Annotated in this window: 30 protein-coding genes (1 of these 30 cut by a window edge); 9 read left to right on the top strand and 21 right to left on the bottom strand. The window is 70.4% G+C overall.

Features of this window, described 5'->3' with window-relative positions; genetic code table 11:
- Positions 1 to 281: 281 nt before the first annotated feature.
- Complete coding sequence (locus ABT352_RS24880; protein WP_350947310.1) at positions 282 to 467, bottom strand: DUF6203 family protein; 186 nt, start codon at positions 465 to 467, stop codon at positions 282 to 284.
- A gap of 142 nt (positions 468 to 609) precedes the next feature.
- Entirely contained in the window at positions 610 to 1,374 is a 765-nt protein-coding gene (locus ABT352_RS24875; RefSeq protein WP_350947309.1) for an SDR family NAD(P)-dependent oxidoreductase, read from the bottom strand.
- 70 nt (positions 1,375 to 1,444) lie between these two features.
- On the opposite strand from ABT352_RS24875, the gene ABT352_RS24870 reads away from it, so the two are divergent.
- Positions 1,445 to 1,798 (top strand): ArsR/SmtB family transcription factor, encoded by a 354-nt coding sequence (locus ABT352_RS24870; RefSeq protein WP_350947308.1) that lies wholly within the window; start codon positions 1,445 to 1,447, stop codon positions 1,796 to 1,798.
- 77 nt (positions 1,799 to 1,875) lie between these two features.
- On the opposite strand, the gene ABT352_RS24865 is transcribed toward ABT352_RS24870, so the two are convergent.
- From ABT352_RS24865 to ABT352_RS24855, 3 genes are all read right to left on the bottom strand, one after another.
- Entirely contained in the window at positions 1,876 to 2,724 is an 849-nt protein-coding gene (locus tag ABT352_RS24865) for a cytochrome c biogenesis CcdA family protein (protein WP_350947307.1), read from the bottom strand.
- A gap of 38 nt (positions 2,725 to 2,762) precedes the next feature.
- The gene (locus ABT352_RS24860) at positions 2,763 to 3,374 is read right to left on the bottom strand and encodes a TlpA family protein disulfide reductase (protein WP_350947306.1); all 612 of its coding nucleotides are present in this window, start codon (positions 3,372 to 3,374) and stop codon (positions 2,763 to 2,765) included.
- Positions 3,375 to 3,445: 71 nt separating this feature from the next.
- The gene (locus ABT352_RS24855; protein WP_350947305.1) at positions 3,446 to 4,237 is read right to left on the bottom strand and encodes a TetR/AcrR family transcriptional regulator; all 792 of its coding nucleotides are present in this window, start codon (positions 4,235 to 4,237) and stop codon (positions 3,446 to 3,448) included.
- A gap of 76 nt (positions 4,238 to 4,313) precedes the next feature.
- Here ABT352_RS24855 and ABT352_RS24850 point away from each other — a divergent pair, with 76 nt between their 5' ends.
- The gene (locus tag ABT352_RS24850) at positions 4,314 to 6,668 is read left to right on the top strand and encodes an ATP-binding cassette domain-containing protein (protein ID WP_350947318.1); all 2,355 of its coding nucleotides are present in this window, start codon (positions 4,314 to 4,316) and stop codon (positions 6,666 to 6,668) included.
- 154 nt (positions 6,669 to 6,822) lie between these two features.
- Entirely contained in the window at positions 6,823 to 8,052 is a 1,230-nt protein-coding gene (locus ABT352_RS24845) for a cytochrome P450 family protein (protein ID WP_350947304.1), read from the top strand.
- Between the two features lie 112 nt (positions 8,053 to 8,164).
- Here ABT352_RS24845 and ABT352_RS24840 read toward each other — a convergent pair whose 3' ends face one another.
- Positions 8,165 to 8,401, bottom strand: a complete 237-nt coding sequence (locus ABT352_RS24840) for a DUF397 domain-containing protein (RefSeq protein ID WP_350947303.1) — start codon at positions 8,399 to 8,401, stop codon at positions 8,165 to 8,167.
- Positions 8,398 to 9,255, bottom strand: a complete 858-nt coding sequence (locus ABT352_RS24835; protein ID WP_350947302.1) for a helix-turn-helix domain-containing protein — start codon at positions 9,253 to 9,255, stop codon at positions 8,398 to 8,400. Before ABT352_RS24835 ends, ABT352_RS24840 begins: the two co-directional genes overlap by 4 nt.
- Before the next feature lie 333 nt (positions 9,256 to 9,588).
- Between ABT352_RS24835 and ABT352_RS24830 the strand changes: the two genes are divergently transcribed.
- Entirely contained in the window at positions 9,589 to 10,119 is a 531-nt protein-coding gene (locus ABT352_RS24830) for an ATP-binding protein (RefSeq protein ID WP_350947301.1), read from the top strand.
- Between the two features lie 123 nt (positions 10,120 to 10,242).
- On the opposite strand, the gene ABT352_RS24825 is transcribed toward ABT352_RS24830, so the two are convergent.
- A complete protein-coding gene (locus ABT352_RS24825) occupies positions 10,243 to 11,613 on the bottom strand; it encodes an extracellular catalytic domain type 1 short-chain-length polyhydroxyalkanoate depolymerase (RefSeq protein ID WP_350947300.1) in 1,371 nt (456 codons plus the stop codon).
- Positions 11,614 to 12,704: 1,091 nt separating this feature from the next.
- Between ABT352_RS24825 and ABT352_RS24820 the strand changes: the two genes are divergently transcribed.
- Positions 12,705 to 14,462, top strand: a complete 1,758-nt coding sequence (locus tag ABT352_RS24820) for an RICIN domain-containing protein (protein ID WP_350947299.1) — start codon at positions 12,705 to 12,707, stop codon at positions 14,460 to 14,462.
- A 362-nt stretch (positions 14,463 to 14,824) separates the two neighbouring features.
- Positions 14,825 to 15,586 (top strand): Mut7-C RNAse domain-containing protein, encoded by a 762-nt coding sequence (locus tag ABT352_RS24815; RefSeq protein ID WP_350947298.1) that lies wholly within the window; start codon positions 14,825 to 14,827, stop codon positions 15,584 to 15,586.
- Positions 15,587 to 15,802: 216 nt separating this feature from the next.
- On the opposite strand, the gene ABT352_RS24810 is transcribed toward ABT352_RS24815, so the two are convergent.
- From ABT352_RS24810 to ABT352_RS24795, 4 genes are all read right to left on the bottom strand, one after another.
- A complete protein-coding gene (locus ABT352_RS24810; RefSeq protein WP_350947297.1) occupies positions 15,803 to 17,290 on the bottom strand; it encodes a family 16 glycosylhydrolase in 1,488 nt (495 codons plus the stop codon).
- Between the two features lie 267 nt (positions 17,291 to 17,557).
- Entirely contained in the window at positions 17,558 to 18,862 is a 1,305-nt protein-coding gene (aspS, locus tag ABT352_RS24805) for an aspartate--tRNA(Asn) ligase (RefSeq protein WP_350947296.1), read from the bottom strand.
- 333 nt (positions 18,863 to 19,195) lie between these two features.
- The gene (locus ABT352_RS24800; protein ID WP_350947295.1) at positions 19,196 to 20,353 is read right to left on the bottom strand and encodes an acyltransferase family protein; all 1,158 of its coding nucleotides are present in this window, start codon (positions 20,351 to 20,353) and stop codon (positions 19,196 to 19,198) included.
- Complete coding sequence (locus ABT352_RS24795) at positions 20,350 to 20,991, bottom strand: TetR/AcrR family transcriptional regulator (protein WP_350947294.1); 642 nt, start codon at positions 20,989 to 20,991, stop codon at positions 20,350 to 20,352. Before ABT352_RS24795 ends, ABT352_RS24800 begins: the two co-directional genes overlap by 4 nt.
- Before the next feature lie 110 nt (positions 20,992 to 21,101).
- On the opposite strand from ABT352_RS24795, the gene ABT352_RS24790 reads away from it, so the two are divergent.
- Positions 21,102 to 22,754, top strand: a complete 1,653-nt coding sequence (locus ABT352_RS24790; RefSeq protein WP_350947293.1) for an MFS transporter — start codon at positions 21,102 to 21,104, stop codon at positions 22,752 to 22,754.
- A complete protein-coding gene (locus ABT352_RS24785) occupies positions 22,755 to 23,366 on the top strand; it encodes a TetR/AcrR family transcriptional regulator (RefSeq protein WP_350947292.1) in 612 nt (203 codons plus the stop codon).
- A gap of 42 nt (positions 23,367 to 23,408) precedes the next feature.
- Here ABT352_RS24785 and efeB read toward each other — a convergent pair whose 3' ends face one another.
- The 5 genes from efeB to ABT352_RS24760 all read right to left on the bottom strand — a co-directional run bounded on the left by efeB (position 23,409) and on the right by ABT352_RS24760 (position 28,806).
- On the bottom strand, positions 23,409 to 24,662 hold the full coding sequence (gene efeB, locus ABT352_RS24780; RefSeq protein WP_350947291.1) for an iron uptake transporter deferrochelatase/peroxidase subunit: 1,254 nt from the start codon (positions 24,660 to 24,662) through the stop codon (positions 23,409 to 23,411).
- A gap of 29 nt (positions 24,663 to 24,691) precedes the next feature.
- On the bottom strand, positions 24,692 to 25,837 hold the full coding sequence (gene efeO, locus ABT352_RS24775; protein ID WP_350947290.1) for an iron uptake system protein EfeO: 1,146 nt from the start codon (positions 25,835 to 25,837) through the stop codon (positions 24,692 to 24,694).
- A 21-nt stretch (positions 25,838 to 25,858) separates the two neighbouring features.
- Positions 25,859 to 26,710, bottom strand: coding sequence for an iron uptake transporter permease EfeU (gene efeU, locus ABT352_RS24770; RefSeq protein ID WP_350947289.1), 852 nt, complete (start codon positions 26,708 to 26,710; stop codon positions 25,859 to 25,861).
- Between the two features lie 200 nt (positions 26,711 to 26,910).
- A complete protein-coding gene (locus ABT352_RS24765) occupies positions 26,911 to 27,777 on the bottom strand; it encodes a sulfotransferase family protein (protein ID WP_350947288.1) in 867 nt (288 codons plus the stop codon).
- A 198-nt stretch (positions 27,778 to 27,975) separates the two neighbouring features.
- Positions 27,976 to 28,806, bottom strand: a complete 831-nt coding sequence (locus tag ABT352_RS24760; RefSeq protein WP_350947287.1) for a helix-turn-helix transcriptional regulator — start codon at positions 28,804 to 28,806, stop codon at positions 27,976 to 27,978.
- Between the two features lie 66 nt (positions 28,807 to 28,872).
- Here ABT352_RS24760 and ABT352_RS24755 point away from each other — a divergent pair, with 66 nt between their 5' ends.
- Positions 28,873 to 29,283 (top strand): DUF2000 family protein, encoded by a 411-nt coding sequence (locus tag ABT352_RS24755; protein ID WP_350947286.1) that lies wholly within the window; start codon positions 28,873 to 28,875, stop codon positions 29,281 to 29,283.
- A gap of 95 nt (positions 29,284 to 29,378) precedes the next feature.
- On the opposite strand, the gene ABT352_RS24750 is transcribed toward ABT352_RS24755, so the two are convergent.
- The 4 genes from ABT352_RS24750 to ABT352_RS24735 all read right to left on the bottom strand — a co-directional run.
- Entirely contained in the window at positions 29,379 to 29,684 is a 306-nt protein-coding gene (locus ABT352_RS24750; protein ID WP_350947285.1) for a hypothetical protein, read from the bottom strand.
- Between the two features lie 122 nt (positions 29,685 to 29,806).
- A complete protein-coding gene (locus ABT352_RS24745; RefSeq protein ID WP_350947284.1) occupies positions 29,807 to 31,081 on the bottom strand; it encodes a lysine N(6)-hydroxylase/L-ornithine N(5)-oxygenase family protein in 1,275 nt (424 codons plus the stop codon).
- A 76-nt stretch (positions 31,082 to 31,157) separates the two neighbouring features.
- Complete coding sequence (locus ABT352_RS24740) at positions 31,158 to 32,189, bottom strand: iron-siderophore ABC transporter substrate-binding protein (RefSeq protein WP_350947283.1); 1,032 nt, start codon at positions 32,187 to 32,189, stop codon at positions 31,158 to 31,160.
- A gap of 92 nt (positions 32,190 to 32,281) precedes the next feature.
- On the bottom strand, positions 32,282 to 41,494 hold the 3' portion of the coding sequence (locus ABT352_RS24735) for a non-ribosomal peptide synthetase (RefSeq protein ID WP_350947282.1). It continues 3,456 nt past the right edge of the window; 9,213 of the gene's 12,669 nt are visible here — the last part of the coding sequence; the start codon falls outside the window, past its right edge; its stop codon occupies positions 32,282 to 32,284.

The following is a 41,494-nucleotide window of genomic DNA, read 5'->3' as shown; positions in this document are numbered from 1 at the left end:
GCCGAGCCGACCTGACAAAGGCGCGACTGGGCCGACCCGACGGAGACGCCACCGGGCCGACTCGGGAAGGGCACGGCCGACCCCTGTCCTCTCGCCCCCCTGTCCTCTCGCCCCCCTGTCCTCTCGCCGCTCGCCCCATCGAGCGTCCGCTCGGTCCCGCAGGTGTCCTGACGGTGAGGCTCGGCAGCCGGTCGACGCCCCGCCGGGCACCGTCCGACCGGCGCCTGCCGGGACACCGGTGCCCGTGCGCGCGAGGGCCGGGGCGTCGACCCCGGAGGTTTTCAGCGGCGGCCGGAGCGGACCGGGCGCCCGCCTCCCCGCGTCGCGTACTCCGGCCCTCGCCCCGCCTGCTCCTGCTCACGCTGCCTGCGCCGCCGTCCCAGGAACCAGCCCGCCCCCAGGATCGCCAGACCTATCGGTGTACGAGACAACCTTCGTGCCACTACGACCTTGAAGAACTTTTTCATAGGGGCCCCCTGCCCCACAGCGACCCGATTAGACGAACGCGGCGCATCTGTCTTCGGGCAGGGGCCTTCCCGACGTCCGGTGCGGGAACGCCCCCCTGGCGAAAGGTGCTGAGAACGCGGACCGCGCCGGGGTGACGCGTGCTCAGGTGAGTTCCAGACCCCCGTCGACGGTGAGGACCTGGCCGGTGATCCAGGGAGCCGCGGGGTCGGCGAGGTGCACGATCCAGGCGGCCACCTCCTCGGCGGTACCCCGGCGGCCGAGCGGGATGCGGGCGATCTCGTCTCGCGTGATCTGCTCCACCACGGACTCGGGCAGGCCGGCGGCCGTCAGCGCCTCGCTTTCCGTGGGGCCGGGGGCGAGGGCGTTGACGCGGACGCCGTCGGTGGCCAGCTCCAGCGCCCAGCTGCGGGTCAGCTGTTCCAGGGCGGCTTTGGAGGCGGCGTAGTGGGCGGCGCCGGGCAGCGGACGGTGGCCGTAGACGCTGGAGACGTTGACGATCGTGCCGTGACCGGCGCGCAGGTGCGGCAGGGCCGCGCGGGCGAGCAGGCTGGGCGCGGTGACGTTGAGGGTGAACAGGTCGCGGACACGTTCGGCGTCGGTGTCGGCCAGCGGCATGACGGCGGTGGCTCCGGCATTGTTGACCAGCACGTCCAGACGTCCCCAGCGATCGGTCGCCGCGTCGATCACGGCCTGCGCCGCGCCGTCTCCGGTGATGTCGGCGGGCAGGACGGCGATGGCGGGATGGTGGGCGGCGGTCTGGTGCAGGGCCTCCGCGCGGCGCCCGACGCCGAGGACGTGCGCTCCGGCGTCGGCGAAGGCGATCGCGGCGGCGCGGCCGATCCCCGATCCGGCTCCGGTCACGACCACGACGCGATCCCGTAGGCGTCCGGTGGGCTGGTCGCTCATCCACGCTCCTCATGTCCGGCGTTTGAGATGTTCGATGTTCGTGAAACATCGAACAAGCTAGCATGGTCGGATGAGACAGGCACATCACCCCGAGGTGGGCGAGATCACGCTGACGGGGGTGATGGCCGCGCTCAGTGATCCGATCCGGGTCGGGCTGGTGCGGGTGCTGGCCGACGGCCGTGAACGCGGCTGGGGCGAACTCCAGGCCCCGGTGGCCAAATCCACGCTCAGCCACCACCTGCGGGTCCTGCGTGACGCCGGGCTGACCCGCACCCGCCAGGAGGGCACCCGCTGTTTCGTGGTCCTGCGCCGGCACGACCTGCAGGACCGCTTCCCCGGACTGCTACGTGCCGTGCTGGACGCGGCCGAGGACGACGACATCGGCCATCAGGTGAGCGTGAAGGACGCCCCGCGACCCACCTGAGCCCGCCACCGCCACCTATGTCCGGCGAGCGCGCCGCCACCGAACACCGTTGTGCGCGGTTCCGTCGTCTCCCGTGTTCAGCGAGCGTCTCGCCGCCGTGCCGTGCGCAGCGCGAGCGCACCAATGACGAGCAGGGCGAGCGCGAGCGCGATCCGGCCCGCACCGAGAGACTCCAGCCACCCCGCCAGGACGCCCTGCAGGGCCGTCGCGGCGCCCACGATCGGGTCGTCGGCAGCCCCGCCTGAGAAGACCCGCAGCTCGTACCAGCCGTAGTACATGACATACAGCCCGGCCAACAGGAGCAGCCCTCCGCCGGTCCTGGACACGTACGGCAGCAGCCGCCGCAGCCTGGTCACCGCGGCGCCCCGGGCGAGCACCACCGCCGTGGACAGTACGGCGACGACCAAGCCCATGCCGAGCGCGTAGGCCACGAACGCCGCCACGCCGCCGAGCAGGCCGGCGCCGGACAGCGAGGCCGAGGTGACGGCGAGGAACGGTCCCACCGTGCACGACAGCGAGGCCACCGCGTACGACACCCCGTAGCCGTACAGCGAGAGCGCCGAGGTGGCGGGACGGCCGGTGACCGTCCCGGGAAGCCTGAGCAGCAGCTCGCGGCCCGTCAGCAACCACACGCCGAGCCCCGCGAGCAGCACGCCGATGACGATCGTCACCCAGGGCAGATAGCGGCCGACCGAGACGGCCAGGGCGGTGACGGTCACCCCGAACAGGCCGAAGACCGTGACGAAACCCGCGGTCATCGCGACCGACAGCAGCAGCGCCCTGGCGACCGGCCCGCCGCGGCCCGGCCCGCCGTCGGCGATCAGCAGGGTGAGGTAGGCGGGCAGCATCGCGAAGCCGCACGGGTTGAAGGCGGCCACCGTGCCCGCGGCCAGCGCCAGGGCGAGCGGCACCTCGGCGACGTTCACGCTCGTCTCTCCAGGTTGTCGAGGGCCACGAGGGACGGCTACCGGCCGAGCAGTCGCCGGACGTGGCCGTCCAGCGCGTCCCGGTCGAGCGGGCCCGAGGCCTTCGTGGTGGAGCCGTCCGGTTTCATGAAAACGAACGTCGACTGCCGGCTCACGCCCAGTTTGGTCCACACCGCGCCCTTGGTGTCCGCGAGCTGCACGATGTCGCCGGTGCCGGTCCCCTGGACGAACTCCTTCATCGCCGCCTCGGTGTCCAGGCCCGCCACACCGACGAACTCGACGTCGCCGAACGCGGCGGCGGCCGCCTTGACGGCGGGTGCCTCGGAACGGCACTTGGGGCACCACGGCGCCCAGAACCAGAAGACCACCGGCTTGCCGGCGAGGTCGGCGCCCTGGAACGGCTCGCCGTCCAGGGTCTTGGCGGAGAAGGCGAGCGCGGCCGGCGTCGCCACCGGTGGGTCGGTGTCAGCTTCGGTTTCGGTTTCGGGCGAGGCCGACGGCGCCGGTGACGCGGATGCCGAGGTGGACGCCGGACCGGACGGCGCGGCGGCCGGCGGCGCGGCATCGGCGGTCACGCTCCCCTCGGTGCCGCACGCGCAGGCCAGCAAGGCCACCGAGACCAGGGCAACCGCCGCTCGCAATTTGATCATGCGTTCAGCGTAGGGGCGGACGTTCCCGCGATTTCTTACGAGCTCGTGACGGCGGCTCGCGACCAGGGCCCTCAGCCTCCGGCTTCGCCCATGGCCGCCTCGATCCCATCCAGGAGGATGACGAGCCCGGCGGCGAAGGTGTCTCTCCCCTCCTGTTCCAGGTAGGGGACGGTATCGTCCTGAGCCTGGTAGGCGCCCTCACCCTCCATCCAGGTCAGCGTGGGGAACCGCTCGGCGAAATCGGGGGCGACCTCCGTCAGCAGGGCCGAGCGGGCGTACCACCACTCCTCGTCGGACAGCCCGGTCGCCGCCGGGGCCTGACGCGCCTCCGCGACCGTCTGCGCCGCCCCGCGCACGAAGCAGGAGAGCGTCCCCGCGACGCGCCGCAGCGTCCCGGCGTCCAGCCCGGTCTCCCGGAGGATCCGCATCAACTCCTCGATCATGACGTACTCGTTGGGGCCCAGCACGGGGCGCGCCTGCGACACCTGCAGCATCCACGGATGCCGTACGTAGAACTCCCACGCCTCCCGCGCCCAGGAGGTCACGGCCGCCCGCCAGCCCGCCTCCAGGTCGTGGCGGGTGGACAATTCGGCGAGGGCCCAGTCGTACATCAGGTCGACCAGCTCGCTCTTGCTGGGGACGTAGGTGTAGAGGGCCATCGCCGTGCGGCCGAGCCGCTCGCCCACCGCGCGCATGGAGAGCGCGGCCATCCCCTCGGAATCGGCGATCGCGACGGCCGTGTCCACGATGAGGTCCACGCTCAGCGCGGGCTTGGGCCCGGGACGCGCCTGGTCCGACCTGGTGGTACGCCACAGCAGCGCCATCGAACGGCGCGCGTCGCCCTGTCCGGCGAAGACGACCACTTGCAACTCCTTACGGCATAAACTAACTTTGCCGGGCTAACTCTTTACACCCTAAGGATATCGCGTGAGAAGGTTCGTGTTCCCACCCGCCACACCGGTCGGATCAGGCGGCCCGCGGCGCCGCCCGGCCGCCGCGGACAGCCACGACGTGATCGAGGTTCGCGGCGCCAGGGAGAACAACCTGGCCGACGTCTCGCTCGACATTCCCAAGCGGCGGCTCACCGTCTTCACCGGGGTCTCCGGCTCCGGGAAGTCCTCCCTCGTCTTCGGCACCATCGCGGCGGAGTCGCAGCGTCTGATCAACGAGACCTACACGGCCTTCGTCCAGTCGTTCATGCCGAGCCTCGGCCGTCCCGACGTCGACGGCCTGCGCAACCTGAGCGCGGCGATCGTCGTCGACCAGGAGCGGATGGGCGCCAACTCCCGCTCCACGGTCGGCACCGCGACCGACGCGCAGACGATGCTGCGGATCGTCTTCAGCCGGATCGGCACCCCTCACGTCGGCACCTCGAGCGCGTTCAGCTTCAACAGCGCCGAGGGCATGTGCCCCGAGTGCGAGGGGCTCGGCCGGGTCTCCGACATCGACGTCTCCCAGCTCGTCGACGTCGACCGCTCGCTCAACGAGGGGGCGATCACCGCCCCCAACTTCACCGTGGACTCGTGGTACTGGCAGGGCCTGGCCCACTCGGGGTTCTTCGACCCCGACGTCAAGCTGAGGGACTACACCCCCACCCAGTGGGAGGACTTCCTCCACAAACCCGCCACCAAAATCAAAATCGGCACGATGAACACCACCTACGAGGGGCTCCTGGTCAAGGTACGGCGGCTCTATCTCGCCAAGGACCGGGAGTCGATGCAGCCCCACATCCGGGCGTTCGTGGACCGGGCCGTGACGTTCACGAGCTGCCGCGCGTGCGGCGGCAGCAGGCTCAACCCCGCCGCGCTCGCCTCGAAGATCGACGGCCGCAACATCGCCGACTGCGCGGCGATGCAGATCAGCGACCTGGCCGACTTCGTCCGGGGCATCGAGGACACCTCGGTGGGGCCGCTCGTCGCCACCCTGCGCAACACGCTGGAGTCACTGGTGGAGATCGGCCTGGGCTACCTGAGCCTGGACCGCGAGTCGTCCACCCTGTCCGGGGGCGAGGCCCAGCGGGTGAAGATGGTCCGCCACCTCGGCTCCAGCCTGACCGACGTCACCTACGTCTTCGACGAGCCCACGGTCGGGCTGCACCCGCACGACATCGAGCGGATGAACAACCTGCTGCTGCGCCTGCGCGACAAGGGCAACACGGTCCTGGTCGTCGAACACAAGCCGGAGACGATCGAGATCGCCGACCACGTGGTCGACCTCGGCCCCGGCGCCGGCTCCTCCGGCGGGCGGATCTGCTTCACCGGCGACGTGGCCGGACTGCGCGCGTCGGACTCCCTCACCGGCCGCCACCTGGACCACCGGGCCCGCCTGCGCGAGAAGGTACGGCAGCCCAGCGGGCAACTGTCGATCACCGGCGCCCGCCTGCACAACCTCAAGGACGTGAACGTCGACATCCCGCTCGGCGTGCTCACCGTGGTCACCGGCGTCGCCGGCTCGGGCAAGAGCTCGCTGATCCACGGCTCGCTCCCCCGCAGGGACGACGTCGCGGTGGTCGACCAGGCCCCGATCCGGGGCTCGCGCCGCAGCAACCCGGCCACCTACAGCGGGCTGCTCGACGCGATCCGCACCGCCTTCGCCAAGGCGAACGGGGTCAAGGCCGCCCTGTTCAGCGCGAACTCCGAGGGAGCCTGCCCCAACTGCAAGGGCATCGGCCTGGTCTACACCGACCTGGCGATGATGGCCGGGGTGGCGTCGGTGTGCGAGCAGTGCGAGGGCAAGCGGTTCACCCCCGAGGTGCTCACCCACAAGCTGCGCGGCAAGGACATCAGCGAGGTGCTCGCGATGTCGGTGGCCGAGGCCCGCGACTTCTTCGCTCCCGGCACGGACTCCTCCGGCACGGCCTCGAAGGCGAGCTTCGGCGCGGCGCGGGCCGTCCTCGACCGGCTCTCCGACGTGGGCCTGGGCTACCTCGGCCTGGGCCAGCCGCTCACCACCCTGTCCGGCGGCGAACGGCAGCGGCTCAAGCTCGCCATCCGGATGGCGGAGAAGGCCACCACGTACGTGCTGGACGAGCCGACCACCGGCCTGCACCTGGCGGACGTGGACCAGCTCCTCGCCCTGCTGGACCGGCTCGTCGACGACGGCAACACGGTCGTCGTCATCGAGCACCACCAGGCCGTGATGGCCCACGCCGACTGGATCATCGACCTCGGCCCCGGAGCCGGACACGACGGCGGCCGGATCGTCTTCACCGGCACCCCCGCCGACCTCGTCTCGACGGGAGACTCCCTCACCGCCCGGCACCTGCGGACCTATCTGGGGAAAGGCGGCGCATAGCCGAGACACGCGTCGCACTCGGCTTCCTGTCACATACAGCTCGGCTACCCGGTCAACTGTGTGATCGGACCGACATGGCGAGGCAGAGCGACCCGGGGTGCCCGTGAGGCCGCCTCCTCTCTGCTTCGCCACTGTGACCTGAAGGAGAAGACGCGTGTCCCAGCCTCTCCCGTTCGTCATCGATCCCACCGGTGCCGACCGGCACGCCGAATACCAGGCCCTGCGGGCTCGTGGTCCGGCCACCCCCGCGGACATCCTCGGCCTGCGCGCCTGGGCGGTCACCGACCCTGCCCTTCTCAAGGCCCTGCTCACCAGCCCCGACGTCTCCAAGAACGGCCGCGCTCACCACCCCGCCTTTCAGCAGACGATCGGCACGTGGCCGCTCGCCCTGTGGATCGAGGTGCAGAGCATGCTCACCGCGTACGGCGCCGACCATCGCAGGTTACGGCGGATGATCGCCCCCGCCTTCAGCGCACGCCGCATCGCCGAACTGAGGCCGACCATCCGATCCCTGGTCACCGAGTTGGTCGACGCCCTGGCCGCGCTGCCCCCCGGCCAGGTGGTGGACCTGCGTGAGCGGCTGGCCTACCCGCTGCCCATCGCCGTGATCGGCCACCTGATGGGCGTACCCGAAGACCAGCGGGACGATTTCCGGCAGCTCGTCGACAACGTCTTCGACAGCACGCTCACGCCTGAGCAGGCCAAGGCCAACACCGCACGTCTTTTCGAGGCCACCGACCAGTTGATCGCCACCAAGCGCGACAACCCCGGCGACGACATGACCTCCCTCCTCATCGCGGCACGCGACGAGGAGTCGGACGGCGCCGGCCTCACCGATGTCGAACTGCGCGACACGATGATTCTGATGATCAACGCGGGGTACGAAACGACCGTCAACGTCATCGACCAAGCCGTCCTCGCGATGCTGACGTCCCCCGGCCAGCTCCACCTCGTCCGCACCGGCGAAGCCACCTGGGAGGACGTGGTGGAGGAAACCCTTCGCGCCGAGCCCGCCATCAAGTATCTGCCACTGCGCTTCGCCGTGACCGACATCAAGCTGCCCGACGGGCAGGTCATCGCCGCAGGAGATCCCATCCTCGCCGCGTACGGGGCCGCCAACCGTCACCCCGACTGGCACGGGCCGGACGCCGACACCTTCGACGTCACGCGCAAGGCGAAGGACCACCTGGCGTTCGGCTACGGCGTGCACTTCTGCCTCGGCGCTCCACTGGCCCGCCTCGAAGTCACAGAAGCCCTGCGTCAGCTCTTCGAGCGTTTCCCCGCCATGTCACTCGCGACACCGGCCGACACATTGCGTCCGATACCCACCCTCATCAGCAACGGTCACCAGGAACTCCCCGTACACCTGCACGCCGTCGAATAGCACGGCCGAGTACCACCAGCTACTCGGGAACCTCGGACAGGGGAACCCCGTTCCCCCGGAGCATCGGCGCCACCTTCGTCGTTGCCCCTTTCGTCTCGGTATCCGTGCGACCTCAGGGGCGCCGGAGTTCGCCGCGTTCGATACCGCCGACGAAGGCGTCGTACTCGGCGTCGGTGAACAGGTGTGGAGCCCTGTCTGGGTTCTTGGAGTCGCGCAGGGCCACGATGCCCTGATCCAGAAAGGCGACCTGGACGCAGTTGGTGCCTCCGCTGCTGAGACTGCTGGTGTGCCAGCGGGCATTGTGGAGTTGGGTTTCGATCCAGGCGGGGTCGATGGTGTTCTTGTTCATGCGAGGTCCTCGGCGATCGTGGCGAGAAGGGGTAGCGATGCCTTCAGTGACAGGGCATCGGACTTCAACAGGTCGCTGGCGGTGCGGTAGAGCTCGACGGTCTCAGACTCGTTCAGGTGCAGGGAAGCGCGCAAGGACTCGATGCACACGAGGTCACGGCCAGCGGGAAAGGACATCAGCATGAAGGGGCCGTCCATTCCCGCGTGCGCTCCCGCAGAGAACGGCAGGACCTGGATTGTGACGTTGGGGTTGGTACGGGCGAGGTGGATCAGGTGCTCGATCTGGGCACGTGTGCAAGCCCGTCCGCCGACTTCCTGACGCAGCAGCCCTTCAGGGAGCACCGTCCAGATCTTCAGTGGGAGTCGGCGTTCCAGCATGGTGCGCTGATGCTCCAGTCGCAGTGCCACGAAGTGGTCAATATCCTCTGGCGTCTTCCAAACTCTGCTGCCCTCAGTCACCGCACGGGCGTACTCAGCGGTTTGGAGCAGGCCGTGGATGGCGAGGGGGTTGAAGACGAACAGGCCATCGGCGTTCTCCACCTGGGAGAGATAGTCGCCGAGGGGGTCGTCGACCACACCTTCGTAGCGCTGCCACCAGTCGGCTTCGCCAGCCCTGCGCACGAGGTCGCGGAGTTCTTCCCGCAGGGCGGGGTCGGTGATGCCGAAGACCTCGAAGAAGTGCGGAAGCTGCTGGATCTTGAGTCTTTGCAGTCCGTTTTCGATCTTGCTGACCGTTGACAGCGACTGATAGCCCAGGTGGCCTGCCGCTTCCTCCTGGGTCCAGCCGAGAGCTTCGCGGACGCGCCTGAGTTCCGCCCCCAGACGCCGACGTCGCGGGGTGGGTTCGACGGGCATGGACACCTCTTTCCTCGTGGGGAGCGTAGTGCTCGGAACAGCTTGAGGAAACGGCATCCACCAGAGGAAAGACTTTCTTCTAGGAATGACTTGCCTGCGAGGCGTCAGCACTGCATCATCGAGGCGTGACAGCAAACAGTGTTCACACAGTTACAGAAAGATGCGGTCGCCGGCTTTGTCTGTCCGCTTCGTGAAGACGTCCCCTGCGCGCTGTCGGTCCTGGAAACAGCGCCGACCTCAGGCTTTCCCATCGGGGCGAAACCAAGCGAACTCGCCGAGCGTCTGCCGACCTGATCGCAGGACTGCCCCCAGTCCCACCCGTTAGGAGCAACGATGCTCATCGAGCATGTTCCGGACCCCGGCGAGTACGGCAGAGCCCACAACCGCTTCCGAATGGTCGCCTGGTGCCTGCCTCCCGGCAACGCGGCCCGGCGGGCCCGGGAGTTGTTCCGCGACCAGCTGGGCAAACTACTCCCGGCCCCTGACGTGCTCGACGACCTGGAGATCGTCGTCTCCGAACTCGTCACCAACGCCATCCGCTACGCCCCCGCCCCCTACGAACTACGCCTCCTGCACGACCACAACCTGCCCGTCCGCGCCGAGGTCGTCGACGCCGGAGCGGGCACCACCCTCATCGACCACCTCCTGCGCCGCCCACCGGCCGTCCCCGAACACCTCGACGACCTCGAACCCGGCGGCCGGGGCCTGCGCATCGTCACCGAACTCACCCACGGCCGCTGCGGCACCCAATGGACCCGCCTGTGCGGCACCGGCCAACTCGGCACCGCAGTCTGGTTCGACCTCCCCGCCAACCCTCAACCCCCAGACCTCCGGGGCAGCCGGGATCGTCCCCCGATCCCCTGACCCCGGAGCCGGTCCACGCCCACCACTCCCCCGTCCCAGGCGTGGACCACAACGGAGGCCGACGTCCACGGACCCGTTTTCCCCTGGTCCGGGACGTCGGCCTCCCCATCCCTGCAGCGTCGGTCAGATCCGCGTCCACTTCTGGTTGGTGGCGCCGGTGCAGCTCCAGATCTGCACCCTGGTGCCGTTGGCGGTGCCGTACCCGGAGACGTCCAGGCACTTGTTCGCTCCGACCGCGGTGATGGTGCCGTCGGCGTTCAGGCGCCACTTCTGGTTGTTCTGCCCGTTGCAGTCCCAGATGATCACCGTGGAGCCGTCGGCGGTCCCGGCGCCGTTGACGTCCAGGCACTTGCCGCCGTAGACCCGCAACTCACCGGCGGCGGTGGAGGTCCACCGCTGGTTGGACTGCCCGCTGCAATCCCAGATGTGCACCGCGGCACCGTTGGCCTGCGAGGCGCCGACCACGTCCAGACAGCGCCCCGACCCCACACCCCGCAGAGCACCCGTGCCCCCCGAAGGCGACGGCGAAGGGGACGGGGAGGTGGACGGTGAGGGGGACGGCGTGGAAGAGCCGCCGCCGTCGAGGCCGAGGAAGGTGATGGCATAGGCGAGCTGGCCGCTCATCGGCAGCTGGTGGCCGACCCCGCTGATGCTGATCCCCTCCACCGTGGCCTGGGCCGAGGTGACGCCGTACCTGGTCCGGGTCCAGTTCGACTGCGGACGGTCGGTGAACGCCGGAGTCTGGCTCAGCCCGTGCAGGTTCGTCCACTGCTTGATCTCTTCACCGAAGTTGTTGTAGTGCAGCGTCGTGTCCGTGCTGCCGTGCCACAGTTGCATCCGCGGGTATCGCCCGGTGTATCCGGGATACATCGACCGGGCCTGGTCGCCCCACTGCTGCGCCGTCTTGATGAGTTGCCCGCCCGAGCACTGACTGTTCCACAGCGATCCGTTCGTGGTCGCGAAACACCCGGCGGGAACTCCGGAGAACGCCGAACCGGCGGCGAACACGTCCGGATACTGGGCGGCCAGCACGTTGGTCATCATCGCCCCCGAGGAGAACCCGCTGACCACGATCCGTTCCGGGTCCACGTTGTAGCGCTGCCGCGCCCAGGTGACCATCGCCATGACACCGGTGGAGTCGCCGCCGCCGTCGCGCCGCAGCGCGGCGGGGGTGGACACATCAAAGCATTTCTCGCTGCGGGTGACCTCCGGAACCACGATGACGTATCCGTACCTGTCGGCCGCGGTCACGTAGTCGTGCCCGTTGCCGTTAAAGATCGCGCCGGCCGACCCGCCGCAGTAGTGGGTCAGCACCAGCAGCGCGGGCCGTGCCGCGACCCTGTCCGGCACGTAGATGTACATGTTGAGGTTCGTCGGGTTGGTTCCGAAATTCGTCACCCGGGTCAGGGCCGCGGCGGACGCCGACGGTAGACCGACGAGGACTCCGGCGGAGGCCAGGCACAGGACGACGGCTGCCAGCACCGCTCTGATCATGCGTTTCACTCGTTCGCCTTTCGTTTCCGGTCGACCCGCGCCGGTTGAACCCGCTGCTCCTCACCGGGACACCACGAAGGGACGCATGGCGAAGCGAGGTTGTGGATGTCGACGTGGACCGCCATGATGCGGAGGGCCGCGAAGCGCCTCCGCACTGCGCCCGTGTGATCCGGCCGCAGAGGTTCCGGAAGGAGCGCGTCCCGGGGCCTCGCCTCTAATTACGGTCGGAGTCATGAGGCCCGTCAAGACCTTAAGCCTGCTTATTTCACCATTCGCACACCGAGGGTCCGACCACGGTTAGCCGTTCTACCCCTTCAACAGCGGTGATGCCCAGCACCACGGGTATCCGCGCCGACCATCCTCAGATGAACCGTTCATATATGTCGTACTCATCGGGCAGCGTGGGCCCCTGAGGCAACCTCGCGTCGAACCGTGCGGGTTCGAGCGGCCGGGCGCACTTCGCCGTGGAGTGTTCTCCTCCATGGCCGCACCCCGGGCAGGGCCTCCGCGATGAAACTTTCAGTCATCCGAAGATCGACATGGTCCCGGGCCCGGCTCGCACCCCGATTTCCTGCCGCACCGTATGGCGTGATCATTCTACCGACGGCCGTCGGATCGGCTCCTCTCCCGTGCACCCGTCGGCGGGCCGTCATCGCCGGTCCGTGACGACCTGCGTCACCCCGTTGATTCCGGGCCGGATCATCGAACCGATTCGCCTCAACCACCGAATCCGGGGCTGAGCATGACCCGGCCGACGCCCGACAGAGGTCAGCAGCGCCCGAAACCATGCGTTTACTTCTATAACACACGTTGTTGACATCACTGACAGCGAAATCTAGGCTGCGGTCGAATCGATTCGACGTAGGAACATCCCGGTTTTTCGGGCCCCCACCCCCCACGAAGCCATTCCACTCACATGTGCGCGCAGCACTCACGAGTGAGGAGAGCCGAAGATGAACGTTGGCGACATCGTCCGCCGAGCCCGACTGTGGCGTCTCACGCCATCGCTCCCAGCCCATCCGCCCCGCCCTCACGCGTCCGAGACGCCAGAGGCGGACACCACCCCCGGCAGGCGGCACAGAGGCCGCCGCGTGATCGCCGCCTTCCTCGCCGTCGGCGCCCTCGTCGCGGGCCCCGTCGTGACGTCCGCCACGCCGGCCCAGGCCGCGGACCAGTCCATCGCCGTCGACTTCTCCGCCGGCGGTGGCACTCCGACCTATCGTGCCTCCGGCTGGATCTACGGCATGACCGAGAACGCGTCGGGCCCGCCCAACCAGTACTTCACCGACGTGAAGTTCCGGTACATGCGGGCCGGTGGGGCACAGCTCGACAGCCCGGGTGGCTGGGTGTCGGGCAAGTACGACCGACGGTGGAACGCCACCCGTGCCCAGTTGCTGCGCACCCGGTCACTGGGCGGGGAGTTCATCCTGCTCGTCCACGACCTGTGGGGCGCCGACGGCTACCCGATCTCGCGCTTCCCCGGCGACAACGGCAACTGGACGGACTACGACAACTTCCTCACCCGTCTGATCAACGACGTGCAGGCCACCGGCGCCCCGGTGCAGTGGGACCTGTGGAACGAGCCCAACATCACCCTGTTCTGGAACCGTCCGATCTCCCAGTACCTCGAACTGTGGCGCCGCACCTACCAGCGCGTCCGGGCCGCGTTCCCGACGCAGCTCATCGTCGGACCGAGCTGCGCGTGCGTGCCGTCCACCGGCCACGCTTTCTGGAACCAGTACCTCGACTACGTCAAGGCCAACAACGTGGTCCCCGACATCATCAGCTGGCACTCCCTGCCGGGCGACCCGGTCGCCAACGTGGCGGCGGCCGACACCACGTTGAACTCCCGTGGCATCCCGCACCCACGGCCCTACCAGATCAACGAATACGGGGCGTCCAACGAGCAGAACCCCGCCGACGGCGCCTGGTACATCGCGCGCCTGGAGCGGGCCGGCGCCGACGGCCTGCGCGCCAACTGGGCGGGCGGAGGAAACCTGCACAACGACCTCGGCAACCTGCTCGTCCGCAACTCGTCGGGCCAGTACCAGCCGAAGGGCGAATGGTGGGCCTACCGTTTCTACGGCTCGCAGACCGGCCAGATCGTGTCCGTCACCCCCAGCGCCTCGTACGACGCGTTCGCCACCAAGGCGGCGGGGACGGCCAAGATCCTGGTCGGCGGCGGCACCACGACCGGCAACATCGCCGTCAACCTGCGGCGCCTGGACGCCACCAGCGGCATCGTGGAGAACAACCAGGTGAGGGTCGTCGCCGAGCGCATCCCCTACAACGGCGGCGGCGCCGTCACGGCCCCGGTCACCGTCCAGAACTCCGTGGTGACCCTGTCCGGCAACGGCACGACGGTCAACCTGCCGCACACCGCCATCGACGACTCCTACACCGTCACGCTGCTGCCCCCCTCCGACCCGGGCCCCGGTCCCGGCCCCGGCCCCGACCCCGGGTCGACGTCGGTGTTGCGCAACGTCAACGCCGGCCGATGCCTGGACGTCCCGAACGCGACCACCACCAACGGCACCCAGCTCCAGCTGTGGGACTGCGGCAACGGCACCAACCAGCGCTGGACCTCCACCTCCGGTAAGCAGCTGCAGGTGTACGGCAACAAGTGCCTGGACGCCTCCGGCCAGGGCACCGCCAACGGCACCCAGGTGATCATCTGGGACTGCAACGGCGGAACCAACCAGCAGTGGAACATCAACGGCGACGGCACCATCACCGGCGTGCAGTCCGGCAAATGCCTGGAGGCGAGCAACTTCGGGACCGGCAACGGAACCAAGGTGCAGCTGTGGTCCTGCACCGGCACGAGCAGCCAGAAATGGACCAGGAGCTGACCCACCGGCACGTGGAGTGCCTGGACTCCATCCTGACCTGGCCGCGCCTGCCATCGCGGCGGGGACGACGGTGAGAGGCCCGGCGGCGAGATCCTTCTCGCCGCCGGGCCCGCTGTTCACGAATCGCTTCGACGAACCGGGAAGCGCGCATGATCGCGGGCCGCCTCCTCTGAGCAGGGCCGGATATCGAGAAAAGTCTCATCCGGTCTCCCCCTGCGACACGTCTCCAGCGCCTGCGCCTGGGCGCGGCTTCACGAAGGTCATCTCCCGACGGGCGTACGTGAATTCGGTGACGCAAGCGGTCCCGCGAGCCGTCGTTTAATGCGTGTCGGGGCGCCTGGGGCGGATGGCATGCTGAAGGTGTGAGCGAATCCGATCTCCACCTGCGTATCGCCCCCGAGTTGCTGCTGTTCCTGCCCGCGCGTCGGCGGCGCGAGTGGCAGCGGGTGAAGCCGGACGGGACGTCGACTCTGGGCCATGTCGTGGAGTCGATCGGCGTTCCGCTGCCCGAGGTGGGGCCGCTGATCGTCGAAGGCGCGGAGGTCGGCACGTCCTATCAGCCCGTCGCCGGTGACGTGGTCCATGTTCACGCCATGTCCCGCCCTCAGCGGGTGCCGCTCGAACCCGGCCAGGACGCGCCCCGGTTCCTGCTCGACGTCCACCTGGGCACTCTCGCGCGACGGCTCCGGCTGCTGGGCGTGGACGCGACCTATCACAACGACATGGACGATCCCTCCCTCGTCGCCGAGGCGAACAGGGAACGCCGCGTGCTGCTCACCCAGGATCACGGCCTGCTGTGCCGCCGGGCGCTCTGGCTCGGCGCCTACGTACGAGGCACCAAGGCGAACGACCAGCTTCGCGACCTGCTGGAACGGTTCGCGCCGCCGCTGCGGCCGTGGACCCGCTGCACCGCCTGCAACGGGGAGCTGGCCCCCGTCGACAAGAGCGAGATCGACCGCCTGCTGGAGACCGGGACGAGGCGCTCCTACGACGTCTACGGCCGATGCTCGGAGTGCGGGCAGATCTACTGGCGTGGCGCGCACAGCGAGCATCTGGAGGAGATCGTACGGTCGGCCCTGCGCACGACCCGCCAGGAGTCACAGGTCGGCGGGGAGTCGCGCTGAGGCGGGCCGGGTACGGCCTGCCCGGTTGTCGCCGGTCCCGGTCGGCGGGATGTCGCGGCGGAGCATGAGAGCTTTCCGGTCACGCTGCGGGATGTCGCGGCGCGGCATGAGGGCCTTCGGGGTGCCGCGCTGCGGATCTCGCCGATCCGCGCCGGCCCCGAAGGCCCTCACCCCACTACGGCCGCCCCGCACCGGACCGGTGCGGGGACGACACTTCTAGCGCTGCCAGACGCGCACGTAGTCGACCTTGAAGTCGGCCGGGAAGGTGGTCGAGGCGTCCGGGGCGCCCAGCCAGCCGCCGACCTGGAAGTTGATCCGCAGGTGGAACTTGCGCTTGTAGCTCGCGTCGGAGCCGAAGGTCTCCTTCAGCCAGGCGGGCGTGTTGCCCTCCCTGCGCCAGATCTCCTTGCCGTCGATGTACCAGCGGATCACCCCGGGCTCCCACTCGGTGGTGTAGGTGTGGAAGCCGTCGCCCGGGTAACCGCTCGGGAAGGTGTAGCGGAAGTCGCTCTTGGTGGGCGTGTAGTCACGGAAGATCGCGGCGGTCGCGGCCTTGTAGTACTTGGCACCGCCGGGGAGCTCGGTGACGTCGATCTCGCCGTTGCCCCCGTCGTCCGGCCTCATCCAGAAGGCGGGCCACAGGCCCGTGGAGTTGGTCGGCCCGTTCGGCGACTTCGCGCGCACCTCGAAGCGGCCGTAGGCGAACGACGCCTTGCCCTTCGTGTCGAGGTAGGCGGTCGTGTAGTGACGGGTCGTGCCGGCGCACTTCCAGTCTTCCTTGAGTGCCCGCACCGTCAGGTTGCCGTCGCGGACGAACTGGTTCTCCGGCCTGCTGGTGATGCAGGCGCGGTCGTAGTCCACGGAGCTGTCCTTGGGGTTCCACTTCTTGGTGTCGAGCGCGGTGCCGTCGAACTCGTCGGACCAGACGAGCTTCCACCCGGGCGGGTTCGTGGAGGTCGCCGTCGGCGTGGCGGTCGGCTTCACGGTCGGTGTGGCCGTGGCCGTGGCCGTGGGCGTGACGGTCGGTTTCACCGTCGGCGTTGCCGTGGGCTTCGCGGTCGGCGTGGGGGTGGCCGTGCCGCCCGTGGTGTAGGTGACGACCAGGCGCGGCCGGATCGCCGCGTTGGAGTTGTCGGCGGAGGCCCAGTAGGTGCGGGTGTTCCTGGTCGACTGGCGGACGGCGAAGGTCACCGCGCCGTTGCCCGTGACGGCCGAGGAGACGTCCCAGGCGTTGTAACCCTTGGTGACCGCGCTGGAGGAGTCCAGCGCGGAGCCGAGCGTCGGCCTGCTCTCCCAGGTTCCGGCGGCCGAGGCGCCGCCGCTCGCCTTGTGGGCGGTGGTCGTGGTCGCGGCGAAGGCGTTCCAGGAGTACAGCTCCAGGCGGGCCTTCACGTTGCCGGCTCCGGCGGGCAGGCCGGTGACCGTGAAGGCGACGACCGCCTGCCGCTCTCCGGCGGAGTTCCCCTCGCAGGACTGCGGGCAGGTCGCGAGCGTCGTCTTGGCGCTGCCGTTACCGTCCTGGGAAACCTGCGAGTAGGAGGTGTCGGCCGACGGCTTGATCGTGACGCTCTGCGCCGCCGCCGAGGCCACGCCACCTCCCCAGATCGTGACGAAGGCACAGGTCGCGGTGAACGCCGCGACGAGGTGCCTTCTCGGGAGTCGCGAGCCTCTCGGCCGCGAGTTTCCCGAGCGCGAAACTGTCATCTTCTTCCCCCATGGAATGTCATCGGACCGCTGCTGCAAGCGGTCCATGATCATGTGAACGGGATGAAGATAACAGCGAAAATCAGGGTCTGTCGTTTTTTGAAAATTTGGACGGTTCCATTCTGATACTGCCGTTCACCAGCGTCTTTGACGGAAATCTCACCCTGTCGGTCAGCTCTCCTTCGCCGCGCAGGAGTGACGAACCGCCGGTAGGTGCGGGAGGCAGACCGGCCACCCGCACCTCCGCCACGACGGAGAGCGAGTCGTTTACGGGGCGAGCCGGTGCAGGTCCCGGGGGAACAGCGTGACCTGGCGGATGTTCTGCACGTCGAGCAGGCGTGCCATGAACCTCTCCAGCCCGAAGGCGAAGCCACCGTGCGGCGGCATGCCGGAGCGCATCGCGTCGAGATATCCCGAGTACGCCGACAGGTCGCTCTCGCCACGCGCGGTCAGCGTTCGCACGTAGTCGTCGTGGCGGTGCATCCGCTGGCCGCCGCTGACCAGCTCCAGGCCACGGAATATCAGGTCGAACGCGCGTGAGTGGCCGGGGCGCGCCGGGTCCGGATGGGTGTAGAAGGCGCGATGCGCGGTCGGGTAGCCCTCGACGAACACGAAGTCCGAACCGTGCTCGCGCAGAGCCCACTCCCCGATCCAGCGTTCGTGCGCCGGTGCGAGGTCGGGCTCGGCGGTGACGTCCTCGCCGGTCGCCTTGCCGATCATCTCAAGGACGTCGGAGAAGTGCACCACCACGGGGCTCTCCGGCAGTACGGGCATGGTGACGTCGAGAAGGTCGAGCGAGGGACCGGCCGCCGCCCGGATACCGGCCAGCATGCCCGCGACCGTCGCGTGGCACGCGGCGATGACGTCGCGGTGGTCCTCGACGAAGCCCATCTCGGCGTCGAGGGACGTGTACGACGCCAGGTGGCGGGCGGTGTCGCTCGGCTCGGCGCGGAAGACCGGTCCGACCTCGTAGACCCGCTCGAAGACGCCGACCATGATCTGCTTGTAGAGCTGGGGCGACTGCGCCAGGTAGGCCGGGCGGCCGAAGTAGTCGAGTCGGAAGACGTTGGCGCCGCTCTCGGTCGCCGCACCCACGATCTTCGGGGTGTGGATCTCGACGAACGACATGGCTTCGAGCGCCGTACGGAAGCCGCCGACCGCGGCCGCGCCGATGCGGTGGACGGCGGCGAGCTTCGGGTGGCGCAGGGCGACCGGCGCGTGGTCGAGCATCGTCGGCAGGCTCGCGCGCAGGTCGGGCCGATAGAGGTCGAACGGGACCGGTTGCGCGGGGTCGGTCAGTGCCTCGATCACCGGCGAGGTGATCTCGACTCCGCCCGGCGCGGACCGCTCGGCGGTGACCGTGCCGACGACGGAGACCGTCGTCTCCTCCGGCAGGGCCTCCAACTGGGCGCGGACGGTTTCCTCCGACACCACGACCTGGGTCAGGCCCGTGGCGTCGCGCAGGATCAGGAAGGCGACCGACTTCAGGAGTCGGCGGCGGTGAATCCAGCCCGCGACGTGTACGGTCTCACCGACGTGCGCGGACAGCTGGGTGGACAGGATGCGTTGCATGGTGGTGACCTCCTTGAGTTCGCAACGCGTCCCCTGAGAGGCGTGGGCGAGCGGGATCCTCGCGGTACCACCACACCTTCGCCACGCCGCCGGTTGGTGCGGCGCGGCCTCGGCAAACCCGTGACGTGGGCGATTCGGCGGGGCTCTACTGGGCCCGGAGGCCGTTCTTCCCCGCAGCTCGGAAGGGTCTTCGCGCCCCGGCCGGAGTCCGCCTTCGCAGCTGCCGGCGGCTCTCTCCGACTCCGGTGATCGAGGCTCTACTCGTCTTCGTCATCGCTGTTGATCGCCACCTTATCCGGCCTCCCTCGCACCTGCCCAGCTCATTTACCCGGTTCAGAGCACCTTGCGCGCACCGGGCAGGGCGCGGACCAGGTACGCCGTCGCCCAGCAGAGCGGCAGCGCGAAGGCGGTGAGCAACGCGGCCTTCGCGACCGCGGGCGCCTGCACGTCGCGGAGGGCGTACCCCAGGGCGACGAGCACCACCGGATGGATCACGTAGACGGCGTAGGCGTGCGCCGACAGGAACCGGCGGCGGCGTCCCTGGTGACCGAGCCGCTCCCGGAACAGCACCAGCAGGCCGAGGATGACGCCGACGGCGAGCACCGACTCGCAGGTCGCCGCTGTCAGGGACGCCGGGGTGCCGTGGCCCAGGATCCCCTCTCCCGCGAAGATCAGGCAGAGGACGAGCACGACCGCGGCGACGGCCGCGACGGCGAACCCGGCCCGGCCGGCCGTTCTGGACAGGCCCTCCAGCCAGCCGCGCCTGGCCGCGACCAGCCCGACGACGAACAGTGCCACGTACTGCGGCAGGTAGGCGGGTGAGGGCAACCCCAGCACGGAGATCCCCATCGGCACCACGATGCGCCACAGGTAGGTGACGAGGGCCAGCCCGACGGTGAACCCGACGATCGCGACGGCACCGGGCGCTTGGCCCATGGCCGGGGCCGGTTCGGGTGCGCGCCGGTCCTCGCCGGTGAGGTGCCGCCAGAGGACGTAGAGCACGCTGAACACCAGCAGCACCTCGACGAACCACATCGGCCCGGGTGTGAACGAGCTCAGGTAGAACTCCCAGTAGGGCAGCTCACTCCCCCGCTGGACGGCGGCGTCCCTCGCGGCGGTGTACCGGCCGACGGTCACCAGGGGACGGAGCACCAGCAGCCAGAGCAGCAGCGGGACTCCCAGGCGCAGCAGCCGCTCCTTCAGGAATCGCCGGGTCCCCCTGCGGTCGTGGGAGCCCGGCACGAAGAGCCCCGAGACGAGGAAGAAGGCGCCCATGAAGAACGCCTGGTTGAGCACGAGCAGGATGTCCAGCAGCGTTGCCGAGGAGTCGGCCGGAGGTTCGACGTAGTACCAGCGCGGCACGTTGCTGTAGGCGATCACGGAGTGGTGGACCACCACGAGTGCCATCAGGGCGGTGCGCAGGTTGTCGACGTAAAGGAGCCGCGGGCGGGTGCCGGACGGCGTGGCCGGCCGGTTGACGGACTGTGTCATCGATTCGACGTCTCTCCGCGAGGTTCGGCCCGAGCGGCGTGCTCGAACAGGTCCGCCAGTTCTTCGGCGTGCGCTTCCAGGTCGTGGTCGGGGTGGGCCACCCAGTAGGCGAACATGTCGTCGATCGCGGCCTGCACGGTGACGGACATCACGCGGGGGTCGAAGGAGCGAAACTCGCCGCTTTCCTGGCCGCGGCGGAACAGCGCCTCCCGCGCTTCGTAGATCGGCTCGTTGAAGGCGATGCCGTAGCGCGGCCTGCCGTCGGGGGTGCGGAGGTTGTTGAAGATCTCTCCGAGGGCGAGCAGTTGGGCGCGGTGGCCCCGCATGTACTCGGCGACGGCGCGGAAGCTCGCCCGCAGTTCGCCGGCCACCGTGGCCTCCTTGTCCGTCCGCGGCAGGACGAAATCGGCGATCTCGTGGTAGACCCGCTCGACGATCTGCTCCATCACCTCGGTCTTGCCGGCGAAGTGGTACGAGATCACGCCCTTGCTGATCCCGGCGCGCTCGGCGATGCGCGCCAGCGAGGTGTTGGCGTAGCCCAGCTCGGTGAAGGTCTCGATGGCGCTGTCGACGATCTGCTTGCGGCGGGCCTCCTCGATGAACGATTTTTGGCCACCCGACTTATTTTTTGGCCGCATGGTCAAAAAATAGTGCGAACGGCCAGAGGCCGCAACCCGAAGGGCCGCGGAAATTCGGAGACAGGGCACGTCCGGGCAGATAGCCACACCGTGTTGCTATAGTTCGCGACATGTCGTCGCCAAATTCTCGTCAAAGTTGGCTGCCTCTCTTCGTGCTCGCGGTCGGTGTGTCGATGATCGTCATCGATGCGACGATCGTGAACGTCGCCGTTCCGGCGATAATCGACGATCTAGGGCTCACGGTCACCGACGTGGAGTGGGTCAACTCCCTCTACCTGCTGGTGTTCGCGTCCCTGCTCATCCCGCTCGGCCGCATCGGTGACCAGCGCGGCAGGCCGCAGCTGTTCGCCGCCGGCATCGTGGTCTTCCTGGTGGCGAGCCTGCTGGCGGCGATCGCGGGGAGCGGCGCGATGCTGATCGCGGCCAGGGGAGTCCAGGGAGTGGGCGCCGCGATGGCCACGCCCATGACACTCGCGATCATCAACTCCACCTACTTCGGCAGGCAGCGAGTGATCGGATTCGCGATCTGGGGCTCGATCATCGGCGGTATGGCCGCCATCGGACCGCTGGTCGGCGGCTGGCTGGTCACCGACCACGGCTGGCGCGCGGCGTTCTGGATCAACCTGCCCATCGGAGCGCTGGTCCTGCTCGGCGCACTGCGAATCCCCGCCTCCCGTGAGGATCGGGCCACCGGCCACGACCCACTGGGCATCGTGCTGATCGTGCTGGGCATGTTCTCCATCGTCTTCGGCCTCATCGAGGGGCAGAAGTACGGCTGGCTCACTCCCCTGCGGGCCGCCGAACTCTTCGGACTGCGGTTCGAGGAAGTCTCCCCCGTGCCCTTCGCGTTCGGCATCGGCATCCTGGCCACAGCCGTCTTCATCCTGCTGGAGCGGCGACGCAGGCGGGCCGGGCGTCCCGTGCTGATCGACCTGACGCTGTTCACCCTGCCCGGCTTCCGCTACGGCTCGATGACCGCGATGATCGTGGCGCTGGGCGAGTTCGGCGTGATCCTGGTGCTGCCGCTGTTCCTGCAGGCGGCGCTCGGGTACAGCGCGTTCACCGCCGGTCTCGTCATCGCCACCCTCGCCGTGGGCACCTTCCTCGCCGGCGGCGCGGTCCCCGCCCTGACCAGGAAGGTGAGTTCACGGACGGTCGTGCAGATCGGCCTCGCCCTGGAGGTCGTGGGCGCCATCGGCCTCGGCCTCTCCCTGGAGGCCGACATGAGCGTGTGGCGGATCGTGCCCTGGATGGTCGTCTACGGCTTCGGCATCGGCTTCGCCACGGCCCAGCTCACCAGCGTGCTGATGGCCGACGTACCCGCCCGGCAGGCGGGCCAGGCCTCCGGCCTGCAGAGCGCGATCCGCCAGGTCGGTGCGGGGCTGGGGGTCGCCGTCCTGGGCGGCGTGCTGGTCACCGGACTCGGCTCGTCGGTCGAGAAGACCATGGCCTCCTACCCCGAGCAGGTCCGCACGAGCGTGGCGAACGCCGTGCGGGAGAGCGGTGGCGCGGCCATCCCGGGGCTGAGCGATCCTGCCGTCCACGCGGCGGCGGTCGCGGGTGCCACCGAGGCGACCCGCAGGGTGCCGGTCATCACCGGGCTGATCCTGCTGGCCGGGCTCGGCTTCACGTTCCTGCTCCCGCGTACCGCCGCTCCCACCCGGGGCCGTGATGGCGCGGGCGGGGAAGAAGACGGGGAGAATGACCGTGACGGAGCGGGGACGCCCGAGCCGGACGGCGGAGGGCGCCGACAGGAGGTGTAGATGCCAAGGATCAGCGCGGCGACCGTCGCCGACCACCGAGCCAATCAGCACGCCGCCCTGCTGGAGGCGGCACGCGAGATCCTGGCCACGCGGGGTGTGCACGCGCTCACCCCGGCGGCGGTGGGTGCCCGGATCGGCCTGGCCCGATCGAGTGTCTACCGTTATTTCTCCTCCACCGCCGACATCCTCGCCCAGCTCACCGAGGAGGGCTTCCCCCGCTGGGCCGGCCGGCTGCGCGCCACCGTGGCGGCCCCCTCGCCCGGCGGATCGGCCACCCCACTCGACGAGCGGCTTCTGGCGTACGGCAGGGTCGCGCTGGAGTTCGTCGGCAGTACCGACTACGCGCTGGTCCCGGCGGTGCAGACGCTCGGACTGCCGGCCGAGTGCCTGACGCGACTGGAGGAGTTGCACGCGTCGCTCATCGAACCGCTCTGCGAGGTGCTCCGTGAGGCGGGATACGACCACCCCGCCCTGCGGGCCGAACTCGCCTGGGGCGTCCTGCGCGCGGGCACCCGACGCCTCGCCTCGGAGTCCTCCGGCGAGGCCGGCGCGAAGGACACGACCGAGATCGTCGAGATCACCCTCGACATGTTCTGCCGGACCCTGCGCTGACCTTCCACTTCACCGGGTGCGCCCCAGCCCTGGCCCCGGTGGTCAGGCGAACAGGGCGCGGCCCCAGTAGTCGCCCGCGTCGCGCACGCCCGGCGGGCAGGCGAACAGGCCGCTGGAGACGTGCTTGATGTACTCGTTGAGGGAGTCCTTGCCCGCCAGGGAGCGCTGCACGGTGACGAACTGCCGGTGCGGGTCGCGCTGGTAGGCGATGAAGAACAGCCCGGCGTCCAGCCGGCCCAGCCCGTCGGAGCCGTCCACGTAGTTGTATCCGCGGCGCAGGAGGCGAGCACCGCCGTTGTGGGACGGGTGCGCGAGCCGCACGTGCGCGTCGTCGAGGATGAGCGGTTTACCGTCGGTGCCCTTCGCCTCGAAGTCGATCGCGTCGAACTCGTTCTTCCCGCCCAGTGGGGCGCCCTCGCCCTTGTCCCGGCCGAAGATCTGCTCCTGCTCGGCCAGCGGCGCCCGGTCCCAGGTCTCGATCATCATCCGGATCTTGCGGGTCACCAGGTAGCTGCCCCCGGTCATCCAGTCGGCGCCGTCGCCGGGGCCCACCCACAGCTGCTCCTTCAGCAACTGCACGTCCTCCAGCTTGAGATTGGCCGTGCCGTCCTTGAACCCCATCAGGTTGCGCGGCGTCGCCTGCGCGCGCGAGGTCGACGAGGTGCGGCCGAAGCCGAGCTGGGACCAGCGCACCGAGACCCGGCCGAAGCCGATCCGCGCCAGGTTGCGGATGGCGTGCACCGCCACCTGCGGGTCGTGCGCGCACGCCTGCACGCACAGGTCACCGCCGGATATCTCCGGCAGCAACGCGTCACCGGGCAGGTGCGGCAGGTCGGCGAGCGCGGCCGGCCTGCGAGAGGCGAGCCCGAACCTGTCGTCGAACAGCGACCCGCCGAAGCCGACGGTGAGCGTCAGCCCGGAGGCGGGCAGACCGAGCGCCTCGCCGGTGTCGTCGGGCGGCGCCTCGGGCTGGCCGCCGATCGCGCCGAACGTACCCGCCTCCTGGCCCTGCGTCATCCGCGCCGCCGCGGCGGTCCACTCCTGCAGCAGCTCGGCCAGTTCCGCCTTCTTGCCGGTCGTCACGTCGAAGGAGACGAAGTGCAGCCGGTCCTGTGCCGGGGTGACGATGCCCGCCTGGTGCTCACCGTAGAAGGGGACGGCGTCGGAGACGGCGGCGACCGTGGTGGGCGCCGGTTCGCCGCCGATCCCGCGTACCGCGACCACGCCCGCGCCGGCGGCCGCCACACCGGCCGCCCCCATGCCGAACAGTTTCCTGCGGCTGATCCGCTCGCTCACCGAACCCCTCCTCTCATCTGGGACGATCGTTACTTCGCCACCACTGCGGCGATCTTGCTGATCGGTTCGGCGAGCGCGTTGATCGCGTCCGACAGCTTCTTGAGGTCGTCCTTGGACAGCTCGGTGTGCAGCTTCCAGCCGTCGCCCTTGCGGTGCGCGCCGAGCGCCGCCTCGGCCCCGGCGAACTTCTCGTCCAGCGTCTTCACCAGTTCCGGGGCGCGCTCCTCCAGGACGGGGCGGAGCGCCTGGACCGCGGCCTTGGACCCCTGCAGGTTGGCGTCGAAGTCCCACAGGTCGGTGTGCGAGTAGCGGTCCTCCTCACCGGTGATCTTCCCGGAGGCCACCTCGTCGAGCAGGCCCTTGGCACCGTTGGCGAGCAGCACCGGCGACAGCTCGGCGGAGTTGGACTGCTCCACGATGGTCTTGATGTCGGCCATCAGCTTGTCGGCGATCGGGCCGTCCTCGCTGACGTCCTTCTTGACCCACAGGTCCTTCTCGATCCGGTGGAAGCCGGTCCACTCCTCCCCCTCGGCCACGTCGTTCTCCCGGGCGTCGATGGCCGGGTCGAGATCCCCGAAGATCTCCGCGACCGGTTCGATCCGCTCCCAGTAGGTGCGGGAGACCGGGAAGAGCGCCTTGGACTTCTCGATGTCCTCGGCCTTGACCGCGTCGACGAACTCCTGCGTCTTGACCAGCAGAGTGTCGCTCTGCGACTTGATGTAGCGCTTGTAGCTCGCGGTCGCCCCGGCGAGCTGGGCGTCGTCGCTGAGCGGCTTGTGCTCGCCGGTGACCTTGAGCGGGCCGCGGACGCCCTTGCCGACCATGCCCGGCTTGCAGGCGGTCTCGTAGCTGCCGGTCGGCAGCTCGACGATCACCTCGCGGGTGAGGCCCGGCACGATGTTCTCCACCTCGCCCATGACCCGGTCGCCGGGGGCGTACACATAGAACTCGGTCACCTTGGTGCCACCGTTGGTGATCGCGAACGTCGAGGTGCCCGCGGCCACCTCGGTGACCGCGACCTTGCACTCGGTGTCGGTGGCGGCCACCGCGATGGGGCCGCCCTTCTCCGGTGCGGCGGAGGTGCCCGCGCCCGGGGCTGCGGTGGGTTCGGCGGAGCAGGCCGCGAGACCGGCGAGGGCGAGGACACCCGCGGCGACGGCAAGGGAAGTACGCATGATCGTCCTGTTCGGGAAGTCTCAGCCCGCGGGCTGCGGGTCGGTGGAGGGAGTGACGGTCGACGGGGTCGGGCGGTCGCGCCGCGGCCGCAGGAAGAGGATGAGCGTGGGCACCGCGTAGGCGGCCCAGGCCACCGTCTCCAGCACGCTCGGCTGCGGGGTGATGTTGAACATCCCGGACAGCAGGGCGCCGTACCAGGAGTCGGCGGGCAGCGCGGCGCTGATGTCGAAGGCGTAGGTGGACAGGCCCGGCAGGACACCGGCCTCCTGCAGGTCGTGCACGCCGTACTTGAGAATGCCGGCGGCGACCAGGATCAGCAGCAGGCCCGTCCAGGTGAAGAATTTGGACAGGTTGATCCGCATCGCGCTTCGGTAGATGGCCCAGCCCAGCGCGACCGCGGTGAGCAGGCCGAGGCTGATCCCGATCAGCGGAACGGCGGTGGCGGTCGCTCCCTGCACGGAGGCGAAGAACAGCAGCGCGGTCTCCAGGCCCTCACGTGCCACGGCGAGGAAGGCCATCACGACCACCGCGACCGCGCCGACCTCCAGGGCCTCGCTCAGCCTGGCGCGCAGGTCGCCGGAGATCGTCCGGGCGGCACCCCGCATCCAGAAGATCATCCAGGTGACGAACACGGTGGCGAGCAGCGAGGTGACCGCCTCGAACAACTCCTGCTGCCGGTATTCCAGATGGGCGACGGTGAAGGTGAGCAGCGCGCCGAACGCGACCGACAGGACGAGGGCGGCGCCGACCCCGGCCCACACGAGGGGCAGCCGGTCGCGCCGGTCGCTCTTGACGAGGAGCGCGACGAGCACGGAGACGACGAGCGTGGCCTCCAAGCCCTCGCGCAATCCGATGAGGTAGCTGGCGAACACCGTCACTCCATAGATGGGAAGCCTTACCTAAATTAGGGCAGGGCAACCTTACTCTTCGCAAGGAGGTGATTCCCACCGGGGGCCATAAGACATGAATGAGGCGGCGATATCGCGGTATGTGTGCGGTCAAGCACTCATACCGGCTCAGCACGTTCCAGGTGCGGTGGGTGAGCCACCCTCTCCTCCGGAAGGCGGCCCGGTCAGAGATATCCCCACTCGGCGCAGATCTCCCGGAGCTCCTCCGGGACCTCGTCCCGGGCGGGCAGCGGCCGGCCGGGCTGAACCCTGCCGGTTCTGATCTTGTCGCGCCAGTCTCCGATGCCCTTCACGAACTCTCCGTGCTCGTGGTCGCCGTAACGGACCATGCCCGGCTCGTAGTCGATCCCGAGGTGGGCGCAGACTCCGCGCATCTCCTTCTCGGGGGCGGCGACGACTCTCTCGTAGGTCAGGGTGAGCCCGTCGAGCCGCCGTCGCGCCTCGGTGAGGTAGCGCATGTACCGCAGGGTGTGCTGGATCGCCTCCTCCCAGGGGCGTTCCAGCGGATCGGCCTCGTGCCACGACAGGGCGATCGAGGCGGGATGGCGCATCAGGAAGATGTAGCGCGCGTCCGGCCAGCAGGTCGCGAGGCGACGATGGGCGAAGACGTTGCTGGGCGTCTTGTCGACGATGATCTGCTTGCCGCTTCCGGTCAGCTCACGGTGGAGCATGCGATCCCACAGCAGGTGCTCGATGTCGCTGGTGGAGAAGCCGAGCGTCTCCATCGCCTGCCGCAGCGGATCGGTGGTCAGCGTGACCGCCAGCCGCCGCACGTGCAGCTCGTGCGGTGCGTGGATCCGGGAATGGCTGTTGAGCATGACCCGCAGCAGGGTGGAGCCCGACCTCACCGGCGACAGCACGAACACCGGCTCGCGCACCAGCCGGTCGAGCTTGGGATCGGCCGGCGGCCGGGGGACGTCGGCGGGGGGTCGTGGCGCTGGAGGCGGCGGTGCGACCTCCCGCCGCACCCTGCTGACGCTGTAGCCCGTCATCCCTTCAAGAGCCGTGTTGACCCTGGTCTTCCATCCCATGGTCGAGCACCGTAGTGACCCCAGGCATCCGGAAAGTTAACGTGACCTGTGTGTTCACCGTGCCGGGTGGTGCGGTCGGCACCGCACCACCCAGCCGTCCTCAGGTGCGGAACGGACCGGTCACGCGGTAGGCGGTCCCACCTCGCCGGGAGAAGAGGTACCGGCGATTGCCCGCGGGAGTGAAGACCGGACAACGGTTCATCCCCGGCGGTAGACGCCCGGGGTGATGCCGTAGTAGCGGACGAACCAGCGGGTCAGGTGGCTCTGGTCGGCGAAGCCGGTCTCCGCCGCGACGTCCGCGATCGGCAGGCCCCGAGACAGCAGCCCGCGAGCCGCGCGCAGGCGGACCTGCCGCTGGTACTCGCTCGGCGCCATCCCGTACGCCGCACGAAAGGCCCGATAGAGGGTGAACCTGCTGGATCCGGACAGGGCGGCGAGGGAGTCGGCGGTGTGGTCGGTCCGGTAGTCGTCCTGGAGCAGTTCCGCCGCGCGCCTCGCGAGGCCCGCCGTGCCCCGGCCTCCCGCCCGGAACCTCGGGCCCCTCGTGACGGGACCGCTGAGGGCCGCGCGGCGGACCAGGGCGGGGACGACCGCGTCCAGCAGCTCGTCCGCGACCAGGGCCGGGGCTCCGCCGAGGATCGCGGTGTGCAGGCGGCCCAGCCCTCCCGCGAGCGCCGGATCGTGGACGACCGGCTCGGCGAACAGCGGCAGCCCGGCCGCGCGATCCGCGACCCCGGTCAGCGCGGCGGAGACGAGCTCGGGACCGATGTGCACGATCCGGTAGGTGAAACCCAGCTCGTCGGCCGCCCAGCCGTCGTGCGGGTCGTCCGGGTTGAACGCCATCACCATCCCCGGCGTGCTCGTGTGGCCCGCCCCCCGGCAGGTGAACGCCTGCCTGCCGTCGTCGGTGATCCCGAAGGAGTAGGTCTCGTGGCTGTGCCGGTGGTAGGTGTGCCGCTCGAAGTGGGCGTGCATCGCCTCCAGCCCCGGCAGGGGCGAGCGCCAGTAGCGCGACCAGTCACCGGACATGGACCTATTCTCGCGCCGCACGAGCGTTCAAGCCCCGGCGAGGCGGTTGCGGCGATGCTGCCTGGCATGCGTTTCGACACGAAGATCGGCATTGTGGTGCGCGCGGACCTCGCCGTCTGGCAGAAGCTCAACGTCACCGCGTTCCTGGCCAGCGGTGTGGCGGGCGGCGGGCCCGAGGTGATGGGCGAACCGTACGCCGACGGGTCCGGCAACCGTTATCTGGCGATGTTCCGCCAGCCCGTCCTGGTCTACGCCGCGGACGAACCCGGCCTCGCCGCGGCGCACACCCGCGCGCTGGCACGCGGGCTGGAGGTGGCCCTGTACACGGAGGAGCTGTTCAAGACCGACAACGACGAGGACAACCGGGCCGCGGTGCGCGCCGTGCCCTCCGACGGGCTTCGCCTGGTCGGGCTCGCGGTGCACGGGCCGCGCAACGGGGTCGACAAGGTGCTCAAGGGGCTCGCCCTGCACCCCTGAGCCGAGGTGGAGCCCCCGTCCGCACCGCGAACCCTCGCGGTGCGGACGGCACGGCCACGCGGACCCGGCCGGTCCGCCTCCGCACGGCTCCCCGGTCAGGGCTTGTTGATCTGCGCGGGAGGTGTCCCCTCGGGCTTGGGAATGCGGACGGTCTCGGAAGGCCTCTCCCCCTTGTTGCGCGCGGTCAGGGTCGGATAGCAGTCGTAGTAGCAGTAATAGTTGTCGCAGTACCGCAGGAAGCAGATCCAGCCGTCCTCGACCGTGTCCGAGCAGACCGCCGCCGGTGCGACCTGGGGCGACACGGCGTGGGCGGCGGTCATGGGAAGCAGGCCGAACAGGCCGGTGCCGGCCAGAACCGCCCCTGCCAGGCCGATACCGGCACTGCGGATCAAGGTATTCATGACTCTCCCCGGTTACCTATGGAACACAACACCACCAAAGGTAATCAGGTAAATACACAGAGTCACGTAGCCGCTCACCCTCGTGTCGGAGGCCCCTGAGACCGCAGGCCACATGCGGGCGGTTACGGCTCGGCTCCCTGGGGGACCTGCGCCGAGCGCCGGGCGATGGAGCGCACGATCTCCCCGGTGCGGACGGCGGTCATGGACAGCAGCGAGGAGGCGATCCCGTGGGTGCCCTCGGTCGCCCCCTGGAGGTAGACGCCCCAGGTCCGCCCGGGAGCGGTGGCGACCCGGTAGTCGCGCTCCACTCTCAGTTCGCCCTTCTCCCCCGTGAGGCAGTGCTCGCCCGCCTCGCCGAGCAGGTCTCGCGGGTCGCGCTCGCGGTAGCCGGTGGCGCAGACGACCGCGTCGGCCTCGATCGCGCTCACCTCGCCCGTGGGCAGGAAGCACACCCGGACGCGGGCGGTGTCGCCGTCGTCGTGCACACCGAGCAGGCGGGAGGCGTTCAGCATGCGCAGCCGCTGGACCCCGGCGACCTTCTCGGCGTAGGAGCGCCGGTAGAGCTCGTCGATGAGGTCGAGGTCCACCACCGAGTAGTTGGTGTTGCGGGAGTAGGCGAGCAACATGTGCTTCACCTCCTCGGGCGCGGCGAAGAAGTGGTCGACGGCCTGCGGGTCGAAGATACGGTTGGCGAAGGGGCTGTCGTCGGCCGGCGAGTACCCGTACCGGGTGAAGACCGCGCAGACCTCCGCCGACGGGTAGGTCCGGTGCAGGTGCTCGACGGCCTCGGCCGCGCTCTGCCCGGCACCGACCACGACGAACCGTGTGGGCTCGCGCCCGCCGAGGGTTTCGAGCCGGGTCAGCAGTTCCTCGGTGTGCCAGATCCGCTCGCCCTGCCGTACCCCTTCGGGGAGCACGGGGTCGAGTCCGACCGCGATCACGAGGTTGCGGGCCAGGCAGGTGTGCAGCTCGTCGCCGTGTTGCACGACGACCTCAAGGGTGTCGTCGTCGTGCGGACGCACCGCGACGACCTCGGAGTCGTAGCGCACCAGGTCGGCGAAGGAGGCCGCGGTCCACTCCAGGTAGTCGTGGAACTCCAGCCGGGTGGGGAACATGGTCTTGTGGTTGATGAAGTCGACCAGTCTCCCCTTCTCCTGGAGATAGGACAGGAAGGAGTGGGGGCTGGCGGGGTTGCGCAGGGTGACCAGGTCCTTGAGGAAGTGGACCTGCATCGTGGCGCCCTCGATGAGCATGTCGCGGTGCCAGCCGAACCTCGGCTGCCTCTCGAAGAAGACCGCGTTCACGCCGGAGCCGTACTCCTCCTCCAGGGCCACCGCGAGCGCGAGGTTGGAAGGGCCGAAACCGATGCCCACGACGTCATAGACCGGGCTCGACATGTTCGCCTCTCACGTGCTGAAGGGGTGGTCCCCCGCGGCCGGGACGGCGGCGGGGGCGGTGTGGAACGGGGGTGTTTCAGGCGGCGTCCGCGGCCTTGGCCGCCTTGACGAGCCGGGGCACGACCTGGTCGATCACGTAGGGGACCGCGAGCGGCGTCGGTGTGCGCAGCGGCCAGAACGCCTTGAGGTCCAGCGGCACGTACGAGCCGCGCCTGACCACGTCGAGGCCGGCGAACAGCTTGCCGGCCTCGATCTTCCGCTGCGTGGCGGCGTCGTCGTTGTAGTGGCTGAGCAGCAGGTCGACGTCGAGGACCTTCACCTTCTCCATGCTCAGCTCGGCCGCGAAGCCCTCTCCGGGAAGCGCCTTGATCTCTTCGGGCAGCGCGAGCCCGAACTGGCCCAGCAGCTTGACGCTGATGTCGGTGCCGGACTTCAGCACGCCGATGTTCCCCGAGGGGAAGACGCTGGTCAGCGCGAACTTCTTGCCGGCCAGCTCGGGGTGGGCGGTCTTCACCGAGGCGATCTTCGCCTCGACGTCGGCGACGAGCCTCTCCCCCTCGTCCGTCCTGCCGACCGCCTTGGCGACCTGACGGGCCACCGTCTGCCAGGAGTCCTCCGCGGGACCGGTCTCGTAGGCGGTGGTCGGCGCGAGCCGGGAGAGGTTGGCGTACTCCTTGTCGATGTAGTAGTCGCCGCCCGCGAGGATCAGGTCGGGTTCGAGCGCGGCGATCTGCTCCAGCGAGAAGCCCGCCTCCCCGGCCTTCAGCAGCGTCGGCGCGGTGCCGGAGAGCTTCGGGGCGCTCCAGGGGGTGAGCCCGTCGTCCTGGATACCGGTGAGCTCCGCCATGGCGACGGGCTGCACGCCCAGGGCGAGCAGGGTGTCCTGGTCGGCCTCGCCGAGGGCGACGATGCGCTGGGGGGCGGATTCGATCGTGGTGGTGCCGAGTTTGTGCGTGATGGTGACCGGGAATCCGGGGGCGGCCTGGGCCGCGGGGGCGTTCGCGGCGGGCTGTCCGGCTCCGCCGCTCTCACCGGCGCACGCGCCCACCAGGCCGAGGCCGAGCAGCAGCGTTCCGGTCGCGGCCAGGCGGCGCATCGTGTCGCGCATGGGTATGGGTGTCCTTCCGAGGCCCGAGAGGGCATTAAGAGTTAGGTTAGCCTCGCCTAAGTTAACAAGCTTTGGCGGTTGGGGGAAGCGCCTCATTCCAGGTGATTCAGGAGTTCCGCGACGGTCTGGGCCGTCATGAGCGTCGCGACCTTCACTCCGCCGCATCCCGGCTCCCGCCGGATGCGGCGCACCAACCCCATGACGAGCAGCGAGTGCCCGCCCAGGTCGAAGAAGTTGTCGTGCGGGCCGACCGCGTCCACCTCCAGGACCTCGGCGAACGCCCTGCACAGCATCGCCTCGCGGTCGTCGTCGCGCCGAGTCGCGCCACCGTCGCCATCGGCGCCGCCGTGTCCGTGGCCGGTGACCGTACGGGCCGTGAGCGTCACGGGCAGGTCGCTCAGACGCGTCCCGGGGTCGGCCGCGACGGTCTCCAGCACGCCGACGAGCGCCTCGATCATCGTGTCGATCGTGGCCCGGTCGAACAGGTCGGCCGAGTAGTCGACGACCAGATGGAGCCCCTCCCCCCTCTCCCGGAAGATGAAGTCGAGGTCGAACTTCGCCGCGGGCGGGCTGAAGAGCGCCTCCCGCTGCCGCAGCCCGGGAAAGCGCACGTCGCCCATCGACTGGTTCTCATAGCCGACCATCACCTGGAACAGCGGGTTGCGGCCGGGGACCCGAGGTGGCCGCAGGGCCTCGACGAGCACCTCGAACGGCAGGTCCTGGTTGGCGAGCCCTGCCAGGTCGGTGTCACGGACCCGGGCGAGCAGTTCGGCGAAGGAGGGGTCCCCCGAGGTGTCGGCGCGCAGCACGAGCGTGTTGACGAAGAAGCCGACCAAATCACCGGCCGCCTCGTCGGTACGACCCGCGACCGGGCTGCCCAGCGGGATGTCCTCCCCCGCTCCCGTGCGGTGCAACAGCGCGGCGACCGCGCTCTGGCAGACCATGAACATGCTCACCTGGGCATCGCGCGCCAGCTCGCGGAGCCGCCCGACCAGCGGAGGCGGCAGCCGCCTGGTCGTGGACCCGCCGCGCTGGCCGACGGTGGCGGGCCTGGGCCGGTCCACCGGCAGCGGGATCTCCTCCGGCATGCCCGCCAGGGCCCCGGTCCAGTAGGCGAGCTGGCGGGCGTGCGGGCTGCCCGGGTCGGCGGGGTCACCGAGCAGCTCACGCTGCCAGAGCGTGTAGTCGGCGTACTGCACGGCGGGCGGCTTCCACCCCGGCGTGCCGTCCGGCCCCTCGTCCGGTGCCCTTCCCTCCAGCCTCGCGGCGTAGGCGCGCGCCACATCCCTGGCGAACGGCCCGAAGGACCACTCGTCGAACGCGATGTGATGGAAGACGGCGAGCAGTAGGTGCTCCTCCTCCCCGCCCGATTCCACGATTCCCCCGAACACCTCGGCCCTCGTGAGCTCTTCGGTTTCCGTGAACTCAGCGGACCTCGCGGCCTCCACAGCCTCCACGGCCTCCACGGCCTCGGCGGACCTCGCGGGCCTCGCGGGAATGAGCGCGACTCGCAACGGGATCTCGGTGGCGAGGTCGAACGGCCGTGCGATCACCTCCTCGGGCGAGCAGGTGGTGATCTCCAAGACGGGACGCGCGGCCTCCGGCGGCAGGATCCGCTGGTAGGGCACCCCCTCGTGCTCGGCGAAGACGGTACGCAGGCTCTCGTGCCGCGCCGTCACGTCGCCGATCGCGGCCCGCAGCGCGTCCACGTCCAGTTCGCCGCTCAGGTGCACGGCCAGCGGCAGGTGGTACGCCTCGCGCGGCCCGTCGTCCTCGCGCAGGATCTGGTCGAGCAGCCAGAGCCTGCGCTGCGCGTACGACAGCGGGACGCGCGCCGGCCGTTTCCCCGCCACCAGCGGGGGCCTGAGCGTGACACCGGCCCTGTCGTGCAGCCGGGTGGCCAGCTCGGCGACGTTCGGCGCCTCGAACAGGTCACGGATCGCGAGCTCGGTGCGCAGCACCGCGCGGACCCTGCCGACGAGCCGGGTCGCCAGCAGCGAGTGCCCGCCCAGGTCGAAGAAGTCGTCGTCCACGCCGACGCCGGGGACGTCGAGCACCTCGCCGAACAGGGTGCACAGCAGGTGTTCCACGGCGGTCCTGGCCGCGCGGCCCGACCCGCGCGGTCCCTGCCGGTCGGGGGCGGGCAGCGCCCGCCGGTCCAGCTTGCCGTTGACGGTGAGCGGCAGCGCGTCCAGCGTGACGACCGCGCTCGGCACCATGTAGCCGGGCAGCCGCCTCCTGAGTCCTTCGCGCACCCGCGCGGCGAGCGCCCCGTGGTCGCGGGCCGCCGCCGGGTTGTTCGCGTAGGACGCGGGCCCGCGCTCCGGGTCCGCGGGGAGGAAGGCGGCCCCTCCGCCGAAGACGGCGTCGTAGTGGCCGATCTCGTCCGACGGGGTGGTCACCACACCGGCATCGAGCGCGTACAGCAGTTCGGGCTCGATCCCTCTCGGGGGGTCCTGGAGCAGCTCGCGCGCCTGGCGGTACGAGGCACCGCCCTCCAGCGCGCGCAGCGCGGCGAGCTCGGCCGAGAGCCTGGGGTCGGGGATGGCACGCACCCGCAGCGGCCCGGAGCGGGCGGCGAGGCGGGCCGTCAGGTCCTCCATTCCCGCCCAGTCCACGACCGTGGTCCCCGCGGGCGACGCGACCGGACGCGCATCGGTCCGCAGGTCGGTCCGCGGGTCGGTTTGCGGGTCGGTTTGCGGGTCGGTTTGCGGGTCGAGCGGTGCGCCGGTCCGCGCGGCGAGGTTCACGGCAGGGTTCGCGGTGGGGTTCGCGGCGGGTGACTTCCACAGGGTCACGTCGTAGCGGTGCCTGCTGAGCTCGTTGTGGTGGACGCCCCGCTTGGTGCGGATCTCCACCCGCGCGGCCAGGCCGAGGGCGGTGAAGAACGCGGGGTCGAGCAGGAGCTCCTTCTCCATCCGCACGGCCCGGTCGATCGCCGCCGTACCGACACCGGAACCGTCGTCGTCGCCCCGGCCGAGCCGGATCGCCGCGTGCAGGCAGCGCACCGACCGCAGGTCGCGCACGTCGCCCACGAACAGCGCGCCACCGGGGGCGAGCAGGTCCATCGCGGCGGCGATCACGTCGGCGAGGTATCCGGCGCTCGGGAAGTACTGGACCACGGAGTTGACGACGATCGTGTCGAAGTGGCCCGCGGGCAGGCCGGTGGTGTCGTGCGCGGCCTGGCAGCTCAGGCGTACCGGCGAGCCGGGGCCGAGGTCGGCCCGGAGCTTGGCGATGACGGGCGCCGCGAAGTCGGTGCCCCAGTACTCGTCGCAGCCGGGGGCGAGCCGCGACAGCAGCAGGCCGGTGCCGACGCCGATCTCCAGCACCCGCCGGGGTCCGAGGGCCTCGACGCGGGCCACGGTGGTGTCGCGCCACTCGCGCATGTGCTCCAGCGGGATCGGCGACCCGTCGTAGCTGCTGTCCCAGCCCGCGAAGTCCTCGGTGTGGACGGCGGTGCCGATCTCGGTGTACTCGGCGTCGTAGATCTGCCGCCACTCGGCCAGGTGCTCGCGCTCGGCGTCGGGCCGCGCGGCTCCGTCGGGCACCACGTAGCCGATGAGGCGCTTCACGCCGGGCACCTCGGTACCGACGGCGACGACGGCGGCCTGCCCCACACCCGGCTCGGCGGCGAGCGCGGTCTCGACCTCCTCCAGCTCGACCCGGTAACCGCGGATCTTCACCTGCTCGTCGGTACGGCCGAGGAAGTCGATGTTGCCGTCCCGGCGCACCCGTACGAGGTCTCCGGTGCGATACATCCGGCCGCCGCCGAACGGGTCGGCGACGAACCGCTCGGCGGTCAGGCCCGGCCGGTCGAGGTAGCCCCTGGCCAGACCCGCCCCGGCGATGTAGAGCTCTCCCGGCGTGCCCGGCGGTACCGGGCGCAGCCAGCCGTCGAGCACGTAGCCCCGGGTGTTCCAGATCGGCCTGCCGACCGTGGGGGTGGCGCTGTCCTCGGTGCCGCCGCCCAGCGTGTTGATGGTGTACTCGGTCGGGCCGTAGAGGTTGTAGCCCAGCACCCCCTCGGCCTCCGCGAGCCGGTCCCACACGGCGGCCGGGACGGCCTCGCCGCCCAGCAGCACGAGCGGCGGGCGGTGCTCGCCGTCCAGCAGCCCCTCCTCCAGGAGCTGCTGGGCGTAGGTCGGCGTCACGTTGACGACGTCGACGCGGTGACGCCGCAGGTATTCGGTGAGCGCCTCGGCGTCGCGCCGCAGCTCCTCGTCGCAGACGTGCACCTCGTGGCCCTCGATGAGCCAGAGGAGTTCCTCCCACGACATGTCGAAGGAGAACGACACGGTGTGCGCGATCCGCAGCCGCCGCCCGGCCGAGGCCACCACCGGGTCGAAGATGTTGGCCCGGTGGTTGAACTGCATGTTGGTCAGACCCCGGTAGGGGGTGACCACCCCCTTGGGACGCCCGGTCGACCCCGAGGTGTAGATCACATATGCCGGGTGCTCCAGCCGTCCCGGCACGTCCCTGCCGAAGCCGGGCAGTTCCTCGTCCGTCAGACCGGTGCCGGGCAGGCCCGCCAGCGTCTCCCGTACGGCGGGGTCGTCCAGCGGGATCGAGGCGCCGGGGTTCGCCAGCCCGGCGGCGATGTCGCGGTGCGAGACCAGGCAGACGGGGGCGGCGTCGGCCAGCATGAAGTCGAGCCGCTCCGCCGGGTAGTCCAGTTCCAGGGGAAGGTAGGCGGCGCCCGTCTTGAGCACCGCGAACAGCGCGACGACCATCTCGGCGGACCGGGGCAGGGCGAGGGCGACCACCCGTTCCGGGCCCGCGCCGTGCGCCTTCAGCAGCCGGGCGAGGCGGTTGGCGGCGGCGTCCAGCTCGGCGTAGGTGAGTCGCGTGTCCGGCTGGGAGACCAGGGCGAGCTCGTCCGGGGTGCGCGCGGCCTGCTCGGCGAGGAGTTCGGCGATGGTGAGGTCGGGGACGGGCCGTTCGGCCTCGGCCCAGTCGCGGCGCAGCCGGTCGTGCTCGTCGGGCAGGAGCGGGTCGAGCCGGTGGCAGGGGGTGTCGGGTTCGGCGGCGACGGTCTCCAGGAGGCGTACGTACCGGTCGGTGAGACGCCTCGCCTCGGTCTCGGTGAAGGCGTCGCCCCGATACATGACCCGCAGGCCGGCGCCGGGCTCGACGACCATGGTGAGCGGGTAGTGGGTCGCGTCGCGCACCTGACGGCCGGTCACCCGCACATCGCCGCCGGGGCCGAAGCCGCGTCCGGTGGGCATGCCGGGGAAGTTCTGGAACACGAAGAGGGTGTCGAAGAGGGTCCCGAGGCCCGCCACCCGCTGCACGTCGGCGAGCGCGACGTAGGAGTGGTCGAACAGCTCCGAGGTGAACGTCTGCACCCGTTCCAGGACGGTGCGCAGCGGATCGGCCGCCGAGGCGCGCATCCGGACCGGGACGGTGTTGAACAGCAGGCCGACGACGGACTCGACGCCGTCGACGTCGGGGTGGCGGCCGGACACCGAGACGCCGAAGACCACGTCGTCGCGGCCGGTGAGAGCAGTCAGGAGCAGCCCCCAGGCGCTCTCGTACAGGGTGCCGAGGGTGAGGCCGGACTCGCGGGCGCGGGCGTCGAGCCGGGCGGCGAGGCCGTCGGGCAGCGCACGGTGGATCTCCCCCGCGGTGGTGAGGTCGGCGGGCCGGTCGATCAGGTCCGGCCGCAGCAGGGTCGGCTCGTCGAGCCCTTCGAGGGCACGGCCCCACGTCTTGATCGTGGCCTGCCGGTCCTGCCCGTTCACCCAGTCGAGGTAGGCGTGGAAGGGGGTCACGGGCCGGGCGCGCTCGGCGCCGGCGTCGGTGTAGAACTCCAGCAGCGAGGTGACGAGCAGGCCACCCGACCAGCCGTCCAGCAGGATCAGCTCGGAGGTGAGCACCAGCCGGAAGTCGTCCTCGCCCACCCTGGCCAGCGCGAAGCGGATCAGCGGCGGCTCGCCGGGGACGAACGGCCGGGCGCGCTGTGCCTCGACGAACTCCTCCAGCGCCCGCTGGTCACCGGTCTCGGCGTAGGTCCAGTCGACCTCGAAGCGTTCGGGGACGAACTGCACGCTGCGGCCGCCGTCGGTGCGGAACCCGGCCCGCAGGTTGGGGAACTTCAGCAGCACCTCGCGCGCGGCTCCGGCCAGCCGGTCGGGATCGACAGGACCCGCCAGGGTCACCACGGCCTGCTGGACGTAGATGTCCCGGTCCCCACCGGCCAGCATCAGGTGGAAGAGCAGTCCTTCCTGCAAAGGCGAGAGCGGCAGCTCGGCCCGCGCCCGCACCGGACCGTCCGCCACGACCTCGGCGGGCGGCCGGGAAAGGTCCGCGACCTTGGCCAGGGCCTCGACGGTACGCAGCCGGAAGACGTCACGGACGGCGAAGGGGAACCCGGCCCGGCGGGCACGTCCCACCAGCAGGGCCGCGCTGATGCTGTCGCCACCGGTGCGGAAGAAGTCGTCGTCGGCGTTGACGCCGTCCCGCCCGAGGGTCTCGGCGACGAGCCGGGCGACGGCGCGCTCGGTGCCGGTTCGCGGTGCCCTGCCCTCGCGGACGGCGGGCTCGGGCAGCGCGCGGCGGTCGAGCTTGCCGTTGGGAGTGCGCGGCAGCCGGTCGAGGCCGACGAGCACGGCGGGGACGAGGTGATCCGGCAGGATCTCTTCGAGCCGGAGCCGCAGCGCGTCCAGGTCGGGTTCGGAACCGGGGTCACCCACGACGTAGCCGACGAGGCGCGGCCCCGAGCGGGCCGCCACGGCCGCCTGGCGCACACCGGGCTGTGCGGCGAGCACCGCCTCGACCTCTCCCGGCTCGACGCGGAAGCCCCGGATCTTGACCTGGTCGTCGGCCCGGCCCAGGAAGTCCAGGCCGCCGTCGCGGCGGCGGCGCACCCGGTCGCCGGTGCGGTAGAGCCGCGATCCCGGCGGGCCGAAGGGGCTGGCCACGAACCGCTCGGCGGTGCGGGCCGGGTCCTTGAGATACCCGCGCGCCAGGCCGTCCCCGGCGAGGTAGAGTTCGCCGACCGCGACCTCGCGGAGCCCGGCGTCCAGGACGTACGCCACGGTGTTGGCGATCGGGACCAGTCCGCCGCCGCCCTCGGCGATCAGGCTGTCCCCTGCCGCCTCCGAGCAGCCGTACAGGTTGACCAGCCGGGCGGGGACCCGCCGGGCCAGGGTGGCGGGCAGCGCCTCACCGCTGCTCACCCAGGTGGTCACCGAGCCGAGCCTCCCGCTCGGCGCGCTCTTCCCGGGCTCCCGACACTCCCGAGGCTCCTGCGGCTCCTTGGCTTCTCCGACTTCCCCGTTGCGCGCGCTCTCCCCGGGCTCACCGTTTTCTCCGAGCCGTTCGTTGCGTGCGGCCTCCCCCGCCTTCTCCCTCTCCTCGTTCTCCATGAGCGCGGCCAGCAGGCTCGGCACGACCGTCACCAGGTTCACACCGTGGCGGTGGATCAGCTCGGCGAGGGCGACCGCGTCGGTGGCGGTGTCGTCGTCCGCGACGACGACGGTGTCACCGGCGACGAGGCCGCCGAGCAGCTCGGTAGTGCCGTCGATGAAGGCCGGTGAGCTCTTGGCGACCCGCACGCCGACGGTGGCGAGGTCCGCACCCCAGGCGAGCCGGTTGGCCAGGGCCCGCTGGGTGCCGACGACGGCCTTCGGGGTCCCGGTGGACCCCGAAGTGAAGATCACGTACGCGGGGTGGTCGGGGAGGATCGGAGTCCTCGCGCGAGGCGGGGCGTCCGACGGCGGCTCGTCCACGCCGAGGACGAGCAGGGGCCCGGCGGTGTCGAGCATCAGGTCGATCCTGGAGCGCGGGTAGGTCGTGTCGATCGGCAGGTAGGCCGCGCCGGTCTTGAGCACGGCGAGCAGGGCGACGACGAACTCGGCCGAGCGGGGCAGCGCGATCGCGACGATCTCCTCGGGGCCCGCCCCCGCCGCGGCGAGCCGGTCGGCGAGGGCCTCGGCGCGCTCGTCGAGCTCGGCGTAGCTGAGCGTGATCCCGCCGTCGCCACGGACGTCACCGCGGACGTCACCGCAGACGACGGCGGTGGCGTGCGGGGTGCGCGCCACCTGCGCCTCGATCCGCTGGGCGACGGTGAGCGGGGCGACCCCGTCCACGGGGCCGGGTCCCGCGAGTGGTCCGAGCGGGGCGCGGAGCGACGACAGGCGCCGCGCCGGGTCCTCGGTGACCTGGTCGAGCAGCTCGCCGAGGTCGGCGATCATGCCGGTGACGGTCTCGGCGTCGAAGAGGTCCGTGGCGTAGGCGACGAACCCCTCGATCAGTTCCTCGCCCTCGGCGAAGTAGACGTCCAGGTCGAACTTGACGCCGCCGGTCTCGGGAAGGAACGGTTCCGCGCGTACGCCGGGCAGCCGCAGCCGCACGTCCTCCAGCCGCTGATGGACGATCATCACCTGGAACAGCGGACTGCGGGCGAGTGAGCGTTCGGGGGCGAGCCGCTCCACCACCTGCTCGAACGGCACGTCCGCGTTGGAGAACGCGGCCAGGTCGGTGCGGCGGACCCGCTCCAGGAGTTCGGTGAAGGTGGGGTCGCCGGTCAGGTCGGTGCGCAGCACGACGAGGTTGACGAACACGCCGACCAGGTCCGCGAGGTCCGCGTCGGTACGGCCCGCGACGGGCGAGCCGAGCGCCAGGTCGTCGCCCGCTCCGGCCCGGTGCAGGAGCGCGGCGACGGCGGCGTGCAGGACCATGAAGACGCTGGTGCCGGTCTCCAGGGCGAGCCGTCGCGCCCCGGCCGAAGGCAGCCGGAACGGTACCAGCCCGCCCCGGTGGCTCGCCTCGGCGGGGCGGGGCCGGTCGGCAGGTGGCGTGCTCTCCTCGGGCAGCCCGCGCAGTGCCCGTTCCCAGAAGTCGAGCCGGTCCGCGGGAGCCGGGGACTCGTTCCGCCAGACGGCGTAGTCGGCGTACCGCACGGGCAGCGGCGCCCAGTCGGGCGCGGTGCCCGTCCTGCGGGCGGTGTAGGCGCGTGACAGGTCGGCGAGCAGCGGGGTGAACGACCACTCGTCGGCGGCGGCGTGGTGCTGGAGTATCACCAGCACGGACTCCTCGGCACGGACCCGCAGCAGGGTGGCCCGGATGGGCAGGTCGGTCCCGAGGTCGAAGACGTGCGAGGCGGCCCTCGTCTCGGCCGCGCGCAGCCGTTCCTCCGGCCGGCCGCGCGCGTCCACCACGTCGAAGGCGACCTCGAAGGTGTCGAGGACGCGCTGGACCGGCAGCCCGTCGGGGCCCTCCTCCAGCAGGGTGCGCAGCGCCTCGTGCCGGATGACGACGTCGGCGAACGCGGCGCGCAGCGCGTCGACGTCGACCGGCCC

Origin of the sequence: Streptosporangium sp. NPDC000563, from assembly GCF_040299985.1 — a bacterium.
Taxonomy (GTDB): domain Bacteria; phylum Actinomycetota; class Actinomycetes; order Streptosporangiales; family Streptosporangiaceae; genus Streptosporangium.
Note: the sequence above shows the minus strand (reverse complement) of the source record. Positions and strands in the feature narration are given on the sequence as shown.

Excerpts from the sequence above, each read along its gene's own strand:
- ABT352_RS24760 (WP_350947287.1), bottom strand. The coding sequence starts at position 28,806 with ATGTCCGGTGACTGGTCGCGCTACTGGCGCTCGCCCCTGCCGGGGCTG.
- aspS (WP_350947296.1), bottom strand. The coding sequence starts at position 18,862 with ATGCAACGCATCCTGTCCACCCAGCTGTCCGCGCACGTCGGTGAGACC.
- ABT352_RS24745 (WP_350947284.1), bottom strand. The coding sequence starts at position 31,081 with ATGTCGAGCCCGGTCTATGACGTCGTGGGCATCGGTTTCGGCCCTTCC.
- ABT352_RS24755 (WP_350947286.1), top strand. The coding sequence starts at position 28,873 with ATGCGTTTCGACACGAAGATCGGCATTGTGGTGCGCGCGGACCTCGCC.
- ABT352_RS24800 (WP_350947295.1), bottom strand. The coding sequence starts at position 20,353 with ATGACACAGTCCGTCAACCGGCCGGCCACGCCGTCCGGCACCCGCCCG.
- ABT352_RS24860 (WP_350947306.1), bottom strand. The coding sequence starts at position 3,374 with ATGATCAAATTGCGAGCGGCGGTTGCCCTGGTCTCGGTGGCCTTGCTG.
- ABT352_RS24825 (WP_350947300.1), bottom strand. The coding sequence starts at position 11,613 with ATGATCAGAGCGGTGCTGGCAGCCGTCGTCCTGTGCCTGGCCTCCGCC.
- ABT352_RS24790 (WP_350947293.1), top strand. The coding sequence starts at position 21,102 with ATGTCGTCGCCAAATTCTCGTCAAAGTTGGCTGCCTCTCTTCGTGCTC.
- ABT352_RS24810 (WP_350947297.1), bottom strand. The coding sequence starts at position 17,290 with ATGACAGTTTCGCGCTCGGGAAACTCGCGGCCGAGAGGCTCGCGACTC.
- ABT352_RS24830 (WP_350947301.1), top strand. The coding sequence starts at position 9,589 with ATGCTCATCGAGCATGTTCCGGACCCCGGCGAGTACGGCAGAGCCCAC.
- ABT352_RS24795 (WP_350947294.1), bottom strand. The coding sequence starts at position 20,991 with ATGCGGCCAAAAAATAAGTCGGGTGGCCAAAAATCGTTCATCGAGGAG.
- ABT352_RS24880 (WP_350947310.1), bottom strand. The coding sequence starts at position 467 with ATGAAAAAGTTCTTCAAGGTCGTAGTGGCACGAAGGTTGTCTCGTACA.
- ABT352_RS24765 (WP_350947288.1), bottom strand. The coding sequence starts at position 27,777 with ATGGGATGGAAGACCAGGGTCAACACGGCTCTTGAAGGGATGACGGGC.
- ABT352_RS24750 (WP_350947285.1), bottom strand. The coding sequence starts at position 29,684 with ATGAATACCTTGATCCGCAGTGCCGGTATCGGCCTGGCAGGGGCGGTT.
- ABT352_RS24785 (WP_350947292.1), top strand. The coding sequence starts at position 22,755 with ATGCCAAGGATCAGCGCGGCGACCGTCGCCGACCACCGAGCCAATCAG.
- ABT352_RS24835 (WP_350947302.1), bottom strand. The coding sequence starts at position 9,255 with ATGCCCGTCGAACCCACCCCGCGACGTCGGCGTCTGGGGGCGGAACTC.
- efeO (WP_350947290.1), bottom strand. The coding sequence starts at position 25,837 with ATGCGTACTTCCCTTGCCGTCGCCGCGGGTGTCCTCGCCCTCGCCGGT.
- ABT352_RS24840 (WP_350947303.1), bottom strand. The coding sequence starts at position 8,401 with ATGAACAAGAACACCATCGACCCCGCCTGGATCGAAACCCAACTCCAC.
- ABT352_RS24875 (WP_350947309.1), bottom strand. The coding sequence starts at position 1,374 with ATGAGCGACCAGCCCACCGGACGCCTACGGGATCGCGTCGTGGTCGTG.
- ABT352_RS24740 (WP_350947283.1), bottom strand. The coding sequence starts at position 32,189 with ATGCGCGACACGATGCGCCGCCTGGCCGCGACCGGAACGCTGCTGCTC.
- ABT352_RS24870 (WP_350947308.1), top strand. The coding sequence starts at position 1,445 with ATGAGACAGGCACATCACCCCGAGGTGGGCGAGATCACGCTGACGGGG.